Source organism: Frigoribacterium sp. AC512 (assembly GCF_979258295.1).
In genome coordinates this window covers 2501824-2557191 of record NZ_OZ409850.1, presented here as the reverse complement: position 1 = coordinate 2557191, position 55368 = coordinate 2501824, and the positions used below count along the sequence as shown (strand labels likewise).

The 55368-nt window shown below is 73.0% G+C and carries 53 protein-coding genes, 1 tRNA gene, 1 pseudogene and 1 riboswitch (2 of these 56 cut by a window edge); of the genes and pseudogenes, 22 read left to right on the top strand and 33 right to left on the bottom strand.

The genetic code is table 11. The features are described from left to right. A protein-coding gene (locus tag ACZZ97_RS11760) for a hypothetical protein (protein WP_463473274.1) crosses the window boundary here: on the top strand, window positions 1-186 show its end. The gene continues 447 nt to the left of window position 1, outside the view; 186 of the gene's 633 nt are visible here — the last part of the coding sequence; the start codon falls outside the window, past its left edge; it ends in the stop codon at window positions 184-186. A gap of 58 nt (window positions 187-244) precedes the next feature. Here the strand turns inward: ACZZ97_RS11760 and ACZZ97_RS11755 are convergent, their stop codons facing one another. The 3 genes from ACZZ97_RS11755 to ACZZ97_RS11745 all read right to left on the bottom strand — a co-directional run bounded on the left by ACZZ97_RS11755 (window position 245) and on the right by ACZZ97_RS11745 (window position 4311). Next, complete coding sequence (locus tag ACZZ97_RS11755; protein WP_463473273.1) at window positions 245-1495, bottom strand: SGNH/GDSL hydrolase family protein; 1251 nt, start codon at window positions 1493-1495, stop codon at window positions 245-247. Next, entirely contained in the window at window positions 1492-3186 is a 1695-nt protein-coding gene (locus ACZZ97_RS11750) for an ABC-F family ATP-binding cassette domain-containing protein (protein ID WP_463473272.1), read from the bottom strand. Before ACZZ97_RS11750 ends, ACZZ97_RS11755 begins: the two co-directional genes overlap by 4 nt. 246 nt (window positions 3187-3432) lie before the next feature. Next, window positions 3433-4311 carry a hypothetical protein gene (locus ACZZ97_RS11745; protein WP_463473271.1) on the bottom strand — a complete coding sequence of 293 codons (879 nt, stop codon included), beginning with the start codon at window positions 4309-4311 and terminating at the stop codon, window positions 3433-3435. Between the two features lie 160 nt (window positions 4312-4471). Here ACZZ97_RS11745 and ACZZ97_RS11740 point away from each other — a divergent pair, with 160 nt between their 5' ends. Further along, window positions 4472-4657: a PspC domain-containing protein gene (locus tag ACZZ97_RS11740; protein ID WP_123547822.1), complete on the top strand. Its 186-nt coding sequence runs from the start codon at window positions 4472-4474 to the stop codon at window positions 4655-4657. A 54-nt stretch (window positions 4658-4711) separates the two neighbouring features. Here ACZZ97_RS11740 and ACZZ97_RS11735 read toward each other — a convergent pair whose 3' ends face one another. The 3 genes from ACZZ97_RS11735 to ACZZ97_RS11725 form a co-directional block, all read right to left on the bottom strand. Beyond that, on the bottom strand, window positions 4712-5173 hold the full coding sequence (locus tag ACZZ97_RS11735) for a DUF2017 domain-containing protein (protein WP_463473270.1): 462 nt from the start codon (window positions 5171-5173) through the stop codon (window positions 4712-4714). Next, a complete protein-coding gene (gene clpS / locus ACZZ97_RS11730; RefSeq protein ID WP_123547824.1) occupies window positions 5170-5472 on the bottom strand; it encodes an ATP-dependent Clp protease adapter ClpS in 303 nt (100 codons plus the stop codon). Before clpS ends, ACZZ97_RS11735 begins: the two co-directional genes overlap by 4 nt. A 154-nt stretch (window positions 5473-5626) precedes the next feature. Further along, on the bottom strand, window positions 5627-6154 hold the full coding sequence (locus tag ACZZ97_RS11725; protein ID WP_463473269.1) for a hypothetical protein: 528 nt from the start codon (window positions 6152-6154) through the stop codon (window positions 5627-5629). Window positions 6155-6193: 39 nt separating this feature from the next. Further along, window positions 6194-6278: riboswitch (ZMP/ZTP riboswitch) on the top strand. A gap of 63 nt (window positions 6279-6341) precedes the next feature. Here ACZZ97_RS11725 and glyA point away from each other — a divergent pair. Genes glyA through ACZZ97_RS11710 form a run of 3 tightly spaced genes read left to right on the top strand, consistent with a single transcriptional unit; the run spans window position 6342 to window position 8839 of the window. After that, window positions 6342-7646: a serine hydroxymethyltransferase gene (glyA, locus tag ACZZ97_RS11720; protein ID WP_314102383.1), complete on the top strand. Its 1305-nt coding sequence runs from the start codon at window positions 6342-6344 to the stop codon at window positions 7644-7646. Between the two features lie 45 nt (window positions 7647-7691). Beyond that, entirely contained in the window at window positions 7692-7946 is a 255-nt protein-coding gene (locus ACZZ97_RS11715; RefSeq protein WP_463473268.1) for a hypothetical protein, read from the top strand. Continuing rightward, the gene (locus ACZZ97_RS11710; protein WP_463473802.1) at window positions 7946-8839 is read left to right on the top strand and encodes a bifunctional methylenetetrahydrofolate dehydrogenase/methenyltetrahydrofolate cyclohydrolase; all 894 of its coding nucleotides are present in this window, start codon (window positions 7946-7948) and stop codon (window positions 8837-8839) included. The genes ACZZ97_RS11715 and ACZZ97_RS11710 overlap by 1 nt, the downstream gene beginning before the upstream one ends. A gap of 543 nt (window positions 8840-9382) precedes the next feature. Here ACZZ97_RS11710 and galK read toward each other — a convergent pair. Both galK and galT read right to left on the bottom strand, forming a co-directional pair. Next, complete coding sequence (galK, locus tag ACZZ97_RS11705) at window positions 9383-10627, bottom strand: galactokinase (RefSeq protein WP_463473267.1); 1245 nt, start codon at window positions 10625-10627, stop codon at window positions 9383-9385. After that, on the bottom strand, window positions 10627-11727 hold the full coding sequence (galT, locus tag ACZZ97_RS11700) for a galactose-1-phosphate uridylyltransferase (RefSeq protein WP_463473266.1): 1101 nt from the start codon (window positions 11725-11727) through the stop codon (window positions 10627-10629). The genes galK and galT overlap by 1 nt, the downstream gene beginning before the upstream one ends. Window positions 11728-11816: 89 nt before the next feature. On the opposite strand from galT, the gene ACZZ97_RS11695 reads away from it, so the two are divergent. Further along, window positions 11817-12665 carry a DeoR/GlpR family DNA-binding transcription regulator gene (locus tag ACZZ97_RS11695; protein ID WP_463473265.1) on the top strand — a complete coding sequence of 283 codons (849 nt, stop codon included), beginning with the start codon at window positions 11817-11819 and terminating at the stop codon, window positions 12663-12665. 139 nt (window positions 12666-12804) lie between these two features. Further along, window positions 12805-13773, top strand: coding sequence for an aldose 1-epimerase family protein (locus tag ACZZ97_RS11690; protein WP_463473264.1), 969 nt, complete (start codon window positions 12805-12807; stop codon window positions 13771-13773). Window positions 13774-14347: 574 nt separating this feature from the next. Here the strand turns inward: ACZZ97_RS11690 and ACZZ97_RS11685 are convergent. Next, window positions 14348-14420: transfer RNA gene (locus tag ACZZ97_RS11685), tRNA-Lys, on the bottom strand. A 144-nt stretch (window positions 14421-14564) separates the two neighbouring features. Between ACZZ97_RS11685 and ACZZ97_RS11680 the strand changes: the two genes are divergently transcribed. The 3 genes from ACZZ97_RS11680 (at window position 14565) to ACZZ97_RS11670 (ending at window position 17523) form a co-directional block, all read left to right on the top strand. Then, window positions 14565-15194, top strand: a complete 630-nt coding sequence (locus ACZZ97_RS11680; protein ID WP_314101492.1) for a DNA-directed RNA polymerase subunit beta — start codon at window positions 14565-14567, stop codon at window positions 15192-15194. An 809-nt stretch (window positions 15195-16003) separates the two neighbouring features. After that, window positions 16004-16600, top strand: coding sequence for an ECF RNA polymerase sigma factor SigK (gene sigK, locus ACZZ97_RS11675; protein WP_463473263.1), 597 nt, complete (start codon window positions 16004-16006; stop codon window positions 16598-16600). Continuing rightward, complete coding sequence (locus ACZZ97_RS11670) at window positions 16597-17523, top strand: anti-sigma factor (protein WP_463473262.1); 927 nt, start codon at window positions 16597-16599, stop codon at window positions 17521-17523. Before sigK ends, ACZZ97_RS11670 begins: the two co-directional genes overlap by 4 nt. A gap of 160 nt (window positions 17524-17683) precedes the next feature. Here ACZZ97_RS11670 and pstB read toward each other — a convergent pair whose 3' ends face one another. The 7 genes from pstB to ACZZ97_RS11635 form a co-directional block, all read right to left on the bottom strand. Then, on the bottom strand, window positions 17684-18463 hold the full coding sequence (gene pstB / locus ACZZ97_RS11665; protein ID WP_123547836.1) for a phosphate ABC transporter ATP-binding protein PstB: 780 nt from the start codon (window positions 18461-18463) through the stop codon (window positions 17684-17686). Between the two features lie 86 nt (window positions 18464-18549). Continuing rightward, on the bottom strand, window positions 18550-19647 hold the full coding sequence (gene pstA / locus ACZZ97_RS11660; protein WP_314101487.1) for a phosphate ABC transporter permease PstA: 1098 nt from the start codon (window positions 19645-19647) through the stop codon (window positions 18550-18552). Then, window positions 19647-20609, bottom strand: a complete 963-nt coding sequence (gene pstC, locus ACZZ97_RS11655; protein WP_314101485.1) for a phosphate ABC transporter permease subunit PstC — start codon at window positions 20607-20609, stop codon at window positions 19647-19649. Before pstC ends, pstA begins: the two co-directional genes overlap by 1 nt. A gap of 151 nt (window positions 20610-20760) precedes the next feature. Continuing rightward, the gene (locus ACZZ97_RS11650) at window positions 20761-21858 is read right to left on the bottom strand and encodes a phosphate ABC transporter substrate-binding protein PstS (protein ID WP_399540032.1); all 1098 of its coding nucleotides are present in this window, start codon (window positions 21856-21858) and stop codon (window positions 20761-20763) included. Window positions 21859-22138: 280 nt separating this feature from the next. Beyond that, the gene (locus ACZZ97_RS11645) at window positions 22139-23083 is read right to left on the bottom strand and encodes an NUDIX hydrolase (protein WP_123547839.1); all 945 of its coding nucleotides are present in this window, start codon (window positions 23081-23083) and stop codon (window positions 22139-22141) included. Next, window positions 23080-25248: an RNA degradosome polyphosphate kinase gene (locus ACZZ97_RS11640; RefSeq protein ID WP_123547840.1), complete on the bottom strand. Its 2169-nt coding sequence runs from the start codon at window positions 25246-25248 to the stop codon at window positions 23080-23082. The genes ACZZ97_RS11645 and ACZZ97_RS11640 overlap by 4 nt, the downstream gene beginning before the upstream one ends. Before the next feature lie 115 nt (window positions 25249-25363). After that, a complete protein-coding gene (locus tag ACZZ97_RS11635; protein ID WP_463473261.1) occupies window positions 25364-26326 on the bottom strand; it encodes a DMT family transporter in 963 nt (320 codons plus the stop codon). A 34-nt stretch (window positions 26327-26360) separates the two neighbouring features. On the opposite strand from ACZZ97_RS11635, the gene ACZZ97_RS11630 reads away from it, so the two are divergent. Then, window positions 26361-26969, top strand: a complete 609-nt coding sequence (locus ACZZ97_RS11630; protein WP_463473260.1) for a TetR/AcrR family transcriptional regulator — start codon at window positions 26361-26363, stop codon at window positions 26967-26969. A gap of 96 nt (window positions 26970-27065) precedes the next feature. Here the strand turns inward: ACZZ97_RS11630 and ACZZ97_RS11625 are convergent, their stop codons facing one another. From ACZZ97_RS11625 to ACZZ97_RS11575, 11 genes are all read right to left on the bottom strand, one after another. After that, the gene (locus ACZZ97_RS11625; RefSeq protein ID WP_123547843.1) at window positions 27066-27284 is read right to left on the bottom strand and encodes a hypothetical protein; all 219 of its coding nucleotides are present in this window, start codon (window positions 27282-27284) and stop codon (window positions 27066-27068) included. Between the two features lie 167 nt (window positions 27285-27451). Next, entirely contained in the window at window positions 27452-28612 is a 1161-nt protein-coding gene (locus ACZZ97_RS11620; protein WP_463473259.1) for a hypothetical protein, read from the bottom strand. A 13-nt stretch (window positions 28613-28625) separates the two neighbouring features. Further along, window positions 28626-33026 (bottom strand): FtsK/SpoIIIE domain-containing protein, encoded by a 4401-nt coding sequence (locus tag ACZZ97_RS11615; RefSeq protein ID WP_463473258.1) that lies wholly within the window; start codon window positions 33024-33026, stop codon window positions 28626-28628. Continuing rightward, a complete protein-coding gene (locus tag ACZZ97_RS11610) occupies window positions 33023-34108 on the bottom strand; it encodes a hypothetical protein (RefSeq protein ID WP_463473257.1) in 1086 nt (361 codons plus the stop codon). The genes ACZZ97_RS11615 and ACZZ97_RS11610 overlap by 4 nt, the downstream gene beginning before the upstream one ends. Then, window positions 34105-34794, bottom strand: a complete 690-nt coding sequence (locus ACZZ97_RS11605) for a hypothetical protein (RefSeq protein WP_463473256.1) — start codon at window positions 34792-34794, stop codon at window positions 34105-34107. The genes ACZZ97_RS11610 and ACZZ97_RS11605 overlap by 4 nt, the downstream gene beginning before the upstream one ends. After that, entirely contained in the window at window positions 34791-35405 is a 615-nt protein-coding gene (locus ACZZ97_RS11600) for a hypothetical protein (RefSeq protein ID WP_314101791.1), read from the bottom strand. Before ACZZ97_RS11600 ends, ACZZ97_RS11605 begins: the two co-directional genes overlap by 4 nt. Beyond that, complete coding sequence (locus tag ACZZ97_RS11595; protein WP_463473255.1) at window positions 35402-36880, bottom strand: hypothetical protein; 1479 nt, start codon at window positions 36878-36880, stop codon at window positions 35402-35404. Before ACZZ97_RS11595 ends, ACZZ97_RS11600 begins: the two co-directional genes overlap by 4 nt. Continuing rightward, a complete protein-coding gene (locus ACZZ97_RS11590) occupies window positions 36880-37170 on the bottom strand; it encodes a hypothetical protein (protein WP_314101794.1) in 291 nt (96 codons plus the stop codon). Before ACZZ97_RS11590 ends, ACZZ97_RS11595 begins: the two co-directional genes overlap by 1 nt. Before the next feature lie 112 nt (window positions 37171-37282). After that, window positions 37283-37576 (bottom strand): WXG100 family type VII secretion target, encoded by a 294-nt coding sequence (locus ACZZ97_RS11585; protein WP_133738336.1) that lies wholly within the window; start codon window positions 37574-37576, stop codon window positions 37283-37285. Window positions 37577-37986: 410 nt separating this feature from the next. After that, window positions 37987-38817, bottom strand: a complete 831-nt coding sequence (gene mshD, locus ACZZ97_RS11580; RefSeq protein WP_463473254.1) for a mycothiol synthase — start codon at window positions 38815-38817, stop codon at window positions 37987-37989. Beyond that, window positions 38814-39494: a winged helix-turn-helix domain-containing protein gene (locus ACZZ97_RS11575; RefSeq protein ID WP_123547852.1), complete on the bottom strand. Its 681-nt coding sequence runs from the start codon at window positions 39492-39494 to the stop codon at window positions 38814-38816. The genes mshD and ACZZ97_RS11575 overlap by 4 nt, the downstream gene beginning before the upstream one ends. 120 nt (window positions 39495-39614) lie before the next feature. Between ACZZ97_RS11575 and ACZZ97_RS11570 the strand changes: the two genes are divergently transcribed. The 4 genes from ACZZ97_RS11570 to ACZZ97_RS11555 all read left to right on the top strand — a co-directional run bounded on the left by ACZZ97_RS11570 (window position 39615) and on the right by ACZZ97_RS11555 (window position 42931). Next, window positions 39615-39908: a hypothetical protein gene (locus ACZZ97_RS11570; RefSeq protein WP_314101798.1), complete on the top strand. Its 294-nt coding sequence runs from the start codon at window positions 39615-39617 to the stop codon at window positions 39906-39908. A gap of 197 nt (window positions 39909-40105) precedes the next feature. Next, window positions 40106-40741 (top strand): nitrobindin family protein, encoded by a 636-nt coding sequence (locus tag ACZZ97_RS11565; protein ID WP_123547854.1) that lies wholly within the window; start codon window positions 40106-40108, stop codon window positions 40739-40741. Continuing rightward, window positions 40734-41861 carry a CAF17-like 4Fe-4S cluster assembly/insertion protein YgfZ gene (gene ygfZ, locus ACZZ97_RS11560; RefSeq protein WP_463473253.1) on the top strand — a complete coding sequence of 376 codons (1128 nt, stop codon included), beginning with the start codon at window positions 40734-40736 and terminating at the stop codon, window positions 41859-41861. Before ACZZ97_RS11565 ends, ygfZ begins: the two co-directional genes overlap by 8 nt. A gap of 5 nt (window positions 41862-41866) precedes the next feature. Then, window positions 41867-42931, top strand: coding sequence for an FUSC family protein (locus tag ACZZ97_RS11555; protein ID WP_463473252.1), 1065 nt, complete (start codon window positions 41867-41869; stop codon window positions 42929-42931). 11 nt (window positions 42932-42942) lie between these two features. On the opposite strand, the gene ACZZ97_RS11550 is transcribed toward ACZZ97_RS11555, so the two are convergent. Beyond that, window positions 42943-43719, bottom strand: a complete 777-nt coding sequence (locus ACZZ97_RS11550; protein WP_463473251.1) for a class I SAM-dependent methyltransferase — start codon at window positions 43717-43719, stop codon at window positions 42943-42945. Window positions 43720-43760: 41 nt separating this feature from the next. On the opposite strand from ACZZ97_RS11550, the gene ACZZ97_RS11545 reads away from it, so the two are divergent. Then, window positions 43761-44504 (top strand): phosphoglyceromutase, encoded by a 744-nt coding sequence (locus tag ACZZ97_RS11545; protein WP_463473250.1) that lies wholly within the window; start codon window positions 43761-43763, stop codon window positions 44502-44504. A 210-nt stretch (window positions 44505-44714) separates the two neighbouring features. Here the strand turns inward: ACZZ97_RS11545 and ACZZ97_RS11540 are convergent, their stop codons facing one another. Next, a complete protein-coding gene (locus ACZZ97_RS11540; RefSeq protein WP_463473249.1) occupies window positions 44715-45248 on the bottom strand; it encodes a P-loop nucleotide/nucleoside kinase family protein in 534 nt (177 codons plus the stop codon). Window positions 45249-45461: 213 nt separating this feature from the next. Then, window positions 45462-46115 carry a phosphate signaling complex protein PhoU gene (gene phoU / locus ACZZ97_RS11535; RefSeq protein ID WP_123547860.1) on the bottom strand — a complete coding sequence of 218 codons (654 nt, stop codon included), beginning with the start codon at window positions 46113-46115 and terminating at the stop codon, window positions 45462-45464. 193 nt (window positions 46116-46308) lie between these two features. On the opposite strand from phoU, the gene ACZZ97_RS11530 reads away from it, so the two are divergent. Next, window positions 46309-47499 (top strand): sensor histidine kinase, encoded by a 1191-nt coding sequence (locus tag ACZZ97_RS11530; RefSeq protein WP_314101811.1) that lies wholly within the window; start codon window positions 46309-46311, stop codon window positions 47497-47499. Continuing rightward, a complete protein-coding gene (locus tag ACZZ97_RS11525; RefSeq protein WP_314101812.1) occupies window positions 47496-48182 on the top strand; it encodes a response regulator transcription factor in 687 nt (228 codons plus the stop codon). Before ACZZ97_RS11530 ends, ACZZ97_RS11525 begins: the two co-directional genes overlap by 4 nt. A gap of 95 nt (window positions 48183-48277) precedes the next feature. On the opposite strand, the gene ACZZ97_RS11520 is transcribed toward ACZZ97_RS11525, so the two are convergent. Then, the gene (locus ACZZ97_RS11520; protein WP_463473248.1) at window positions 48278-48907 is read right to left on the bottom strand and encodes a hypothetical protein; all 630 of its coding nucleotides are present in this window, start codon (window positions 48905-48907) and stop codon (window positions 48278-48280) included. Between the two features lie 135 nt (window positions 48908-49042). Between ACZZ97_RS11520 and ACZZ97_RS11515 the strand changes: the two genes are divergently transcribed. The 4 genes and pseudogenes from ACZZ97_RS11515 to rlmB all read left to right on the top strand — a co-directional run bounded on the left by ACZZ97_RS11515 (window position 49043) and on the right by rlmB (window position 53430). Beyond that, window positions 49043-49525, top strand: coding sequence for a CarD family transcriptional regulator (locus ACZZ97_RS11515; RefSeq protein ID WP_043597211.1), 483 nt, complete (start codon window positions 49043-49045; stop codon window positions 49523-49525). Then, a pseudogene (gene ispF, locus ACZZ97_RS11510) lies at window positions 49515-50831 on the top strand (2-C-methyl-D-erythritol 2,4-cyclodiphosphate synthase); the annotation flags it as partial. The gene ACZZ97_RS11515 and the pseudogene ispF, both read left to right, overlap by 11 nt. A gap of 143 nt (window positions 50832-50974) precedes the next feature. Further along, on the top strand, window positions 50975-52393 hold the full coding sequence (gene cysS / locus ACZZ97_RS11505) for a cysteine--tRNA ligase (RefSeq protein ID WP_463473247.1): 1419 nt from the start codon (window positions 50975-50977) through the stop codon (window positions 52391-52393). Beyond that, window positions 52390-53430, top strand: a complete 1041-nt coding sequence (gene rlmB / locus ACZZ97_RS11500) for a 23S rRNA (guanosine(2251)-2'-O)-methyltransferase RlmB (protein ID WP_123547866.1) — start codon at window positions 52390-52392, stop codon at window positions 53428-53430. The genes cysS and rlmB overlap by 4 nt, the downstream gene beginning before the upstream one ends. 111 nt (window positions 53431-53541) lie before the next feature. On the opposite strand, the gene ACZZ97_RS11495 is transcribed toward rlmB, so the two are convergent. Both ACZZ97_RS11495 and ACZZ97_RS11490 read right to left on the bottom strand, forming a co-directional pair. Further along, window positions 53542-54852: a DUF4032 domain-containing protein gene (locus ACZZ97_RS11495; protein WP_146903294.1), complete on the bottom strand. Its 1311-nt coding sequence runs from the start codon at window positions 54850-54852 to the stop codon at window positions 53542-53544. A gap of 206 nt (window positions 54853-55058) precedes the next feature. Beyond that, a protein-coding gene (locus ACZZ97_RS11490; protein ID WP_123547868.1) for an ABC transporter ATP-binding protein crosses the window boundary here: on the bottom strand, window positions 55059-55368 show its 3' portion. The gene runs 791 nt beyond the window's last position; 310 of the gene's 1101 nt are visible here — the last part of the coding sequence; its start codon lies off the right edge, out of view; it ends in the stop codon at window positions 55059-55061.

The window sequence follows — 55368 nt, the reverse complement described above, 5'->3', positions numbered from 1 at the left end:
GACAGCCGTGCCGCGGACCTCGACGGGCGGGCGTTCACGCAGACCGGCGAGAGCACGGGCATCCTCGTGAACGGCGGCACGGTCATCACGACGCACGGCCTGTTCAACGTCACCGCGACCGCGACCACCGAGACCTCGCTCGACGCCGACCAGGCCCTCGACGCGGCCTTCTCGCTGATCAACTAGCAGCGGCAGCGGCAGCCGGCAGCCGGCAGCCGGCAGCCGCATCACCCGGCCAGGCCGGTCAGCGCCCGAGCACGCCCGTCATGAAGGCGGCGATCGCGCGCTGGCCGGCGTCGTCCGGGTGCAGCCCGTCCGACGAGAGCAGGCTGCGCAGGTCGGTCGTGCCCGAGCTCGCGAGCGCGTCGCCGAGCGACACCGACACGACTCCGGTCTCGTCGACGACCTCGTCGAGCGCGGCGGAGTAGTCGGCGGTCGGCGCCTGCCCGGTGTCGGCCAGGCCGGCCGCGACGGGGAACTCGTCGACGACGACCACCGTGGGAGGCGCGTCCAGCGCCTGCAGGCCCTCGACGACGTCCCGGTAGCCGTCCGCGAACTCCTCGGGGCTGCTGCCCCGCAGGTCGTTGGCGCCGAGCGTGATCGTGACGACGTCGGGCTCGGCCGCGGCCACCGCCTCGAGCCAGCCCGCGAGGTCGTCGGTGAACGTGCCGGTCGTGGCGCCCGACCGCGCCGAGTCGTACAGGGTCACGCCGCGCTCCCGGTCGCCGTCGAAGGCGGCCAGGCCGTGCACGACGACGGGCTCGTCCGAGCGGTCGTCGGCCGCGGCGGTCACCGTGACGGTGTGCGGCCCGGGGTCCAGGCCCCCGACGGGCGTCACCGACGACGACGCGGCCGAGTCGCTGGTGTCGACGCGGCCCTGCCGGGTGCCGTCGACGTCCCACGTGAACGAGCCGCCCCCTCCTGCCCACCAGAGGTCCACGTCGGTGCCCGTCACCGGCCAGCTCACCCGCGCTCCGGGCTCGAGCTCGAGGCTGCGGAAGCCCAGGGCAGGCGAGGTGCCGTCGAGGTCGACGCCGCCCTGCCGGTCGGTCGCCCAGTCGCCCCAGGGGGAGTCGGGCCCGTAGGTCGCGAACACCGCCGGTCGGTAGCCGACGCCGCCCGTGACGCCGTCGACGGGGTGCGCGGCGCGGAGGGCGTCGCGGGTGAGGTCGACCCAGCGGACGTCGACCGAGGAGGCGCCCTGCCCCTCCGTGATCGAGTCGCCGACCGCGAGCCACCGGGCGGGCGAGCCGTCGACGTCGGCGAGGGCCGAGTCCCAGGCGGCCCAGGCCCCGTCCGCGCCGGTGCCCGTGCCGGTGCCCGCGTCGGGTGCGGCCGAGGCGCTGCCCGTCGCGCCGGACGTCGCGTCGTCGTCCGCTCCGGCCCCGCCGGTGCAGCCCGTCAGCAGCAGGGCCACGGCGAGGAGCCCCGCGACGGGGAAGGCTCGTCGCGTCGACGAGCGCGGCGAGCGGGTCGTCGAGGAGGCGCGGGTCACGACTCCGTCACCCGGCCGCCCTCGACGCGCCACTGCCGGTCGAGCCGCACCGTCTGCAACATCCGCCGGTCGTGCGTCACCAGCAGCAGCGTGCCCTCGTACGACTCGAGCGCCTGCTCGAGCTGCTCGATCGCGGCCAGATCGAGGTGGTTCGTCGGCTCGTCGAGGACGAGCACGTTGACGCCGCGGGCCTGCAGCAGGGCGAGGCCGGCGCGGGTGCGCTCGCCGGGCGACAGCTCGTCGACGGGGCGCGAGACGTGATCGGCCTTGAGCCCGAACTTGGCGAGCAGCGTGCGGACCTCGGCCTGGGGCCAGTCGGGCACGAGCGCCTCGAACGCCTCGGCCAGGGGCTCGTCGCCGGCGAGGAGCGCACGCGCCTGGTCGATCTCGCCGACGGCGATGCTGGCTCCGCGGCTGGCGCCTCCTTCGCTCGGGGCCTGGCGCCCCAGGAGCCCGCGCAGCAGCGTCGACTTGCCGGCGCCGTTGGGCCCCGTGATGCCGATGCGGTCGCCGCCGTCGACCTGCAGCGAGACGGGTCCGAGCACGAACTCGTCGCCCGGCTCGCCCTGGCGGAACACCGCGCCGCTGAGCGTCGCGACGACGGCGCTCGACCGCGGCGCGGAGCCGATGGTGAACTCGAGCTGCCATTCCTTGCGGGGCTCGTCGACCTCCTCCATGCGCGCGATGCGGCTCTCCATCTGCCGGACCTTCTGGCCCTGCTTCTCGCTCGACTCGGCGGACGCCTTGCGGCGGATCTTGTCGTTGTCGGGGGCCTTCTTCATCGCGTTGCGGACGCCCTGGCTCGACCACTCGCGCTGCGTGCGGGCACGGCCGACGAGGTCGGCCTTCTTGTCGGCGAACTCGTCGTAGGCCTCGCGGGCGTGACGGCGGGCCGTCTCGCGCTCCTCGAGGTAGGAGTCGTAGCCGCCGCCGAACACCCGGTTCGACGACTGGGCGAGGTCGAGCTCGAGCACCTTCGTGACGCAGCGTGCGAGGAACTCGCGGTCGTGGCTGACGAGCACGACGCCGCCGCGCTGGCCCTGCACGAAGCGCTCGAGCCGCTCGAGGCCGTCGAGGTCGAGGTCGTTCGTCGGCTCGTCGAGCAGGGCGACGTCGAAGCGGCTGAGCAGCAGGGCGGCGAGGCCGACCCGGGCCGCCTGGCCGCCGCTGAGCGAGGTCATCGGGCTGTCGGGGCCGACGGCGCCCTCGGCTTCGGCTTCGGCGCCGAGGCCCAGCTCGGCGAGCACCTGCGGGAGGCGGTCGTCCAGGTCGGCCGCGCCGCTCGCGAGCCAGCGCTCGAGCGCCGTCGAGTAGACGTCGGCAGGGTCGAGTCCGTCGGCTCGCGGGGCGGCGCCCACCTCGCCGAGGGCCGAGGCCGCCTCGTCCATCTCGGCGGCGGCCGGCGTGCAGCCCGTGCGGCGGCCGATGTAGCCGGCGACGGTCTCGCCGGGCACGCGCTCGTGCTCCTGCGGCAGCCAGCCGACGAACGCGTCGCCGGGGCTCAGCGTGACGCTGCCGCCCTGCGGCTCGTCCACCCCCGCGAGGAGGCGCAGCAGCGTCGACTTGCCGGCCCCGTTCACGCCCACCACGCCCACGACGTCGCCGGGCGCGACCGTCAGGTCGAGGTCGTCGAACAGGGTGCGGTGCCCGTGGCCGCCGGCCAGGCCCTTGGCCACGAGTGATGCGCTCATCGGACCATTCTCGCCCGGTGTCGGCCGTCACCGCGCCACGGGCGCGATGCCCGTCACCGGCACGACGACCACGACGACCACGACGTAGGCCCGGTTCTTCGCGGGCATCCGCCCAGGGGGCTCGCGTCGGACCCGGTCAAGGGCTGGGCGACGTCACCTCCCGCCTCGACGGCCGTCCGTCCAGTCGGCCCGTCACCGTGTCGCGCCCTCGTGGTCGCACGCGTCGTGGCCGTTCACCCGGGCCCCTCACCGCGGCCGCACCGGGCCCCACGGCAGGTCCGGCGTCCGCTCGCCCGTCCGGCTGAAGTGCACGGCGGCGGCGACCGACCGGCGTCGCAGCTCGCGCGCCCCGAGCAGCTGCGGGTACGGCTCGCCCTCGACGGGCACGGTCTCCGTGTCGAGGGCTTCGTGCCACGGCCCCTCGGCGACGTCGTCCGCCTGGAGCACGAAGCAGGGCGTCCCTCGGTCCCGCAGGAGGAACATGCCCGCCGGCCCTCGCCGCAGTTCCACCTGGTGGGCCTGCTGGTCGCGGAGCCTCCGGACGGCCTTCTCCAGCAACCGAGGTGACGGGTCGACGGCCTCCCACCGGAGGCGGTCCGTCTCGAGACGGAGGACGGTCCGGCCCGGCACGTCCTCCGGCCGGGTCGGCGGGTCGAACTCGCGGACGGCGCGGGCGTCGGCCCGCGCGCGCAGCACGCCGCCGAGCGTCGCGCCGCAGAACACCCCGGCGGAGGTGGTGAGCACGTTCCACGCCTCGGGCAGGCCAGGCGAGACGGTCGGCACGACGAGCAGCACGCCGACCGTGATCGCGAGACGCACGGCGTCGGGGCGGTGCGGACGGCTGCCGGTCACCACGCCGGCGAACACGGCGACCACCGCCCAGAAGACGACGAGGCCGGGCGTGACGCCGCCGAAGAGGGAGGCGGCGACGCCCACGGGCAGCGCGGCGACGGCGAGCACCAGGCGGTCGACCGACGGGGGCGCGAGCGGCGGTGACGGCGGGAGCCGGCGGAGGGCGTCGGCGTGCTGCTGCCGCTGCTGCGGACGGCGCTCCTGCTGACGGGGCCGCCGTCGCCCGTCGTGCTGCGGTGCTCCGGGCTGCGGCCGGTCCGGTGTGCTCCCCACGAGTTCCCCCTCGTCGTCGGCCGCGCTCAGCGGCGGCCTGCCTCCGATCCTGGCAGCGCTGGCCGTCCCGAGGCCGCGCGCCGCGCCTCCTCGGGATCGTCTCGTCCGCTGCCGAGCCGCGACCCAGCCGCGATCGAGCCCGGGCTGGCAGGGTGGGCCCATGGCTACCCTCACTCGTCCCCGCCGCGGCAAGGTCATCGCCGGAGTCTGTGCCGCACTCGCGAACCGCTTCGGCCTCAGCCCGTTCCTCGTGCGGCTGCTCTTCGTGCTGTCGCTGCTGCTGCCCGGTCCGCAGGTGCTGCTGTACCTCGTGCTCTGGGTGGTGTTCCCGAAGGAGGGGCGCTAGCCGCCCGCAGGATCGGCGCGGCCCGCAGCGGGTCGGGTCCCGCAGCGCGCGGGCTCAGCCCAGCGTCTGGACGAGGCTCTCCTGCAGGTAGCCGAGCCAGTCGAACACGTCGTGCATGACGACCACGTGCGGGTCGTCGCTCGGTGCTGGGCCCTCGGACGTGACGCCGAGTCGGCTGCCGAGCACGAGCCGCAGGTCGGTCAGCGTCCGCAGCCACGACTGCTGCCCCGCGGCGTCGAGCCGCTCGGCCGTCGGCGCCGCGACGTCGTCGAGCACCCGTCGCGCGTTGGCGAGCTTGCGGGCGGTGAGGTCGTCGGCGGTGAACCTGCGGAACTCGGCCGCCGCCTCCTCGTCGTCGGGGTAGGCGGACGGCAGGAGGCGCGCCACGGCCGGGTCGCCGGGGTCGCCGCCCTCGAGCACGGTGACGAGCTGGGCGACGAGGTCGCCGAGCAGCCGCGCCTCGTGCTCGGGCAGGTCGAGCAGCAGGTCGTCGCCGCGCCGCCGGAACGGGATCACTCGTCGGCCTTCGCGACGGTCGCCCAGAGGCCGAAGTCGTGCAGGGCCTCGACGTGCCGCTCCATCGCCTCGCGCGGGCCGGTGGCCACGACGGCGCGGCCGGTCGTGTGCACCTGCATCATGAGGCGCTCCGACTCGGCCGCCGCGTAGCCGAAGTAGCTGCGGAACACCCAGCTCACGTACGACATCAGGTTCACCGGGTCGTCCCAGACGAGCACGACCCAGGGCACGTCGGGCGCGACGAGGAGGCGCTCGCCGGTCTCGGTCCCGGTGCGCGTGTCGTCGAGGGTCTGCGTCACCGCACCAGCGTGCCACGGCTCGCCCGGCAGAACGAACCGTCTGGTCTGTCGGCACCTCCTCGAGCGCCTCTCGCAGGCCGGCCGTCGCGCCGGCCGGCGCCGGCCAACGGGTCGCGCGGCGACGCCGGCCGGACGTCCTGCCGGCAGCCGCCGGTCAGCGGGTGGCGACCGACGCCTCCGGCACGTCCAGCAGCTCGCGCACCCTCACGGCCGCGCCGACCGGGTCGGGCACCTCGACGTTGTAGGTGCGCCCGTCGGTCGTCACGACGCGCAGCCCCTGGTCGCCCCGCCGACCGAGGGAGGCGTTCAGCAGCAGCCCCTTGCTCGACCGCGCCCAGCCCTTGACGCCCCAGCCGCCGAAGCTGATCGGGCTCCAGGTGTCGGCCGTGACCGAGACGATCTCCTGACGCGCCACCGACCGCCGGTAGAAGGGCGTGAACGCGAGGAGGAGGCGCGCGCGGTCGGCCCTGACCGTGACGCCCATCGACGCGAGCACCACCGCGACCAGCACGAGCACCAGGGGCCCGACGGTCCGCTCGGAGGTGCTGGCGTCGTCGCCCGGCGCGACCCACGAGAACGCGGCGAGGGCGAGCATCACGGCCACCAGCGGCCACCGGAGCCAGCCGGTCATGCCGGTGCGGAACCGGACGTCTGACGAGGAGGTGGCGGTGCGGTCCGGCATCGTCCCAGTCTCGCATCCGCCCAGCCGCCCGAGTTATGATCGACCCGTCGCGACTGGCGTTCAGATGGTCACCATCGGGGAGCGACGCACACACGGTACGTGGCCGTACGCCTGGGCCACCTCACCACCTGAAGAACCGGCACCTCGTGCCGCCCTCGTCCCGTGACCGTGTAGAGAGAGACCCGCCATGACGATCCAGTCAGAGTCCACCGCCAGTGCCGCCGGCCAGAAGCTGCCCTCGACCTTCAACGCCCCGCTCAGCGAGGTCGACCCCGAGATCGCCGCCGTGCTCGAGCAAGAACTGGGCCGTCAGCGCGACTACCTCGAGATGATCGCCTCCGAGAACTTCGTGCCGCGTGCCGTGCTCGAGTCGCAGGGCTCCGTGCTCACGAACAAGTACGCCGAGGGCTACCCGGGCCGTCGCTACTACGGCGGCTGCGAGTTCGTCGACGTCGCCGAGAACCTCGCCATCGAGCGCGCCAAGTCGCTGTTCGGCGCCGACTTCGCCAACGTGCAGCCCCACTCGGGCGCCCAGGCCAACGCCGCCGTGCTGGCGGCGCTCGCCGACATCGGCGACACGATCCTCGGCCTCGAGCTGTCGCACGGCGGCCACCTGACCCACGGCATGAAGCTCAACTTCAGCGGCAAGATGTACAAGGCCGTCGCGTACGAGGTCGACCCCGAGACGTACCTCATCGACATGGACGTCGTCCGCCGCCAGGCGATCGAGCACCAGCCCAAGGTGATCATCGCCGGCTGGTCGGCCTACCCCCGCCAGCTCGACTTCGAGGCGTTCCGCGCCATCGCCGACGAGGTCGGCGCGTACCTCTGGGTCGACATGGCGCACTTCGCCGGGCTCGTCGCCGCCGGCCTGCACCCCTCGCCCGTGCCGCACGCCCACGTCGTCTCGTCGACCGTGCACAAGACCCTCGCCGGTCCCCGGTCGGGCGTGATCCTGTCGAACCACGAGCCGCTCTTCAAGAAGCTCAACTCGGCGGTCTTCCCCGGCCAGCAGGGCGGCCCGCTGATGCACGTCATCGCCGCCAAGGCGACCGCGTTCAAGCTCGCGGCCGAGCCCGAGTTCAAGGACCGCCAGGAGCGCACCATCCGCGGCGCCCAGGCCCTCGCCGCACGCCTCATGCAGGCCGACGCGAAGGCGGCCGGCGTCGACGTGCTGACCGGCGGCACCGACGTGCACCTCGTGCTCGTCGACCTGCGCGCCAGCGAGGTCGACGGCAAGCAGGCCGAGAACCTCCTGCACGAGGTCGGCATCACCGTCAACCGCAACTCGGTCCCGTGGGATCCTCGCCCGCCGATGGTCACCTCCGGCGTCCGCATCGGCACGTCCGCGCTCGCGACCCGCGGCTTCGACGACGCCGAGTTCGCCGAGGTCGCCGACATCATCGCCGCGACGCTGATGCCCGAGCCCGACATCGCCGCGCTGGCCGCGCGGGTGAAGGCGCTGACCGACGCGTTCCCGCTCTACGCGTGAGCGCGGGCGTGGGCCCGGTCGACGCGACCGGCGCCTCCTCGTCCCGTGAGCCGGCCGGCGCAGCTGACCGTGCGACTGCGGCTGCGGCTGCTGGTGCGGCTGCTGGTGCTGGTGCGGCTGGTGCCGGGGCTGGTGCGCCCGTTGAAGCGGCTGCGGCTGCCGGCCTCGATGCGGCTGGTGCCGGTCCCGATGCAGCTGCCGGTTCTGGCATCGTGCCCTCCGGTGATGCCGGCGTCGGCGCGGGCCCCTCGTCGGCCGGTGCTGTGGGGGGCGACGTCGACGAGCAGGGACGGCCGCTGATCGCGGGGCCGGGCAGTGCCGTGAAGATCGACGGCACGGCTCTCGCCGCGACCGTCAAGGCCGACCTGCGCGAGCGGGTCGACGCCCTCAAGGCGCGCGGCACGGCGCCGGGGCTCGGGACGATCCTCGTCGGGGCCAACCCCGGCTCGTTGTCGTACGTCGCGGGCAAGCACCGCGACTGCGCCGAGGTGGGGATCGAGTCGATCCGCATCGACCTGCCGGACACGGCCTCGGAGGCCGAGATCCGCGCCGCGATCGAGACGATGAACGCGGACGAGGCCGTGACGGCCTTCATCATCCAGCTGCCGCTGCCCGAGGGCATCGACCCGACGGCGATGCTCGAGCTGATGGACCCCGCCAAGGACGCCGACGGCCTGCACCCCGTCAACCTGGGCGAGCTCGTGCTCGCCGTGCCCGGGGGCAAGGGCTCCATCGACACGCCCCTGCCCTGCACGCCGCGAGGCATCGTCGCGATGCTGCGCGCCTACGACGTGACGATCGCCGGCGCGCACGTGACGATCGTCGGCCAGGGGCTGACGGTGGGGCGTCCGCTCGGGCTGCTGCTGACGCGGCTCGAGGCGACGGCCACGCTGACGCACTCGCGCACGGCCGACGTCGCCGCGGAGGTGCGCCGGGCCGACATCGTCGTGGCCGCCGCCGGGGTGGCCGGCCTGGTGAAGCCCGACTGGGTGCAGCCCGGAGCGACCGTGATCGACGTGGGCATCACGCGTGTCCTCAACGAGGAGACCGGCAAGTACAAGCTGCGCGGCGACGTCGACCCGGGCGTGGCCGCCGTGGCAGGCGCCTTGTCGCCGGTGCCTGGGGGAGTCGGCCCCATGACCCGCGCGATGCTGCTCGCCAACGTGGTGGAGGCCGCCGAGCGCGTGGCCTGAGGCGCTGCGCGCGGGGTGCGGCGCCCGGCGCCTACGGCGCCCGGCACCGGCGGCGTCGGCCGCGCCTGGCGACCGCCGCGCCTGGCGCCCGCGGCGTCGGCCGCGCCTGGCGACCGCCGCGCCTGGCGCCCGCGGCGTCCGCCGGGCCTGGCGCCTGCCGGGCCTGGCGCCCGCGGCGCCGGCCGCGCCTGGCGCCCGCCGGGCCTGGCGTCTAGCGCGCCTGGCGCCCGCCGCGCCTAGCGCCCCGCCGCCCGCAGCGCGTGGGAGATGCTCGAGAAGGGACGAGGTAGGGCTGGGCCCAGCCCTACCTCGTCCCTTCTCGCCTGAGTCGCACACGTGCCCGCGCTGGCGCCCGGCGGCCCGGTCGGGCTGGCCGACCCGGGCGAGTTCGTCGCCGCCGGGCTCTCGTCCACGCCCGTCGTCGTCGAACTCGCCCGTCGTCGGCCGTGCTGGCTGCTCACGCCGAATCCGCCCGGGCCGCACACGACGAACCCGCCCGCCCCGGGAGGGGACGAGCGGGCAGGGTCGAGCGTGCGGGTCGCGTCAGGCGTCGCGGCGCGCACCCTCGGCGGGGTGCACCGTGAAGACCGTCGGCGCGGTGAAGCCGGCCTCCGCGAAGGCGGCGGTCACGGCCGACGCGACGGCGTCCCGGTCGGCCGAGCGGACGAGCGCGATCGCCGAGCCGCCGAAGCCCCCGCCGGTCATGCGCGCGCCGACGGCCCCGGCCGCCTGGGCGGTGGAGACCGCGAGGTCGAGCTCGGGCACCGAGATCTCGAAGTCGTCGCGCATCGAGACGTGCGACGCGTCGAGCAGCGCACCGATGGCGACGGCGCCCTCGGTGCGCAGGGTGCGCACGGTGTCGAGCACGCGCTGGTTCTCGGTGACCACGTGGCGCACGCGGCGGAACGTCTCGTCGTCGAGCACCTCGGCGGCACGGGCCAGGTCGTCGACGTCGAGGTCGCGCAGCGAGCTGACGCCGAGCGCCTCGGCGCCGCGCTCGCACGAGGTGCGGCGCTCGACGTAGCCGCCGGTGGCGTGGGCGTGCTCGACGTGCGTGTCGACGACGAGGATCTCGAGGCCGGCCGCGTCGAAGCCGAGGTCGACGACGTCGGCGTCGAGGCTGCGGCAGTCGAGGAACACGGCCGAGTCGGCCTGGCCCAGCAGCGACGCGGACTGGTCCATGATGCCGGTGGGCGCGCCCACGGCCTCGTTCTCGGACAGCTGGCCGACGGCGGCGAGGGCAGCGCGGTTCACGTCGAGGCCCCAGAGCTCGGTCATCGCGACGGCGACCGAGCACTCGAGCGCGGCGGACGACGACAGCCCGGCGCCGATCGGCACGTCGGAAGTGACGAACAGGTCGAGCCCGGGCACCGACGACAGGTCGATCGTCGAGAGGTCTCCGCCGGCGGCCGCGAACGACGGCGACGCGGCGTGCGTCGGCGCGATCGAGAGCGCCCAGGCGATGCCGAACACGTAGGCGGACCAGCCGTCCATGCGGGCGGGGTCGAGCTCGTCGAGCGAGATCTCGTGGACGCTCTCGTCGAAGGTGCTGGCGACGCGGAGGAGGCGGTCGTCACGCACGCCGACGGTCACGACCGTGCGGCGGTCGATCGCGAACGGGAACACGAAGCCGTCGTTGTAGTCCGTATGCTCGCCGATCAGGTTGGCGCGGCCGGGCGCCGACCACCGACCGGTGACGGGGGTGTCGAAGACGGAGGCGAAGTCGCGGGCGTGACCGGTCTCGGCGGCGCGGGCCGCGCCTCCTGCGGTGTCGGGGGTGGTGTCCATCAGCGCGTCATCGCCTCTCTCAGTCGGTCGGCCTGGACCTCGGGCACGAGGTCGCCCACCCAGGCTCCCATCGCGGCCTCGGAGCCCGCCAGGAACTTCAGCTTGGTCTCGGCACGTCGCGGCGAGGTGATCTGCAGCATCAGCCGGACGGTGTCGCGTCCGACGTTGACGGGAGCCTGGTGCCAGGCGCCGATGTAGGGCGTCTCGTCGCCGTAGAGGGCGTCGAGCCCCGTGAGGAGGCGCTTGTACATGACCGCGAGCTCGTCGCGTTCGTCGCTCGTCAGGCCCGCGAAGTCGGGCACGTGGCGGTGGGGGAGCAGGTGGATCTCGATGGGCCAGCGCGCGGCGAACGGCACGAAGGCCGTGAAGTGCTCGCCGGCGAGGACGACGCGCGGTCCGCTGCGCTCGCTCGCGAGCAGGTCGGCGAAGAGGTCGGGGCCGTAGGCGTCGATGCTGCGCAGCAGCGCGGAGGTGCGCGGCGTCACGTAGGGGTAGGCGTAGATCTGGCCGTGCGGGTGGTGCAGGGTCACGCCGATGGCCTGGCCGCGGTTCTCGAACGGGAAGACCTGCTCGACGCCGGGCAGGGCCGAGAGGGCCGCGGTGCGGTGCGCCCACGCCTCGACGACCGTGCGGGCACGGGAGTCGCTGAGGCCGGCGAACGAGCCGTGCGTCTCGGGGCTGAAGCAGACGACCTCGCAACGGCCGACGCTGCGGCGCGTGCGACCGAGGCCGACCTCGGCCAGGTCGGCGAGACCGGCCGGGGCGTCGGGCCCGTCGAGGGTCGGGCCGAACGACGGGGAGCGGTTCTCGAAGACCGCGACGTCGTACAGGTCGGGGATCTCGGACGGGTTCGTCGAGGAGGCGGGGGCCAGGGGGTCGAGCTCGGCCGGCGGCAGGAACACGCGGTTCTGGCGCGAGGCCGCGATCGAGACCCACTCGCCCGTGAGCGGGTCCTGCCGCATCGAGGCGGTCTCGGGCCGCGGGTCGAGCACGCGCGCGTCGGCGCGGCGCTCGGCGCCGAGGGAGGTGTCGGCGTCGTCGAAGTAGATGAGCTCACGGCCGTCGGCCAGTGTCGTCGGGCGGATGGCGATCGACGCCATGGTGCCTCCTCGGGGGCGGGGGTGGGGCCTGCGGACGCCCCCGCGACTTGCACTTGCGAAAGCAGGTGAAAGCATACGAAGATCGAGGGGTGACCCGCAACCCCGACGACGCCCCGCTGCCCGGCGAGCGTCGGCGCGGGCGCATCGCCGACCTGGTCGGCCGTCGCGGGTTCGTCTCGACCTCCGAGCTGGCGCGTGAGTTCCGGCTCTCCGAGGTGACCATCCGCACCGACCTCGAGAGCCTGGCCGCCGATGGCCTGCTGTCGCGCGTCCACGGCGGCGCCCTCTCCGTCGACCGGCCGGTCGAGCGCCCCTTCGAGGAGGAGAGCGCGGTCGGCACCGACGCCAAGAAGGCGATCGGAGTCCGCGCCGCCTCGCTCGTGCGCTCGGGCGACTGCGTCGTGATCGACGTCGGCACCACGACGACGCAGATCGCCCTGGCCCTGCTCGACCGTCACGACCTCGAGGGGGTCGTCGTCGTCACCAACGGGCTGACGATCGCGCTGGCCCTCGAGCAGGCGGTGCCCCGGTTCACGGTGATCGTCTCGGGCGGCACCCTCCGGCCGCTGCAGCACTCGCTCGTGAACCCCCTGGCCACCAGCGTCTTCAGCTCGATCACCGCCGACCTCGCGTTCATCGGCTGCACCGGCGTCCACGCCGAGCACGGCGCGACCAACGTCAACCTGCCCGAGACCGACCTGAAGCGCCTCATGACCACCACCGCCCGGCGCTCGTACATCGTCGCCGACGGCGGCAAGCTCGGCGAGGCGCACCTGGGCGTCATCGGCCCGCTCGACCGGTTCGAGGCGCTCATCACCGCCGACGCCGAGGCCGGGCAGGTCGACGCCCTGCGGCGAGCCGGGCTCGAGGTCGTCGAGGCCGAGCTGCCCGGCGACGGTCCCGGCCCGGCCGGGGCGGCCGACGACCTGGCAGGCTGACGCCGGAGGCGCGGTGCCGGCCACCGGCACGGCTGCGCCTCCTGCAGTCCGCACCCGCACCTCCTGCACCTCCCGCACCTCCTGCACCTGCTGCGACGACGCTCACCGCGGTCGTGACGCTCACGACGAAGGGACGACCATGACGACCCCACCCACGGGACACCAGCACGAGCTGAGGCTCGAGGCCGACGGCCGCGTCGTCACGGCGACGGTGACCGAGGTCGCCGCCGGGCTGCGCGCCCTGGCCGTCGACGGCGAGGCGCTGACCGAGACGTTCGCCGAGCACGAGACGCCGCCCTCGGCGTGCGGCATCACGCTGTTCCCGTGGCCGAACCGCGTCGACGGCGGGCGCTGGACCCTCGACGGACGTGAGCTGCAGCTCGACCTCACCGAGCCGGCCAAGGGCAACGCGAGCCACGGTCTGCTGCGGTACACGGCGTACCGGGCGGTCGACGTGGAGCCGCACGCGGTGACGCTGGCGGCGACGGTGTTCCCGCAGCACGGCTGGCCGTTCACCCTCGAGGCGACGGTGCGGCACGAGCTCGTCGCCGACGGCATGCGGGTGGAGCACACCGTGTCGAACGTCGGTGCAGCCCGTGCGCCGTTCGCCGTCGGCTCGCACCCGTTCCTGCGGGTCGGCGAGCACGACCCGGCGACGCTGACGATCACGCTGGAGGCGGCGACCCGGTACGAGGTCAGCGAGCGCGGCATCCCGACCGGCACGTCGCCCGTGGCGGGCACGTCGTCCGACCTCCGTGGCGGGCCCCGTCTCGGCGACCTCGACCTCGACACTCCCTACCGCGACGTGCAGCCCGGCGCCGACGGCGCGCGCCGCACGCGGCTGACGGCGCCCGACGGCACGACGACCGAGCTCTGGCAGGACGAGGCGTTCCCGTACGTGCAGGTCTTCACGCCCCGGAACTTCCCACGCGCGGGGGTCGAGGGGCTGGCCGTGGCGGTCGAGCCGATGACGGCGCCCCCGAACGCGCTCGCGACCGGCGAGGGGCTCCTCTGGCTCGAGCCGGGCGAGACGTGGACGGCCGCGTGGGGGATCCGGCGGGTCGCTGCCGGCGCCGCCGGTGGCTCAGGCGGCTCGGCTCAGGCCTAGGCGACGCGAGTTCGACGTAGCGACGCGATGTCCCGCGTCGTCTCGTCGTCATCGCGTCGGCTCCGATGGAGCTGTGCGACAGGTGCCGTCCGGCGAAACCGACCCCGTGACCCGTTGTCCAGTATGCGCAGGTGGTCCCTGCCGACCCTCCACATCTGTCCGTTCTGGCGCTAACGTGACTTCGTTCGGCTGGTTACCGGACACAAGTCGCCGGGAGGTCCGGGCGCCGATCCCCACCTGATCCGGGGACCGGAGCCGCTCCTGGTGCACCGTGCCCCCGCTGGCTCCGCCGGTCGGGGGCACGCTCGTCTCCGGCGCCGTCGGCCCACCACGGGTGCGTCCTCGACGACACGAGACCGACGAACGACGAAGGCGACACCCGATCGAGCTGAGTGTCGCCTTCGTCGTTCGTGGGCCCCGTGGGGCTCGATCCCCACCGGCACGGCCGTCACGCCGCTCCGCGGCGCGCCGGGACCGGTGGCGTGGGCCCACCACGGGTGCGTCCTCGACGACACGAGACCCACGAACGACGAAGGCGACACCCGATGGAGCTGGGTGTCGCCTTCGTCGTTCGTGGGCCCCGTGGGGCTCGAACCCACGACCCGCGGATTAAAAGTCCGATGCTCTGCCAACTGAGCTAGAGGCCCTCGGTGTTCGAGGATACGTGATCGCGGGCGTCCTCGCGGGCCGGCAGCGCGCCTCCTTCGCGGCCGCGAGCGACGACGGGAGGCGACGGGCGACGGCGCCCGACCCACACGCCGCTGTCGGTGCACGCGCGTATCGTCGGGGCGATGCCCAGAGACTTCCACCGCCCGACCCAGTTCCCCAGCGCCGCCTTCGAGGCGTTCCAGGGAGGCGACGACCCGGCGACCGTGAACCGGATCGCCCACGAGTCGGCGGCCGCGCTCGTCGCCCGGGTCAAGCACGACCCGCAGCCCGAGATCCTCGACCGGCTCGTCTCGTTCAGCGACGAGCACGGCATCGACGTCGTCGCCGAGCTGTGGGCCCGCGCCGCGCCGCACACCCTCCCCGGGGCCCTGTGGCGCATCTACCTCGTCCGCGCGGTCATCCGCCAGGCGCCCGAGGAGGTCACCTACCTCTTCGACCGCGGCGTCGAGACGTCGACCACCATCGACCCGATCGTCGCCGGGGCCCCGACGCCCGCGACCCCCGCCGAGGTGCTCGCGCTGGCCGATCTCATCCTCCGCGGGGTGTTCGACGGCGACTTCGCGGTCGCGCTCGAGCGCGGTGCGGCGTTCTGCCGGCTCGCGGCGGCGGGCGCCACGACCGTGGCCGACGAGCAGGACTCGATCGGCTCCGACCTCGCTTCGACGCTGACCCGGCGTGCGCTCCGCCTCTCTGAGCTCGGTGTCGACCTCACCGCGTGCGCCGCGCTCTGGCGCGACGGCAGCCTCGACTGACGCAGCGTGGATCGGCGTCGCGCACCAACGCGATCGGCGACCGTCGTCTGAAAGCGAGACAGATCGGGACTCGGCTTGCCTGGTCGACGGGCGCGGCGCCTCCTCCGGGCCGGATCACTCTCAATTTTCGAGGGTGAAGCTACAGGAGGCGCGGCGACGTCCTCGAGGAGCGGACCGCGGAGGGGCGGAGCAGAGCTGAGCAGGCGGTGACTGATGCGCAGCGTTCGCACCGGGCGAACGCCCGAGCGAGGCCCGGCGACGACGGTTACACTCGATCACTGTCGGGCCGTAGAAACCCCGGGCTCCAAATTTAGCCGCTTCGAGCGGCCTCGCGCCGAGAGGCGTTCCTGCGGCTCGACACCCTCTTCCCCTCCCCGAGCGTGACCATCCCGTTCGGCTGATCCGGGGCCCCGTCCCCGTCCCCTCATCCGGGGCTCACGGTCGAGTGGTCCGAAGTGGTCCCTCACGACGCGGTGACCGACCGTTCGTGACCACTCGGCCACCGGAGGCCGAGGCCCCGGCAAGAGTTCCGTGCACCCGGGGCAAACTGGCCCAAACCAGCAGACCCCCGGTGCCGAACCATGAGCGTGAGGGATCGAGAGATCCTCCGCTGACTTCCCGCCGCCCTGACTGGCGGGACGACGCGGTCGTTCCCTCCGCTCGGCCCGGGCCTGAACGCCATCCCAGACGGTCACCGGGCGGGGGGAGCGACTCACACCAGCAAGAACAGCACCACCAGAGACCAGCACGAACCCGTCACGATCCTGTGACGGTCAGCCCGACACAAGCGGATCGAGGTGAACCCTGACATGCTGAAGCTCGTGACCCACGACATCGAGACTCCCCAGGACGAGGCGCGTGCGTCGACTCCTGACGAGCTCCTCATCAGGGTCGCCCAGGCCGATCGAGTGGCCTTCGCCGAGCTGTACGACCAGACCGCACCCCGTGTGATGGGCCTGATCAAGCGTCTCCTGAAGGACCACTCGCAGTCCGAGGAAGTCACCCAAGAGGTCTTCCTCGAGATCTGGCAGAACGCCGCTCGCTTCGACACCACCCGGGGCAGCGCCTCGAGCTGGATGCTGACGATGGCCCACCGCCGGGCCGTCGACCGTGTCCGTGCCTCGCAGGCCGGCCGCGACCGAGACCTCAAGATCGGCGTCCGCGACCTGGAGCCCGGCTACGACTCGGTCACCGAGTCGGTCGAGATCCGGATCGAGCACGAGCGCGTCGAGCGTGCACTGGGACGACTCACGGAGCTCCAGAGCCAGGCCGTCAGGCTGGCGTACTACGGCGGCTACAGCCACAGCGAGGTGGCCGCGATGCTGGGGGTGCCGATCGGCACCGTCAAGACGAGACTGCGCGACGGCATGATCCGCCTGCGCGACGAGATGGGAGTGGCATCGTGACCTACCGCGACGACTCCACCACCGGCGGGAACCCGCCCCACGACTCGCTCGAGGCGATGTCGGGCGCGTACGTGCTCGACGCCCTGAGCGACGACGAACGACACGACTTCGAGACTCTGCTGGAGGAGTCCGAGAGCACCAGAAGGGAAGTGACCGAATTGAGAGAGACCGCATTGCTGCTCGCCCACGCGGCACCGCCCGTGATGCCTTCGGCCGCCCTCCGCGCGAGCATCATGGACGCCATCGTCGGGCTGCCGCAGCTGCCCGCCCAGACCACCTCCGGCTCTGCCCCGCAGACGTCGGACGCGACCCCGGCCGCAGCGACCCCGGTCGCAGGAGGCGCGGGTGACGACCACGAGATCGCCCGCCCCGGCCGCCACGCCGTCCCCGAGATGGAGCCGAGCGAGTCCGAGACCGCTGCCCGCGTGATCGAGCCCACCGGCGCCGCCCGTGCCCGCTGGTTCACCCGTCCCGTCGCGATGCTCGGTGTCGCCGCGGCAGCCGCCGCGCTCTTCTTCGGAGGAGGCGCGCTGCTGTCCGAGGTCACCGGCCCGAGCCAGCAGCAGGAGGCCACCGCCTCCTCGATCGACGAGATCTACGCGGCAGGGGACTTCCAGCGGACCGTGGCGGACGTCAGCACCGGCGGGACCGCGACGCTGGTCTGGTCGAACGAGCTCAAGCGCTCGGCGGTCGTCCTCGACGGCCTCACCTCGCTGCCCGGCGACCAGACGTACGAGCTCTGGTACATCGGTGCCGACGGTGCCGTCCCCGCCGGCACGTTCGACACGGACAGCGACTCGACGGTCACGAAGGTGCTCAAGGGCGAGATGACGCCCGGCGACACCATCGGCCTGACGGTCGAGCCCGTCGGCGGCTCCGAGCAGCCGACGAGCGACCCGATCATGGCCGTGCAGGCCGCCTAGCAGCGACAGCACGAGCCGGTCGGGCCCCGCGAGAGCGCGACCCGGCCACACGACGAAGGAGGCGGCCCACCAGCAGGTGGGCCGCCTCCTTCGCGTCGCGCCGGGCCGAGGACGGCCCGTGGGCCGCGGACGACCGTCGGGCCGCGCACAGCCTCCTGGTTCAGCCGAAGCGGCCGGAGACGTAGTCCTCGGTCGCCTGGACGCTGGGCTTCGAGAACATCGTGGCGGTGTCGTCGTACTCGATGAGCTTGCCGGGCTTGCCGGTGCCCGCGATGTTGAAGAAGGCCGTCTTGTCGCTGACCCGGCTCGCCTGCTGCATGTTGTGGGTCACGATGACGATCGTGTACTGCTGCTTGAGCTCCTCGATGAGGTCCTCGATGGCGAGCGTCGAGATCGGGTCGAGGGCCGAGCACGGCTCGTCCATCAGGATCACGTCGGGGGAGACGGCGACGGCGCGCGCGATGCAGAGACGCTGCTGCTGCCCGCCCGAGAGGCCCGAGCCGGGCTTGTCGAGGCGGTCCTTGACCTCGTTCCAGAGGTTGGCGCCCTGCAGCGAGCTCTCGACCAGGTCGTCCTGCTCGCCCTTGCCCATGCGGCGGTTGTTGAGCTTCACGCCGGCGAGCACGTTGTCGCGGATGCTCATGGTGGGGAACGGGTTCGGGCGCTGGAACACCATTCCGACCTGACGGCGGACGAGCACCGGGTCGACGCCGGGGCTGTACAGGTCGTTGCCGTCGATCAGCACCTCACCGTCCACGTAAGCACCGGGGATGACCTCGTGCATGCGGTTCAGCGTGCGGAGGAACGTCGACTTGCCGCAGCCGGACGGGCCGATGAAGGCCGTGACGGTGCGCGGCTCGATGGTGATGTTGACGTCCTCGACGGCCTTGAACTTGCTGTAGTAGACGTTGAGGTCCTTGACCTCGATGCGCTTGGACATTCAGGTTCCTTCGGTGAGGTGCGGCGTCGTGCTGCGTGTCGGGTGCGGAGACGCGGGGGGAAGAGGGACGAGGAGGCGCGTGGCCGTCAGCGGCCGAGCTTGGGGGCGAAGAGGCGCGCGATGAGGCGGGCCAGCAGGTTAAGCGCCATGACGATGAGGATCAGCGTCAGGGCCGAGGTCCACGCCCGGTCGATGTACGCGGCCGCGTCGGTGCCCTGGCTGACGTACGAGCTGTAGGCGAAGACCGGCAGCGACTGCATGCGACCGTCGAAGAGGTCGTAGTTCATGCTCGCCGTGAAGCCGGCGGTGATGAGCAGCGGGGCCGTCTCGCCGATGACGCGGGCGATCGAGAGCATGACGCCGGTGGTGATGCCCGCGATGGAGGTGGGGAGCACGACCTTGAGGATCGTCAGCCACTTCGGCACGCCGAGCGCGTAGGCGGCCTCGCGCAGCTCGTTCGGGACGAGCTTGAGCATCTCCTCCGTGCTGCGCACGACGACGGGGATCATCAGCACGGCCAGGGCCACGGAGCCGGCGGCGCCCATGCGGACGCCCTCGCCGAAGAAGATCACGAACAGGGCGTAGGCGAACAGGCCGGCGACGATCGACGGGATGCCCGTCATGACGTCGACGAAGAAGGTGATCGCGCGGGCCAGGCGGCCGCGGCCGTACTCGACCAGGTAGATGGCCGTCAGCAGGCCGATCGGCACCGAGATGACGGCGGCGAGGGCGGTGATCAGCAGGGTGCCGGTGAGGGCGTGCAGCCCGCCGCCGCCCGCGCCGACCACGTTGCGCATCGACATGGCGAAGAAGTCGCCGTCGAAGCGCGCCGCACCGGAGGTGACGACGGTGAAGAGGACAGAGATGAGCGGGATCAGCGCGAGGATGAACGCGGCGCTGACCAGGGTGGTGACGACGCGGTCCTTGGCGCGGCGGATGCCCTCGACCTGCATCGAGATGACGAAGACGAGCGCGGCGTACAGGATCGTGCCGAGCACGATGGCGGCGACCCAGTTGAAGGTCTCGGTGACGCCGCCGGCCTGCAGCAGGCCGAAGACGACGAGCATGATCGCCCAGCTGCCGGCGAGGATGACCAGGGGCGAGGCCTTGGGCAGGCGTCCCGTGGTGAGGGTGTTGACGGTGCGGCTGGCCGTGCGGGGACGGTCCTGGGTGGTCGTGGCCATCAGTTCGCTCCCGAGAAGGCCTTGCGGCGGTTGATGACGATGCGGGCGATCGAGTTGACGACCAGCGTGATGACGAAGAGGACGAGGCCCGTCGCGATCAGCGTGTTGATGCCGATGTCGTGCGCCTCGGGGAACCTCAGGGCGATGTTCGCGGCGATGGTCGACGAGTTCGTCGAGGTGAGGATCGCGGGGTTGATCACGAGAGCCGGCGACAGCACGAGGGCGACGGCCATGGTCTCGCCGAGGGCCCGGCCGAGGCCGAGCATCGAGGCCGAGATGATGCCGGGGCGGCCGAAGGGCAGGACCGCGACCTGGATCATCTCCCAGCGGGTCGCGCCCAGCGCGAGGGCCGCCTCCTCGTGCAGGGTCGGCGTCTGCAGGAACACCTCGCGGCTCAGCGCCGTGATGATCGGCAGGATCATGACGGCGAGCACGATGGAGGCGGTGAGCAGCGTGCGACCGGTGCCCGACACGGGACCGGCGAACAGCGGGAACCAGCCGAGGTTGTCGGCCATCCACGCGTAGACGGGCTGCACGGCGGGGGCGAGGACGATGCTGCCCCACAGGCCGAAGACGACCGACGGCACGGCGGCGAGCAGGTCGATGACGTAGCCGAGGCCGGCGGCGAGGCGGCGCGGGGCGTAGTGCGAGATGAAGAGCGCGATGCCGATGGCGACGGGGAGGGCCATGACGAGCGCGAGCGCGGCGGCGTAGACCGTGCCGAAGGCGAGCGGGCCGACGTACTGCCAGAACGAGTCGGGGAAGCCGGACAGCGAGATGTCGGCCGGGTCGGCGATCACGGCGGGGATGCTCTGCGCGACCAGGAAGATCGCGACGGCGGCGAGGATGGCGAGGATCAGGCCGCCGGCGACGACGGTGCTGCCCGAGAAGATCCGGTCTGCGGGGCGACGCGGCGCACGAGGTGCTCTGACCTTCGTGGCGGTCGATGCGGGGGCGGTCATCGGACGAGGTCCTCCGGGTGGGTGCTCGGTGTGCGGGCGGTGCTCGGGTGGCGGTGCGGTTCTGCCGATGGTGCTGATCGTACGGGTGCCCCTGTCAGGGCGACGGCCCGGGACCGCACGGCGTGCGGTCCCGGGCCCGGTGTGGCAGGTGCTACTTGATGAGCGCGATCGCGTCGGCGACCTGGCCCGAGAGGGTGCTCGAGATGGGAGCCGAGCCGGCGGCGTCGGCCGCGACCTGCTGGCCCTCGTCGCTGGAGACGTACTCGAAGTACGACTTCACGAGCTCGCCCTGGGCGGCGTCCTCGTACGACTCGCAGCCGATGAGGTAGCTGACGAGCACGAGGGGGTAGACGCCGTCGGCGGTCGAGGTGCGGTCGAGCTCGATGGCGATGTCGCCCTCGGTGCGGCCTTCCTCTTCGGGGGACTCGTCGACGATGGCGGCGGCGGCCTCGGCCGAGTACTCGACGAACTCCTCGCCGACCTTGATCTTCGCGACGCCGAGGTCGCCGGCGCGCGAGGCGTCCGCGTAGCCGATGGTGCCGGTGCCGTTGGTCACCGCGTCGATGACGCCCGAGGTGCCGGAGGCGCCCTCGCCGCCCTCGAGGGGCCAGACGCCGTCGGGCTCCGACGACCACACGTCGGGGCTGTTGGCGTTCAGGTACTCGGTGAAGTTCTCGGTGGTGCCCGAGTCGTCCGAGCGGTGCACGGCCGTGATGGGCGTGCTGGGCAGGTCGGCGTCGGGGTTGTCGGCCTTGATCTCGGCCGCGTCCCACGTGGTGATCGCACCGCTGAAGATGCCGGCGATGGTGGCGGGCGAGAGGTTGAGCTCGTCGACGCCGTCGAGGTTGAAGACGACCGCGATGGGCGAGACGTAGACGGGCAGCTCGACGATGCCGGTGTCGGGGGTGCAGCCCGCGAAGGTGCTCGACGAGATCTCGTCGGCCTTGAACGCGCGGTCCGAGCCGGCGAAGGCCGCGGCGCCGGAGATGAAGCTCTCACGGCCGCCGCCGGAGCCCTGCGGGTCGTAGTTGACGGTCACGTCGGGGTTGGCGGTCTGGAAGCCGGCGACCCAGGCCTCCTGGGCGGCCTGCTGGGACGAGGCGCCGATGCCGGCGATCGTGCCGGAGAGGTCGGAGGAGGCGCCGTCGGACGAGGAGCCGGAGCCGCCCTCGTTGGAGGCGCAGGACGCGAGGAGCATGGTGCCGACCGCGGCGATCGCCACGATGCTGCCGGTGCGCTTGAAGTTCACAGAGGTTCCTTCTCGGGATGTGGTGCTGTGGGGTGCTGGGGGGCCGGTGCTGGCCCGTTGCGAGACGCTACGTCGGGCGGTTAACCACGGTCGTCTGCGATGGTGAACGGGAGGTTAACGCGGGGGGAACATCGGCCGGGCGTGCCCGCCGCCACGGTGCCGCGGGGCCAGGATCACCCGCCGGGTCCACCCGTCGCGCCGGCCCGGGGCCCGGCCCGACACGGCTCGCGCCCCGCGGCAGGGCCACGGGGCGCGAGGAGAGGCAGGTCGTCGGCAGGCCTCAGAGCACGGGGCCGTGCGTCTCGACGGCGACGAGCGCGGCATCGGAGCACGACACGTGCAGCACGGTGTACTCGCCGGGACTCAGCGAGGAGGCGCGGCGCAGGTCGAGCCGGTGGCCCCCGACCGTCCCCGCGGCGATCTGCCGCACGATCTCGGGCAGCACCGGGGCGTGCGTGCAGAACACGGCCGGCACCCGCTTCTTCAGGCGCTTCGCGACCACGCCGGTCACGTCGTCGTCGTGGCGGTCGAACGCGTCCTGGCTGATCGAGTCGCTCTGCTTGACCCCGACGCGGGTCAGCGCCGAGACCGGCTCGAGCGTCGCGAGGCAGCGGGCGGCCGTGCTGCTGATCAGGCGCTGCGGGGCCCACGCGGCGATGCCGGGCGCGATCGACTTGGCCTGGCGGCGGCCCTGGGGCAGGAGGGGGCGGGTGGCGTCCGAGCCGCTCCAGTCGCCGGGCGACGTCGTCTTCGCGTGCCGCAGGGCCACGAGGGCGAAGGTGCGGGCGGCGCCCGAGGCGACGCGGTCGGCGAACCGGTCGAGCACCTCCGCGTCCCGTTCGTAGGTCAGCTTGGCGCGCGCCTTCTCGATCGAGACCCACTCGATCGCGGCGACCTCGCTGTTGGGCGTGAAGCGCCCTGCCTCGGCGAAGGCCTCGTCGGTGACCTCGGCCGCCCAGTAGTGCACGATCTTGTCCCGCCCGCCGGGCATGACGTACTCGGCGGTGCCGAGCGGGGCCCCGAGGGCGACGCGGTACCCCGTCTCCTCCCGGATCTCTCGGACGGCCGTCTGCGGCGTCGACTCGCCGGGGTCGACCTTGCCCTTGGGCAGCGAGACGTCGCCGTGGTGCTCGCGGTGGATGAGCAGCACGCGCGCCTTGCCGTCGACGAGGCGGAAGCAGACCGCGCCGGCAGCGACGATCGTCGTGGGGGCGACCGTGCTCACCGGCTGGCCCGGCGGCGCTGCGTGATCTGCTTCATCAGCACGTTCTGCATGTCGGCGAGCGGCGCGTCCGACGCGTCACGCGCGTGGCGCGTCCAGGTGCCGTCGCTCTCGAGCCACCACGACGCCGTCTCGTCGGACATCGCACGGTCGAAGAGCTCGGAGACCTGGTCGAGGTGGTCCTGCTGCGTGAGGCGCACGAGCGCCTCGATGCGGCGGTCGAGGTTGCGGTGCATCATGTCGGCGCTGCCGATGAAGACCTGGGGGTCGCCGTCGTTCGCGAACCAGAACAGGCGCGAGTGCTCGAGGTAGCGACCGAGGACCGACCGCACGCGGATCGTGTCGCTCAGGCCGGGCTGGCCCGGCTTGATGGTGCAGATGCCACGCACCCAGACGTCGACCGGCACGCCGGCCTGGCTGGCCTTGTAGAGCGCGTCGATGATCTGCTCGTCGACGATCGAGTTGATCTTGATCTTGATGCCCGAGGGGCGACCGGCCTGCGCGGCCTCGATCTCGCCCTGGATCTGCTTGAGCAGCCCGCGGCGCAGGTAGCGCGGCGCGACGAGGAGTCGCTTGAACTTCTTCTCGATCGCGTAGCCCGACAGCTCGTTGAACAGGCGCGTCAGGTCTTTGCCGACCTGGTCGTCGGCGGTGAAGAGGCCCATGTCCTCGTAGATGCGGCTCGTCTTCGGGTTGTAGTTGCCCGTGCCGATGTGCGTGTAGTGCCGCAGTCGGCCCTTCTCCTGGCGGATGACGAGCGCGAGCTTGCAGTGGGTCTTGAGCCCGACCAGCCCGTAGACGACGTGCACGCCGGCCTTCTCGAGCTTGCGGGCCCAGGTGATGTTGTTCTGCTCGTCGAAGCGCGCCTTGACCTCGACGAGGGCGAGCACCTGCTTGCCCGACTCGGCGGCGTCGATGAGGGCCTCGATGATGGGGCTGTCGCCGCTCGTCCGGTAGAGCGTCTGCTTGATGGCGAGGACGTTGGGGTCGGCCGCCGCCTGCTCGAGGAACGCCTGCACGCTCGTCGCGAACGACTCGTACGGGTGGTGCACCAGGATGTCCTGCCGGGCGATGCTCGCGAACATGTCGGGCTTCATGTTCGGCTCGGTCGGCTGCAGCTGCAGGGCCGTCTGGGGCAGGTGCTTGGGGTACTTGAGGTCGGAGCGGGGCATCTTCGTGATCTCGAAGAGGCCGGCGAGGTCGAGGGGGGCCGGCAGCCGGTAGACCTCTTGGTCGGTGACGTCGAGCTCGCGGACGAGCAGCTCGAGCGTGACCGGGTCCATGTCGTCGGTGATCTCGAGGCGGATGGGCGGGCCGAAGCGCCGACGCAGCAGCTCGCGCTCGAGCGCCTGGATCAGGTTCTCCGACTCGTCCTCGTCGACCTCGACGTCCTCGTTGCGGGTGACGCGGAACACGTGGTGCTCGACGACCTCCATGCCCGGGAACAGGTCTTGCAGGTGGTTCGCGATCAGGTCTTCCAGCGGGATGAACCGCACGCGCCCGCTGTCGTTGTCGGGCAGCTGCACGAAGCGCGGAAGCATCTGCGGCACCTTGAGGCGCGCGAACTCCTGGCGCATCGTCTTCGGGTTGCGGACGCGCACCGAGAGGTTCAGCGAGAGGCCCGAGATGTACGGGAACGGGTGCGCGGGGTCGACGGCGAGCGGCATGAGCACGGGGAAGATCTGCTCGGTGAAGATCTCGCGCATGCGGACGCGGTCGGCCTCTTCGAGGTCGGACCACTTCTCGATGTGGATGCCCGCGTCGTCGAGATCGGGCTTGACCAGGTCGAGGAACGCCCGGGCGTGCCGCTCTTGCAGGTCGTGCGCCTTGGCGTTGATGTCGGCGAGCACCTCGTTGGGGCCGCGGCCGACGTTCGTGGGCACGGCGAGCCCGGTGGCGATGCGCCGCTTCAGGCCGGCGACGCGGACCATGAAGAACTCGTCGAGGTTGCTGGCGAAGATCGCGAGGAAGTTCGCGCGCTCGAGCAGCGGCGTCGTCGGGTCCTCGGCGAGCTCGAGCACGCGCTGGTTGAACGCCAGCCAGCTGAGCTCTCGGTCGAGGTACCGCTCGGCGGGGAGCGTGCCGTCCTCGAAGCTGACGATCTCGTCGAAGTCGTCGAGGAAATCGGGGGTGACGCCGGCGCCGTCGACGCGTGGTTCGCTGTCCATCGCACCATCGTGCCACCCCTGGTGGCCGCCGACGTCCCCGCCACGTGAACGGCTGGTGACGAGGCCCGGCCCGGCGGCTGTGGAGAAAGCACGGGAGAGGCGCGACGGAGGCGCCTCAGGCGGCCGCGAGGGCCTCGCCGACCGGTGCGCGCCTCCCTCGTCCGCCGGCCAGCACGAGGGCGGAGCCGGCGCCGCTGAGCACGAACCCCGCGAGGGTCCACGCCGTGAGCGGCTCGCCCAGGAGCAGGGCGCCGGAGGCCGCGGTGGTCGGCGCGACCAGGAACAGCAGCGCGTTCAGGGCGGTCACGCCCAGCCGGCGCAGCAGCCACCAGTAGAGCCCGTACGCGGCGAGCGTCGGCACCAGCGCCGACAGCACGGTGGCGGCCCAGAACGAGGGCGACGGAGGCGGCACGAGCGTCCCGGTCGCGGCCGCGAGCACCACGAGCGCCGCTGCCGTCACGCTCACGTGCACCGTCAGCGTCGTGAGCACGGGCAAGTCCGCCCCGCCGCGCCGCTCGACGAGCGTGCCGGCGATCAGGCTCGCCATGGCCAGCGCCGGGAGGGCCCAGGCCCACGCCGGCGCGTCCGAGTCGCCGAGCTGCGACCCGACGACGAGCACGACGCCGATCGCCCCGACTCCGAGCCCGGCCCACTGCGCGCCCCGCACGCGCAGCCCGAGCAGCGGTCCGACGAGGGTGGCGACGACGAGCGGCTGCACCGCGTCGACCAGGGCCGTGCTGCCGGTCGCCACCCCGGCGCCGACCGCCGCGTAGACGAACACGACGTAGCCGAACTGCGCGAGCAGCCCGATCACGGCCTGGCGCCGCAGCTCGACGCGGGGGACGCCGCGCAGCCGCCCCCGGGCGGCGGCCACCGCGACGAGCAGCACCGCGAGCGGCAGGAACCGCCAGAGCAGCAGCGTCGTCGCGGGCGCGTCGACGGTGGCGACGGCAGCGATGGTGAAGCCCGAGCTCCACGCGAGGACGAACGCGGCGGCGGCGAGAACCGTGACGACGCCGGGCGCGCGGCGCGCACGGCCCCTCTCGCGGTCGTTCTGTACACCGATCTGTTTAGTCATGCCCCTGACTATACAGATGGGTATAGTCACGGGCATGGTCGATCTCACCCCGCCCGAGCTGCCCTCCCTCACGCCGGGTGCGCGCCGCCTCCTCGACGCCGCCTCCGACCTCTTCTACGACCGCGGCGTCCACGCCGTCGGCGTCGACACGATCGCCGAGGCGGCCGGCGTCACCAAGAAGACCCTCTACGACCGCTTCGGCTCGAAGGAGGCGCTGGTCGTCTCGTACCTGCAGCACCGCGACGCGAGATGGCGCGCCCACCTCGCCGCCGAGCTGGCCCGCACGCCCGAGCCCGGCCCCGAGCGGGTGCTCGCTGTCTTCGACGCGACGCTCACCTGGGCCGCCGACAACTCGCCCAAGGGCTGCGGCGTGATCAACGCCCGTGCCGAGGTGGGCGGCCCGGACGTCGGCGGGCCGGTGCTGCCTGAGCTCACCCGGCAGAAGCGTTGGATGCTCGCGCTGGTCGCCGACCTCCTCGCGGAGGCGGGGCTGGGGCGGGACGACGACGGCGCCCTCGCGCGGCAGCTGATGCTGCTGCACGAGGGCGCCCTCGTCACGCTCGGGATGGCGACCTTCCCGCAGCCGGTCGAGACGGCACGCGACCTCGCCGCGGCCCTGCTCGCCGGCGCCGGTCGCCCCTGACCGGCCCCGGCCTCAGAACCCCGCCGCGAACGAGTCGTCCCCCCGGATGACGTCGCCGCGGCGCCGTCGTCCGGGGGGACGAGATGGGAGAGCTGCCTACTTCTCTTCCTGCTTCAGGGCGATGCCGAGGGCGAAGAACGTGGGCGCCCAGTGGCCGATGAAGATGCCCCAGCGGTCGGACTGGGCCTTGTCGTTGGAGTCCTTGCCCTGCGACGCCAGCCAGGCGACGAGCGCGATGACGATGGAGGCGAAGCCGCCCCAGTAGGCGTGCTCGCTCTTGACGCCGAGGTCCGAGATGAATTTGACGGGGTTCATGGTGTTCTCCTGCAGGTCGTGGACGATCCGATGACGACAATCCACTCCCTCAGGCTGTGAGCGGCGTGCCAGGTCGGGGTGCAGCTCCGAGTAGGCCGCCGACACGCTTCCGCGTACCCCGGCGCGTACCCCAGTCCTCACCCGGGGGTCTGGCGGGGCTCCTGCCGTCAGTACTGCAGCAGCGTCGACGTGAAGGTCGCGCCCTCGGCCGTCACGTCCGGGACGACCCCCTGGATCGGGACCCGCACGGAGCCCACCGAGTTGAAGGTGCCGGTGGAGCCCGCGCCGTCGCTGACCGTCGAGGTGAAGACCGCCGACCCCTCCGTCGTGTCCTCCACCTGCCAGCCCTGGCTCGTCCACTCGCCTATCTCGTAGACGGGCGTCGTCTCGAGCGTCCACTTCTGGTCGGTCAGCGTGTAGCCGGTCGGCTCGTTGAGGATCTGGAAGCTGCAGCCGGCGGGCTTGAGGTCGGGGCTGGCGACGCACGCCGCGAGCCACGCGTCGACGGCGGCGCGTGCCGACGCCTGGCCCGTGTCGGTCAGCGTCGCGACGAGCGTGGCGGGGCTGCCGGTCGAGGAGGCGCCGGTCGCGATCCCGACGACGTCGTCCGCCGCGTAGGCGCCCGCCCCGTCGAGCGTGGCGGGGTAGCTGCCGGGGAACGCCCGCAGCTCGACCGTGTCGCCCTCGGCTCCGGCGTGGGGCACCTCGACGCCGGCCGCCGTCACGACGGCGGCGTCGGGCGCGCCGACCTGGACGGTGAGGGTGCCGAGCTCGACGGGCGTGAGCGTCCACCGGTCGAAGAAGAGGAGGTCGGTGCCGTCCTTCTCGAGCGTGAACTGCTGGTCGTACACGGCGCCCGCCTCGCCGCCCTGCTGGACGACGGCGTAGACGGCAGCCGTGTCGCCGTCGACGCGCGAGCCGGTCACGCGCCAGCCCGTGACCCCGTCGGTGACGCCCGCGTAGGCGTCGTTCGTGAGGAGCACGTCGCCGTCGCCGACCTCGGTGCCGTCGAGCGACATCGCCTGCTCGACGTCGCCCTGCTGCACCGCGTCGAGGTAGGCCACGACGGCGGCCTGCGGCTGGTGCGTGGCGGCCGTGCGGCCCACCACGACGGCGGCGACGACGCCGAGCGCGAAGAGCACGGCGGCCCCGCCGAGGAGCAGCGTGCGGCGACGGCTCCACCCCCGACGCCAGCTCGGTGGCGACGACGACGACGACGGCGACGGCGAGGGGGGCGGCGACGGCTCCGGCTCCGGTCCCGACGTCGGACCTCCGCTCGCCCCCGGTGCGGCCTGGCCCGCGGCCTGCGGCAGTGCGTCGTCGCTCATCTGGTCCCCCTGGTCAGTCGTGACCGGCCAACACTACCGCCGCCCTCGTCGGCGCCACGGGCACCTGCACGGTGAGGGGCTCGCCGCTGCCAAGGTGCACCAGCGCCCGCCCGGGGACGACCCGCGACGACACCATCGACCGTGTCACCCGGACGCCGACGAGGTCGCCGTCGAGGGTCGCCTGCGGGCTGAGCAGCGCCCCGCGGCGGTTCTTCTTCGCCTCGACCTGCCAGCCCGAGAAGCCCGCGCAGAGGCCGTTCGCGTTGCCGCCGAGCACGAGCGCCCGGCGGTGGTCGGCCGCCGACTGCACGAAGGCGCGGAGCCACTGCTTCGCACTCACGTCGAGCAGCAGCTCGCCGTCGTCGACGATCAGCGCCACCGGCCTGCCGTCGGGCGCGAGCAGGGGCGCGAGGTCGTCCTCGACGAGGTCCGAGCCGGTCAGCACGCCCCGGACGCCGGGGTGCCCGGCCAGCCCGCGGAGGGGCGAGGGGCGCGGGGCGGCGACGACGATCTCGGTGCCGGCCCGCAGCAGCGACTCGGCGATGGTGAGCAGCATCGTGCTGCGGCCGCTCCGCGACGGGCCGGCCACGACGAAGGTCGGGGCGTCCGCCTCGAGGTCGATGCCCTGCGCCGTCATCTCGTCGCCGCCCACGCCGACCAGGGCCCAGAGCGGTCGGCTGGCGTCGGCACCGGCGAGCTCGAGCGCCGCGTCGAGGTCGAGCTGGCTCGGCAGGTCGTCCACCCGCAGGGGGGAGGTGCGGCGGAGGCCCCGCGGCTCGACCGCCTGCAGGCGCTCGGCCAGCGCGCGCACGGCGGCCACCTGCGCCTGCCCGCTGACGTCGTCGCCGAGCACGCCGACCTGCACCTCGACGCCGCTGCCGGAGCGGAAGCCCCGGCCCGGGCCGATCTCGGCGGGCAGCGTCTTGTGGTCGATCGTGGCCAGGCTGTAGTCGAGCCGGTCGGTGAGCCGCAGCACGACCTTGTCGTCGGTGAGCACCGCCATCCGGCTGGTCAGCAGCGACCGGTCGCCCGAGATGACGAGGTGCAGGCCCGCGCCGGCCCCGTCGCGCAGCATCGCCTGCACCGAGTCGGTCAGGCGCCCGCCGTCGAGCTCGCCGAGCGTGCCGACGAAGTTCTCCCACCGGTCGATCAGCACGAGCACGTGGGGCAGGCGGTCCTCGGGCGCGGCCGTGGCCCGCTGCTCGGCGATGTTGGCGACGCCGGCGGCCCCGATCACCTCGTGCCGCCTCCCCATCTCGGCGACGAGGCGGTCGATCAACCGGGTCGACCGCTCGAGCTGGGTGCGCTGCGCGATCGCGCCGGTGTGCGGGAACCCGGACAGCGACGTGATGCCGCCGTTGCCGCAGTCGAGGCCGTAGAGGTGCAGGTCGTCGCTCGACACCGCCGAGGCGGCCGCCGCCGCGATGCTCCGCAGCGCCTGCGAGCGACCGGAGCCCGGAGCGCCGACGACGTAGAGGTGCCCGAGCTGGTCGAGGTCGATCGTGGCGGCGCGCTGCTCCTGCCGGTCGGGCAGGTCCTCCGTGCCCCAGCGGAAGGCGAGGGGCGCACCCTGGCCGGCCCGCGCCTCCGGCGGGACCAGGTCGAGCGGCACCACGGCCTCGAGTGGCGGCAGCCACGGGCTGCGCTGACGGCCGAGGCCCGACAGCTCCGTGGCCCGGCGCAGGGCCCCGACGAGCACGGTGAGGTCGGTCTCGACCGCGGTCGCCCCGGTGGCGGGCCGGGTCGGCAGGGCGAGGGCGGCGTCGCGCCAGTCGAAGAGGCGGACGAACGGGGGAGCCGTCGTGCCGTCGCTGTCGAGGGCGCTCCGCCCGCCCACGCGGGCCGACTGGAACGGCACGACCGACGAGTGCCCGAGGCGCGCGTAGGCACGGCCGGGCAGGGACTTGGCGATGCGCGCCGCGTCGGGCACGTCGATCACGTCCGAGCTCTCGCCCGTGTCGGTCATGCGCAGGGCCACCCGCAGGTTCGTGTTCGCGCGGATCTCGGGACTGATCACGCCCGACGGCCGCTGCGTCGCGAGGATGAGGTGCACGCCGAGCGACCGGCCGCGCTGGGCGATGCCCACGAGCCCGCTGACGAAGTCGGGCAGCTCCTTCGCCAGGGCGGCGAACTCGTCGATGACGATCAGGAGGCGCGGCAGGCGCTCGCCGAGGCCGCCGCGGGCCAGGTGCTCGTCGTGGTCCTCGACGTCCTTCGCGCCCGAGGCGGCCAGCACGTGCTCCCGCCGCGTCAGCTCGGACCGCAGCGACCGCAGCGCACGCTCGACGAGGTGGCTGTCGAGGTCGGTGACGAGGCCGACCGTGTGCGGCAGGTCGGCGACCGCCGCGAACGCCGCGCCTCCCTTGTAGTCGACGAGCACGAACGTCATGGCGTCGGGCCGGTTCTCGACGGCCAGCGACGCGACGAGCGTCTGCAGGAACTCGGACTTGCCCGACCCGGTGGTGCCCGCGACGAGGCCGTGCGGGCCGTCCGAGACCATGTCGATCGAGAACGGGCCGTCGATCGAGACCCCGACGACCGCCGAGGTCGAGGCCCCGCCGTCGCGCCGCCAGCGCTCGGCGAGCAGCTCGCCGGTGGGGTGCTCGAGGCCGAGGACGGGCAGCAGCGCCGCCGAGTCGGGCACGAGGCCCGCTGTCTCGCTCGAGCTGAGGTCGCGGACGGGCGAGAGGTCGCGGGCGACGTCGTCGTACCAGTCGTCGACGACGAGGTCGGCCAGCACGTCGTCGAGGTCGGCCCGGCCCTGCTCGCGCACCGTCAGCCGCGTGTCGGCGTGCTGCACGACGGTCGCCGTGCACTCCTCGGGCAGCTGCCACTCCTCGGCGTCGAGGCAGACGACGCGGATCCCGTGCTCGGGCCCGTCGCGCAGCAGCCCCACGACGCCCGGCATGGCGCGCAGGCGTCGGGCGCCGTCGAGCACCACGACGTACTCGGGCGAGAACCGCGCGGGGCGGGAGGAGTGCGACGCCGTCGACGCCGCACGTCTCTCCTGCAGCACGAGCGAGAGCTCGGCCAGGCGCCGGCCGATCGTCTCGCCGTCGGCGCCGATCGCCGCGAGGGCGTCGTCGCCGTCGCCCGGGCGCGCGTGCGGCAGCCAGGTCGTCCACTCCCACTCGGGCAGCGCCGCCACCGACGTGAGCACCACCAGCCGCACGTCGTGCGGGCTCTGCGCGACGGCGAGCTGGCCCACCAGCCAGCGGCCGAGGAGGCGCGGTCGATTCCCGGCCCCGGCCACCCCCAGCACGCCGGTGCGGGCCAGCGACAGCACGACGGGCACCTGCCGGGTCGTGCCGGTGGCCGTGCTCCGCTGGTCGGTCGAGCGCTCGTCCTGGATCTCGACCGTGCTCGGCAGGTCGGCCGTGCCGACGCGGACGTGCAGGTGGTCGGGGTCGGTCGGACGGCGCTCCCAGAGCCGGTGCGTGGGCACGCGGGCGGCGGTGCGCAGCTCGGCCGCGTCGGCGGCGCGCGTGCGCCGACGGTCGCGCTCGGCGTCGATCGAGTCGTCGACCCAGCCCTCGATCCGCGCCACGAGCTCGCGGTGCTCGGCGAGGGCCTTGCCGTGGCTCTTCTTGCCGTTGCGGCGGTTCGTGACCGTCGTGCCGATCATCATGATCGGCGACATGAAGGCGAACATCAGGTAGAACGCGTGCTGGAACGCCACGGCCATCACGATCCCGAAGACCGCCGGCACGGCCGCCATGATCCAGGGCAGGGGCGAGCGCTGCGGCGGGGCGGGCACCCGCGGGATCACGTACTTCACCGGCGGCGTCGGCGGCAGCAGGCGCGGCGGGCGGTTGTAGTCGACCCAGCCCGAGTCGGGCGCGCGCAGCAGCACGACGTCCGGGACGGTCGCGGGCAGCGCGGCGAGCACGGACTCGCCCAGGCGCAGGCGGGCCTCGGGCGGCCACGGCGTCCACTCGGCCGTGAGCGGCGCCTCCTCGAGCAGGGCCGGGGCGGCTGCGCCGCCGACGCCCTCGGGCAGCACGGCACGCACGCGGACGGCTGCGTCGAACGAGACGTCGACCTCGGCCACGGCGGGCAGGTCGGCGACCCCGGTGACCAGGTGCCCGTCGGGGTCGACGGCGAGGAGGGTCCGTCCGACGACGAGCGGCGCAGAGCGGCCGGCCCCGACGCCGCCGACGAGGCGCAGGTCGACGACGCCGGGGGCGGCACGGCCGGGAGGCGCGGAGCCGACGTGCAGGAGAGCCCCGTCGAGCAGGCCGCTCGTCGCGAAGGTCGCCTGCTCGTCCACCCCCTCGGGCATCCGCGAGACGGTGCCGACCTCGCGGCCGATCGCGTCGAGCACGAGCGCGAGCGGCGTCTCGCCGGGGGCGTCGACGACGAGGTCGGAGCGCGTCCCGGCGACGTCGTCGGAGACGGTGAGGACGACCCTCATCGGGCCGGCACCGCCTCGCCCGGGCGGGTGGCGCCTCCTCTGCTCGCGTCGCGTCGGCGGCCGACCGGGGCCGTCCCCGGGGCGACCGGCAGGGAGGGCGCGGGCGGCGACGACGGAGCGTCCTCGGCGGCCGACCGCGGCAGCCCGGCCGGCACGGCCACGGCGTCGTGGCCGTTCAGCGCGACGTCGACCCAGCGCAGCTCGCCGACGGCGTCGCCGACCAGCGTGCCGTCGCGGCGGGCGGTCAGCTGCCAGCGCACCTGGTCGTGCCGGGCGAGCAGCACGACCCCCCAGCCGTTCTCGGGTCGTTCGAGGGCCGAGCGGAGGGCGGTCCAGGCCGAGACCGAGGGCACCTCCGAGAGGAACAGCACCCCCGAGGAGGCGCCCGTCACGACGGCGTCGAGGGCGTCGTCGAGCGACAGCAGGGCACCGGCCGCCACCTCGTCGTCGCGGACGCCGACGCGCAGCACCGCGGTCGACCGGCTCCAGGGCGAGGTGGCGAGCTGGTCGGCGATCCGACGTGCTACGGCCAGGCGGGCGGACCGGTCGCCGTCGATCCCGAGGACGCCGTGCAGCGCGTGCAGCCCGACGAGCACACGGCCCTCGGGGGACGACCCGAGCGCGACGACCGTCGCGAGCCCGTCGGGGCGCCGCGCCGGCAGCGCCTCGCGCTGCACCAGCTCGACCGGGGCCGACCAGCGGCGGCCGTCGCGGCCGGTGCTCCACGGGGCGGGCGGCGCGACGGTGGGCGTGACGAGGTCGACGTCGATCCGCTCGGCCCCGACGACGACACGGGCGAGCCCGGGGAACACGACGTGCTCGCGCTCGCACGAGGCGAGGAGCACGCGCAGCGCCCGGTCGGCGGCCCAGGTCGCCGAGGGGTCGCCGCGCACGTCGTCGGCCCAGGCGGCGGCCTCGACCTTGACGACCCGGCGCGACGCGACCCAGACCGGGATCGTGAACGCGAGCACCGCGACCGTGAGCAGCACCGCGACCGTGAGGGCCAGGTCGCCGAACGGCTCGAGCATCGGGGGCAGGTCGACCGCGAGGGCCGTGGCCGTCACCGCGCCGAGGACCGTCACCGTGCCTCCTCGGCCGCGACGACGGCGAGCTCGACCGGGGTCGGGTCCTCGCCCGGCACGTCGGTCCAGCGGAACGTGGTCATGATCGAGTCGAACAGCTCGACGAGGGCGTCGGCGAGGCGCTCGCTCGGCTCGTCCCCGTACACGGCCGACCAGGTCAGCACGACCCACCGCCCCGGCCGGTGAGGCACCGAGATCGTGTAGACGACGCGCCTCGACCAGGTGCGCTCCCACGAGCCCTCGGCCTGGTCGGAGGCGATCGTGACGGCCGTGCGGGCGGCCGCGGCGCCGTCGACGTCGCGCAGGCCGTCGAGCTGTCCGGCGTCGCTCAGCAGGTCGGCGACGATGCGCACCGGCTCGGTCTCGGACTCGTCGTCGACCTCGGCCTCGCTGAGGCTGACCGGCAGGGCGAAGCCGTCGATCGAGGCGGGCAGGTAGACGGCGTTCGCGCCGGCCCGCCCCGCCTCCTCGACCGCGTCGGTGAGGCGACGCCTCAGCTGACGGCGCAGCGGCTCCGCGCTGTCGCGGGGCAGGTCGTCGGGCAGCGCCTCGCGCACGATCCGGTCGACCTCGCGAGCGAGCTCGGCGGTCTGCTCGGCACGTGCCGGCAGCCGGGCCCAGCCGACGGGCAGGGCCAGGGCGAAGGAGGCGGCGGGCGCCGCCGTGGGGGAGGTCGCGGTGGTCATCGGGTCGTCTCCTGCAGGTCGTCGGCCCGGTCGACGAGGCGCACGCGTCCGGCCAGCTCGACGACGGCCGGCGTCTGGAGCGGCACGAGCCCGAGGTCGGTGCTGCGCCACGTGGTGGTCACGTCGAGGCCGTCGCGTCGTGCGGCGGCGGTCACGGTGACCCAGACGCGGCCCTCGAGGTCGAGGTCGAAGCGGGTCACGACGACACCGGGGCCGACGTCGTCGGGCAGCTCGTCGATCAGGGGCGCCTCGAGCGGCGAGCCGCCCCGGGCGCGGCCGAGGTCGAGCAGGTCAGGGGCGTCGTCGCCGGTCAGGCCCGCGTCGACGACCACGGGCAGTGGCCAGGCGCCCGGCACCGAGAAGCCGGCGGCGAGGCGGGAGGTCTCGCCCAGCGTGGCAGCCATCGCGAGCAGGCCGTCGAGTGCACCGTCGACGTCGAGCACGGGGGGCGTGACGCCGCCGGTGCGGTCCACCTCGTCCGAGAACGCGAAGAGCGCCGCAGCCGCCTCCCGCCAGGGGCCGGACGCCATGTCGGCGGGCGGCACGATCAGCCAGGCGGGCGGGTCGACGTCGACGACGACCGTCGGGCGGGCCGGGGCCGCACCGGTCACAGCTTCTCCGCCTCGGCCTCGGCGACGGAGGGCGTGCCGCCCGGGAAGTTCGCCTTCGCGTCCTCCCAGCCCGTCCAGCGGGCGAGGTCGTCACCGAGGCCTGTGGGGTTCGCGCCGAGGCTGAACGCGGTGCTGCCCCAGCCGAACACCTTCGAGCCGCCCGTGAAGTAGACGAGCTCCTGGACGCGCATCGAGGTGAGGCTGATGCCGCTGGCCTTGGCCTTGGTCGCGATGTCAGCCAGGCCCTTGAGCCCGTCGACCCCGATCAGCTTGTCGAGCGACCAGCCCTTCTCGCCGAACTGGTCGATGATCGCCTTCTTGTCGAACTTCAGGATGTCCCCGGTCCGGCCGACGTTCCACCAGTTCGGCTTGACCTCCCCGAGGTCGGCGGCCTTGAACTGCTTGACCGCCGAGGCCTGGATCTCCTTCATCCGCACCGGGAGGTCCTTCAGGCGCGTCACCGTCGCCTCGACCGTGGCGCGTCCGGCCAGGAGGTCGTCGAAGATCTGCTTGCGCCTGACCGTCTGGTTGGCGGTGAACGCCATGGCCGCGTGGGCGTTCTTGGTGATCTTCGCCGTGTGGGCGGCGCCGCCGGCGATCATCGTGCCCTTGGTGACGTTCGTCGCCTTGGTGATCAGCGCACCTGCTCCGAGCGACAGGATGCCGATGCCGGCCATCAGCACCGTGACCCACGACGCGTCGCCCATGGCCGCCTGCGCGATGGTCGCGGCGAACGCCACGCCGGCGGTCACAGCCGCCATCAGGCTGACGAAGCCGAGCCCCGGGATGATGATCGCGATGATGGCCAGGGCGATCCCGATCCACGTGAGGATCTTGATCAGGATCGCGAGGAACTTCTTGAAGAAGGCGCGGATCTTGTCGCCGAGCGTGTCGTGCAGCCCGTCCTTCCAGGCGCCCCTGATGGTCGAGGAGGCGGCGTGCCCGGCAGCGTCGAGGTCGGCCTGGGCGCGGCGGAGGTGGGCGATCGCGGCGGCGGAGGCGCCCTGGGCCGAGTCGAGCGCGGCGTCCTTGGCGCGGCCGGCCCCCTCCTCCTCGCTGGTGAGCGGCGGGGCGTCCTTCGGCCGGTCCGCGCGGGGGTCGGCCATCCCGGTGGCCTGCGACATCGAGTCGCGGGCGGCCACCGCCTCCTGCAGGGCCGAGGCCGACTCGGCCAGGCCGTGCTCGAGCTGGGGCAGGTACGACCGCAGCGCGTCGCGGACGGCGTCGTAGCGCCCGGACATCTGCTCGAGCGAGGCGCCGACGGCCTTGCTCTTCTCGCGCACCTTGTCGGCGCCCTGGCCCTTGAAGTGCGTCTCGTCGCCCTCGCCGATGCGCTTGAGCACGTCGGCCTGCTCGTGGATGGTGCGGGCCATGTCGTCGTAGAAGGCCGCGAGCACCTTCACCTGGTCGACGTCGGCGGACATCGGGTCGTCGTTCTCGTGCAGCAGCGACCACTCGCCGGGACGCGCGCCCATCAGACGGTCTCCGTGCTGATGCTCTTCGCCATCTCGCCGTCGGCCTCGTCCCAGGTCTCGCTCATCTCGACGAGCTTGTCGTGCAGCTTCGAGACGTCGTCCTTGATCTTCTGGCGGTGGATCTTCCAGTCACCGGCGAAGTCGCGCATGGCCCGGTTCAGGTCCCTCTGGCCGAAGATGTCGTGGTTCTCGTCCCTGCCCGACATCTGGTTCCCCAGTTCGTCGCGCACGCGGGAGAGGGAGTCGATCGAGGTGCGGAGGGCTTCTCCGTCGACGATGAGATCTGGCATGGGGCGTCCGTTCGTGGGGCAGGCCGAAGGAGGTGGGGCGGTCGAGGTGGGGCGGAGGGGGAACGCCGCGGTCCCGCCCCGCGACGGGGGCGGGCGGGACCGCGACGGCGCGCTACTTGAGCGCCTTGGCCAGCTCGGAGTCCGTCTGCTCGAGCGCCTCGGCGGCGCTGTTGAGGTACGAGCTCATGCCCTCGAGGCCCTGGATGGTCTTCGTCGCGCCGTCGTTGAACTCCTGGTACGAGGTGCCGAAGGCGACGGAGGACTGGTCGGTGACGTAGCCGCCGCTGATCAGGCTGTCGACCTGCGCCTTGAGCTCGCGGAGCTTCGACTCGATGTCGGCCTCGCCGTTGGTCAGGCGGGTGGCCGCGTCGCGCATGTCGCCGTAGGTGACGTTCAAGTTGGGCATGGTGCTCCTCGGGGTCGTCTTCGATGTGGTCGCCCGAGCCGTGCTGGTCGGGCGTGATCGGTGGCCCGCCGGGGCGAGCCGAGATCGAAGCTAAGCCGTCGTGGCCCCCGAGCGGGGGCCGGTAACCTGGTGTTAATCTCGACGACCGAACTATCTGGTCCGCCCCTGCGGCCCGTACTCGCGGGCATCGCGCGGGTGACCTGCGCTTCTTGCGCATCGCGCACGAAGTTGCACAGAAATGTGCACGAGATGCAGATCACCCGTTCGTTAACCCCTTCCGGGGTACACGGTGCGCAGCCTCGGAGAGTCGTGCTCCGGGGGACGGGACCCTTGGAGCGAGGCGGCCTGTCCGCCGATCGGCCGTCGGATCGGGGGACAAGCCGTCGGACCGCGAGGCCGACGCCGGGCCGTCAGCGCCCGAGCGTGTACTGCACGTCGACGGCGTGGTCGACGAACCCGCGTGCCGCGTAAAGCCGCAGCGCGGCCGTGTTGTCGCCCTCGACGTAGAGGGCGGCGGTGTCGACGCCCCGGTCGAGGAGGCGGGCGAGGCCGGCGTCGACCACCGCCCCTCCCAGGTGCTCGCCCTGGTGCTCGGGGCTGACGGCGACGGCGTAGAACTCGCCCGGCTGGTCGGCCTCGAGCTTCAGCCAGCACGAGGCGAGCAGCTCGTCGCCCCGCCACAGCAGCACCAGGTCGCCCGCGTCGAACCAGTCGTCGGCCTTGCGGGCGTCGAGGTCGGCCTGGGTCAGCGAGCCCTGCTCGGGGTGGTCGGCGAAGGCGCGGGCGTTGAGGTCGAGCCAGGCCGCGTCGTCGACGCCGGGCCGGAAGGCGGCGATGCGGTCGCCGTCGCGGAGGCGCGGCGTGCGTCGCTCGACGGGCGCGCGCTGCTGGAGCAGCCGTCGCGTCTCGACCAGGCCGAGCTGTGCGGCGAGGGCGCGGGCGCCGGGGTGGTCGCCGTGCGCCCAGAAGGCGAGCGGGCCGGTCGTCTCGTCGACGACTCGCTGCGCGAGCGCCGAGCCGAGGCCGCGTCGCCGGTGGTCGGGGTGCACCACGAGCTCGACCTCGCCGGGCCGGAGCACTGCGGCCGCGTGCTCGTCGCCGAGCAGTCGTGCCTGACCCGTGCGGACCTCGACGAGCGCCTGGTCGTTGACCGGCGGGCTGCCGTCGACGACCTGGGCCGCCCGCGCCAGCGCCTCGAGGCCCGCAGCGTCGAGCTCGGCCGGATCGAGCTCGGAGGTCATCGGACGACCGCGCCCGGCTCGTCGTCGTACACGTTGAAGCGGTAGCCGACGTTCCGCACCGTGCCGATCAGCGACTCGAGGTCGCCGAGCTTGGCGCGGAGGCGACGGACGTGCACGTCGACGGTGCGCGTGCCGCCGAAGTAGTCGTAGCCCCACACCTCGCTCAGCAGCTGCTCGCGCGTGAAGACGCGGGAGGGGTGCGTGGCGAAGAAGCGGAGCAGCTCGAACTCCTTGAAGGTGAGGTCGAGCGGCCGGCCGTGCACCTTGGCCGAGTAGCTGGCCTCGTCGATCACCACGCCGGACGCGTGGATCTTCGAGCCCGTCTGCGACTGCGCCAGGCGCCCGACCACGAGGCGGATCCGGGCGTCGACCTCGGCGGGGCCCGCGGTCTCGAGGACGACGTCGTCCGCGCCCCACTCGTGGTTGACGGCCGTGAGGCCGCCCTCGGTCAGCACCAGCACGAGCGGCACGGTGACGCCGGTCGTGCGGAGGATCTTGCAGAGCGACTTCGCGCTGGCCAGGTCGACGCGGGCGTCGACGAAGATCAGGTCGCTCGACGGGGCGTTGACGAGCTGGGCAGGCTCGGCCGGGATCTGCCGCGTACGGTGGCTCAGGAGGGCGAGCGCGGGGAGCACGTCGGAGGAGCCGGCAGAGGTCAGGACCAACAGCTGTGCCACACGGACCTCCAGTGAATGTACTGTCGAACAGCCTAGGACAAGCGCGACGACCGCCACGACCAGCCCGACCACCCCGATGCTAGGGCAGGAGGCGCAGGTCACGAACGAGGGACGACCCCAGTGAGCACAGCACCCGACAGCACCCCGAGTCGCCTCGCACGCCTCAAGCCGGTGACGATCGTCCCCGTCTGGCTCTTCGCCCTGGTGGCCGGCGTCGTCATCGCGGTCACCACCACCGGCGACGAGCACTACACGTGGCTGTCGCTCGCCCTGGGCGGCTCGATCCTCCTCACGTTCGTCCTGCAGCTCGCGACGAGCGAGAAGGACGGTCTGGTCTCGCGCACGATGCTGGCGCTGTGCGGCAGCCTCGTGCTCCTGGCGCTCGCCACGGGGGTCGTGGCGCTGCTGCGCTGACGCAGGTCGTTCGACGCTGCTCGCACCGCGCCTCCTGCGCCTGTCCATCTCGTCGCCCCCCGGGTAGGCTCGGGGCATGGATTCCTTGCTCGCCCTCGAGATCTTCTACATCGGGCTCCTCGGCCTCGCGTCGCTCGCCATCGCGTTCGTCTCCGTCGTCGTGCTGGTCAAGCTGTTCAAGGGACAGCGCTAGACCCGTGATCGACATCCCCACCGACCTGCCGGCCGAGCTCGTCCCGCTGTCGTGGCTGATCGGCGTCTGGGAGGGCACCGGCGTCGTCGACTACAAGATCGGCGACGGCGACCCCGACGCTCCCGTCGACGGCAAGCCGCCCGCCGTGCGCCGCACGCACGAGTTCGGACAGCGCGTCAGCTTCAGCCACGACGGCGCTCCCTGGCTCAACTACAGCTCGTTCTCGTGGGAGCTCGACGACGAGCGCACGCCCCTCGCGAGCGAGACCGGGTTCTGGCGCCTCGAGCGGCCGGCCGAGGTCGGCGACCGCGGCCCCGGCATGCTGCCCGGCCAGGGCGTCGCGCCGTACTCGACCGCGCAGACCGTCGAGATCCTCCGCCGACCCGACGACGGGTTCGGCCTCGAGGTCCAGCTCGTGCACCCGACCGGCGTCAACGAGCTCTACCTCGGCCGCGTCAAGGGGCCCCGCATCGACCTGTCGACCGACGCGGTGCTCCGGTCGAGCAACGCGAAGGAATACTCGGCGGCGACCCGCATGTACGGCCTCGTCGAGAACGACCTGCTCTGGGCCTGGGACGTCGCGGCCCTCGGCCAGGAACTGCGCACGCACGCGTCGGGTCGGCTGGCCCGCGTTGGCTGACGCCGACCAGGTCCCTGCCGTCGTCTCGCCGTTCTCCGGTCGTGAGGGCTTCGTCGACGACGGCACCGGCGTCGCGGCGCACTACGGCACCCCGGTCGCCGAGCAGCGCGCCCTGGCCGGCGGCACCGCGATCGTCGACCTCTCGAGCCGGGGCGTCCTGACCGTCAGCGGCCCCGACCGCCTCACCTGGCTGCACTCGCTCACGAGCCAGAGCCTCACCGGCCTCGCCCCCGGCGACTCGACCGAGACGCTCCTGCTCGACGCCAACGGTCGCCTCGAGCACGCGGCGCGGGTCGTCGACGACGGCGAGACGACCTGGCTGCTCGTCGACCTCCCCGAGGCGGAGACCCTGCGCGCCTGGCTGGACCGGATGCGCTTCATGCTCCGCGTCGAGGTGGCCGACCGCACCGCGGACGTCGCGACGATCGGCTCGCTCGGGGACGTCGCACTGCCGGTCCCCGTGCTCGCGCCCGCCGGCGTCCCGGTCGTCTGGGTCGACCCGTGGTCCGAGGTCGCCGTCGGCGGCCACTCGTACGCCGACGCCGAGGCCCACCCCGGTCGCGAGTGGACGGCCCGCGAGACGCTCGTCGCGCGGTCCGACCTCGACGCCCTCGCCGCCTCCTCGGTGCCGGCTGCCGGCACGCTCGCGCTCGAGGCCCTGCGCATCGAGGCCTGGCGTCCGCGCCTCACGACCGAGGTCGACGAGCGCAGCATCCCGCACGAGCTCGACTGGATGCGCAGCGCCGTGCACCTCGCCAAGGGCTGCTACCGCGGCCAGGAGACGGTCGCCAAGGTGCACAACATCGGGCACCCGCCGCGGCGCCTCGTGATGTTGCACCTCGACGGCAGCGACTCGGTGCTGCCCGTGCACGGCGACCCGGTCGTGCTCGCCGCCGACACCGCCCGCGAGGTCGGCCACGTCACCTCCTCCGCCGTGCACCACGAGCTAGGCCCGATCGCCCTCGCGCTGGTCAAGCGCACCACCGACGAGGCCGCCCCGCTCGCGGTCCTCTCGGCCGACATCGTCGTCGCCGCCTCCCCGCAGACGATCGTGCCGGCCTCCGCGGGCGCCTCAGCCGGGGTGCCCCGACTGCCGCGCCTGGGGGCCGTCCGCCGCTAGCCGTCGTGGCGCGGCTCGACGTCCGGGCCTCGGCGCGGCGCACGCTCGCGGCCCTGCCCGCGATCGTGCAGATCGTCGTCGCCGTCACCGCGTCGTACTCGATCGCGCACTACGGCCTCGGCCACGCCGTGCCCCTCCTGGCCGTCACCATCACCATCTCGTCGCTGGGCCTCGCACGGGACGCCCGGCCGAAGGTCGTGCTCGAGAACGCCGTCGGCATCCTGATCGGCATCGCCCTGAGCGAGGTCATGCTGCTCGCGCTCGGCAAGGGCCTCTGGCAGGTGGCCGTCGTGTTGCTCGTGGTGCTCGCGGTCGCGCGGTTCGCGTCGCCGAGCGCGGGCTTCGCCGCCGCGGCCGCGACCCAGGCGATGCTCGTCATGCTGCTGCCCGACCCCGACGGCGGCCCGTTCGTCCGCAGCATCGACGGCGCCGTCGGGGGCGCCGTCGCGCTGGCCGTCACCGCGATCGTGCCCCGTGACCCGATCCGCCTCGTCCGCCTCGACGCCCGGATGCTCTTCGCCGAGCTCGCCGCCGCCTTCGCCGCGCTGGTCGAGGCGCTCCGCACCGACGACGTCCGCCGGGCCGACGAGGCGCTGCGCCGCCTCCGCTCGACCCAGCCGCTGCTCGACGACTGGGCCTCGACGCTCGAGTCGGCCGTCTCGATCTCCCGGCTGTCCCCGTTCCTCCGCTCGCGCCTCCCGTACCTGCGGCAGCAGCAGGAGCTGCGCCAGGACGTCGACCTGGCCGTGCGCAACCTCCGCGTCATCGCCCGGCGCATCGACACCGCGGTCGGCGACGGGCGGGACCGCCTCGGCCTCGCCGACGTGCTCGAGAGCACCGGTCGGGCGGTGGCCGTGCTGGGCGAGTCGGTCGACGACGTCGAGCGGGTGCCGGTCGCGCGGGACGCCCTCAGCGCGGTGGCGGCCCGGCTCGACCCGGCGGTCGTCGCGCCCGGGTCGCCCGTCACCGAGTCGATGGTCGTGCTGATGATGCGGCCGCTCCTGATCGACCTGCTGATGGCGACCGGGCTCGACCACGCCGAGGCACGGCGGCGGCTCGCGGCCGTCTGACCGACGTCTCGTCAGTCCCGGGGCGCCACCGCGGCCCAGGGCAGCGTGAGCTCGCCCAGACGCCAGCGGGTGCGGCCGTGCAGCACCGGCCAGCCGCCCGCCCGGAGCCCCTCGACGGTCGCGACCCAGCGCTGCACGGGCCCGTACACCGACAGCGGCGCCGCGACGGCCCACGCGCGGTCGAGGTCGACGAGCAGGTCGTGCACCCGCTCGCCGGGGACGTTGCGGTGGATCAGCGCCTTCGGCAGCCGCTCGGCCACGATCGAGGGCAGCTCGAGCGAGGCCAGCCGCAGCGAGATCGTGAACGTGCGGGGCCCCTCCTCGTCGACGTCGACCCAGCTCGAGACGCGGCCGATCTCGTCGCAGGTCCCCTCGACGAGCACGCCCCCCGCCTGCAGGCGCGACGTCATCAGCGCCCAGGAGGCGGCGACCTGCGACTCGTCGTACTGGCGCAGGACGTTGAACGCACGGATGACCGCGGGCCGTCGGCCGCCGTCGAGCGGCACCTCGAAGCCGCCGAGCCGGAAGCTGACGCCCGGCCGTGCCGACAGCTGCGCCCGGCGCACGCGCTCCGGCTCGATCTCGATGCCCACGACCTCGACGTCGGGGCGGGCCCGCTGGAGGCGCTGGTGCAGCTCCAGGGGAGTGGTCGCGCTCGCCCCGTACCCCAGGTCGACGACGAGCGCGTCGTCGGCGCGGCGCAGCGCCGGGTGGGCGGCGATCCAGCGGTCGACCCGACGGAGGCGGTTGGTGCCGGTGGTGCCGCGGGTGACGGATCCGACGGGCATGGGCCAAGTCTCGCACCGGGGCGCAGCGATACGCTGGAGGCATGACTTCGACGCTCATCCTCCTGCGACACGGCAACAGCGAATGGAACGCCAAGAACCTCTTCACGGGATGGGTCGACGTGCGGCTCACCGAGCAGGGGCGTGCCGAGGCCAAGCGCGCCGGCGAGCTGCTGCGCGAGCACGACCTGCTGCCCGACATCCTCTACACGTCGCGTCTGACCCGCGCCATCCAGACGGCCGACATCGCGCTGGAGGAGGCCGACCGCCTCTGGATCGACGTGAAGCGCTCCTGGCGTCTCAACGAGCGCCACTACGGCGCCCTGCAGGGCAAGGACAAGGCCCAGACCCTCGAGCAGTACGGTCCCGAGCAGTTCCAGACCTGGCGCCGCTCGTTCGACGTGCCGCCGCCCCCGCTCGACGACGACAGCGAGTTCTCGCAGGCCCACGACAAGCGGTACGCCGAGCTCGGCATCGACGCGCCGCGCACCGAGTCGCTCGCCCTCGTCATCGAGCGGATGATCCCCTACTGGGAGACCGACATCACCCAGAGCCTCGCGGCCGGCGACGTCACGCTCGTGGTCGCGCACGGCAACTCGCTGCGCGCGCTCGTGAAGCACCTCGACGGCATCGGCGACGACGAGATCTCCGAGCTGAACATCCCGACGGGCATCCCGCTCGTCTACGAGCTCGACGACGACTTCCGCCCCACGGGCCCGGCTCGCTACCTCGACCCCGAGGCCGCCGCCGCCGGGGCCGCGGCCGTCGCGAACCAGGGCAAGAAGTAACCGCAGCCACGAGAACCGCGCCCCGCAGCCCGTGTCCCGGGCCGCGGGGCGCGTCCCTGTCCGCGCAGGATCCCTTCGCCGGTTCGGCGGGTTCCCGTCGCCCTCGGCGGGTCAGCGCCGACCCGCCGCGAGCGACAGGGACCCGCCTGACGCGACAGGAACCCGCCGAACGCCACAGGGACCCGCCGAACGCAACGGGGACCCGCCGACTCAGACGAACTGCTCGCTGATCTTCATCACGAGGTCGTCGACGTCGACGGGCGTGCTCGTGTCGACCCGCAGCACGGGCCACTCGCCCAGCGGCGCGGCAGCCTCGGCCCACTCGGCCCACGATGCGCGGGTGGACTCGACGGTGCCGTGCGCGGGGTGGCGACCGCCGGCGGCGAGCCGATCGACGACGCGCTGCAGGGCCACGTCGGGGTCGACGTCGCACCACACCTCGAGCGTGCGCGGCGACCCTGCCCGTGACACCCCGGCCCGGGCGCGCTCGAGGTCGCGCGGCCGGTGCCAGAACGAGTCGACGACCACGCCCGCCTCGACCTCGGCCGCCATCGCCCAGACCGTGTCCATCGCGATGGAGCCGAGCGCCTGCGGGTCGATCATCGGCCCGGCCAGGTCGGCCAGCGCCTCCTTGACCGGGTCCTTCGCCAGGAGGGGGCAGCCCAGCACCCCGGCGAGCGTGGCCGAGAGGGTGGTCTTGCCCGAGCCGGGAAGACCGTTGACGAGGATCGCGACGGAAGCCATGTCCACCATCCTCTCGCGCAATTCAGGAGGTGCCGGCCGGCACATCCTGAAGCGTGCACGGTTCAGGACTCTCGGCACCTGAGCTGCGCGACTCAGGACCGATCTTCCTGAACGGAGTGAGAAGAAAGGAGGCGCGGCGTCCGACGAGCGGACACCGCGCCTCCTGCGCGTGACGGCACGGCGGCCGCCGGGCCGGTCAGGCCGCCGGGCCGATCAGGCCTCGGGAGCGACCCAGTCGCCGGTGGCCAGGTACTGGACCTTCTTGGCGATCGACACGGCGTGGTCGGCGAAGCGCTCGTGGTAGCGCGACGCGAGGGTCGAGTCGACGGTGTCGACGGCGGCGCCCTTCCAGGTCTCGCCGAGCACCTTGTCGAACACGCTCAGGTGCAGCTCGTCGATGCGGTCGTCGTCGTTGCGGATCTCCTCCGCGAGGCGGACGTCCTCGGTCGTGAGCAGCTCGGTCAGCTTGTGCGCGATCGCGACGTCGAGCTCGCCGAGCTCCTTGAAGGTGGGGCGCAGCGACTTCGGCACGACCTTCTCGGGGAACCGGTAGCGCGCCAGCTGGGCGATGTGCTCGGACATGTCGCCCATGCGCTCGAGCGACGAGCTGATCCGCAGCGCGCTCACGACGATGCGCAGGTCGCGGGCGACCGGGTTCTGGCGGGCGAGGATGTCGATCGCGAGCTCGTCGAGCGCGATGGCCCGCTGGTCGATCTGGTCGTCGTCGGCGATGACCTTCTCGGCCAGGGTGACGTTCGACTCGTTGAAGGCGGTCGTGGCGTTGTCGATCGAGATGGCGACGAGGCCTGCGATCTCGACGAGGCGCTCCTGCACCTCTTGCAGCTCCTGCTGGAATACCTCGCGCATGTGGTGATGGGACCTCTCGTGGTGTCGGGGCGGGTGTGCGCCCGTGCCGCAGACGACGTCGCCCGCACATTCCAGACGACTCTCTCGGGTGGAGGTTAACGACTGGTGCCCAGCGACTGAACAGTCACCAAAGTACAGCGGATGGGCAGGGGGCGGTCGATCCGGCCCCCGGCTGTTCACTAAAGTCGACCGCATGGACTCCGCCTGGCTGGTGCCGGCGTCGCTGCTCTTCGGCGCCGTCGTGGGTGCGGCGATCGTGCTCGTCGTCGTGGCGGCGCAGCACCGTGCCGCACGCGTCGCGGCCCTGGTCGACAGCACCCTGCCCGACGGCATCGACGCGGTGCTCGACGCCCTCGAGTCGGCCGGCATGGTGGTCGACCCGTCCGGCAACGTCCTCAAGGCCTCGGCGGCGGCGCTGCAGCTCGGCCTCGTGTCCGCGCAGCACCACCTCGTCCACCCCGAGATGGAGGCGATGGTCGGCCGCGTGCGCCACGAGGGCGAGCCGCAGGAGGCGCAGCTCACCCTCGCGCGCCTCCCTGGTTCCGAGGCCACCATCCAGCTCGGCGTCCGGGCGGCGGCCCTGGGCGGCCGCTACGTGCTCGTGCTCGCCGAGGACCACACCGAGGGCCGACGCCTCGACGACATGCGCCGCGACTTCGTGGCCAACATCAGCCACGAGCTCAAGACTCCGATCGGTGCCGTCGGCCTGCTCGCCGAGGCGCTCGACGCCGCCTCGGCCGATCCCGACCGGGTGCGCCACTTCGCGGGCCGCCTCACGCAGGAGGCCGACCGGCTCGGGCGCCTGACGCAGGACATCATCGAGCTGTCGCGCCTGCAGGCCGTCGACGCCCTCGGGGCGTCGCAGACCATCGACCTGCGGTCGGTGGTCGACACCGCCGTCGACCGCAACCGCGTCGTCGCCGAGGCGCGGTCCGTCGAGCTCATCGTGCGCGGGGGCAAGAGCGCGAAGGTCCTCGGCGACGAGGCCATGCTCGTCACGGCCGTCGACAACCTGGTCGCGAACGCCATCGCGTACTCGCCGGACGGCTCGCGGGTGGGCATCGGCCTCGCCTCGGGCGGCGACGGCTCGGTCGAGGTCGCCGTCACCGACCAGGGCTTCGGCATCCCCGAGGAGGAACTGGAGCGCGTCTTCGAGCGCTTCTACCGCGTCGACCCCGCACGGTCCCGCCGCACCGGCGGCACCGGCCTCGGCCTCGCCATCGTCAAGCACGTGGTGCAGAACCACGGGGGCGACGTGCGCGTCTGGTCCCAGGTCGGCAGCGGGTCGACCTTCACCGTCCGTCTGCCCCAGGTCGAGACCCGTCCTGAGACCCGCAGCGTCCCCATCCCGGTCACCACACGAGGAGCCACCGATACCCGATGACCACCCACATCCTGATCGTCGAGGACGAAGAGTCGCTCAGCGAGCCCCTGGCGTTCATCCTCGAGCGCGAGGGCTACCGCGTCACCGTGGCCGACGACGGCCCAGCGGCCCTGGCCGCCTTCGACAAGACCGGTGCCGACCTCGTGCTGCTCGACCTCATGCTCCCCGGCATCCCGGGGACCGAGGTCTGCCGGGTGCTGCGCTCGAAGTCGCAGGTGCCCATCGTCATGCTCACCGCGAAGGACAGCGAGGTGGACATCGTCGTCGGGCTCGAGCTGGGCGCCGACGACTACGTCACGAAGCCGTACTCGACGCGGGAGCTGCTCGCCCGCATCCGCGCCGTGCTGCGCCGCCGGGTCGACGACGACGACGACCTCGCCGACGGCGTGCTCGAGGCAGGCGAGATCCGGATGGACGTCGAGCGACACGTCGTCACGGTCCGCGGCGAGGACGTCGCGATGCCCCTCAAGGAGTTCGAGCTGCTCGAGCTGCTGATGCGCAACGCCGGCCGGGTGCTGACCCGCGGGCAGCTGATCGACCGCGTGTGGGGCTCCGACTACTTCGGCGACACGAAGACCCTCGACGTGCACATCAAGCGCATCCGCTCGAAGATCGAGCCGGTGCCGTCCGAGCCGAAGGCGCTCGTGACGGTGCGCGGGCTCGGGTACCGCATCGAGGCGTAGCGCCCCGTCGCCTCGACGACACGTGGTGCGGCGACACGAGATTGGCCCGGTCCCCGCGTCTGCGGGGCCGGGCCTCTCTCGTGTCGCAGCCGGGGCTAGCGGTCGGCGGTGGCCGACGGGCTGGGCTCCGCCTCCTGGACGTCGCTCTCGGGCAGCGGGGTCGACGTCTCGCCGGGCTCGACCGCCTCGTCACCGGGCGTCGGGGTGGGCAGCAGCGTCGCGTACTCGGGCAGGGCGCCGGTCAGGACGGGCACCTGGAGCATCTTGCCCGTCTCGGTGCCGTACTGGACGAACACCGGCAGCAGCTGCCCCGGGGTGACGTCGAGGTCGGTCATGACGAACTGGTCGACGTCGGTGCTCGTGCCGCGGTCGACCTGCGAGCGGGCGTCGACCTCGACGGTCTGCGTCTCGTCGCCGGACTCGGTCTCGTACTGGAACGACACCTCGACCGCGTCGTCGCTCTCGTTGATGACGGTCATCACGAGGCTGGCCTCGGCGCCGTCGTCGGTCAGGGCGATCGCGTTGCGGACCTTCACGTCGCCGACGGTGATGCTCGTGCCGTCGCTCGCGTCGTAGATCTTGGTGGTGCGCTGGGGGCTGATGAAGTTGCAGCCCGCGACCAGGGTCACGACGGCCAGGGCGGTCGCGGTGACGGCGGCCCCGCGGGAGAAGCGTCGCGCACGGGCGACCGTCGAGTTCGTCTCGAGCACAGGTCCGACTCGCACGGGTGACCTCCAGGTTCCAGTTCACGGCAAGGGTTCTCGTCTAGCCTAGGCGATGCCGTGCACCCCGGCTTCTCAGGCATGCCTGGCCGAGGGGTGCGCATGTTATCCTGGGTGCCGCAGAACGGAGCCTGATTCATGCAGTTCGAGGTCGGAGAGACCGTCGTCTACCCCCATCACGGGGCCGCGACCATATCTGAAGTCAAGAAGCGGATCATCAAGGGCGAAGAGAAGCTGTACCTCAAGCTTCGCGTCACCCAGGGTGATCTGACCATCGAAGTACCCGCGGACAACGTCGACCTCGTCGGCGTCCGCGACGTGATCGGCAAAGAAGGGCTCGACCGCGTCTTCGACGTGCTCCGCGCCCCCTTCACCGAAGAGCCCACCAACTGGTCCCGCCGCTACAAGGCGAACCTCGAGAAGCTCGCGTCCGGCGACGTCATCAAGGTGTCCGAGGTCGTCCGCGACCTCTGGCGCCGCGACCAGGACCGCGGGCTGTCCGCCGGCGAGAAGCGCATGCTCGCCAAGGCTCGCCAGATCCTGATCAGCGAGCTCGCGCTCGCCGAGAAGACGGACGAAGAGAAGGCGTCGAGCGTCCTCGACGAGGTTCTTGCCTCCTAGCACCACCGACGACCGCGCGGTCGGCGCCCCCGGAGTCTCACCCCTCGGCGGCACCGTCCGCGCGGTCGTCGTCGTAGCGGCGGGCAGCGGCACCCGCCTCGCCCAGGGCCGCCCCAAGGCCTTCGTCGAGGTCGCGGGCCGCAGCATCCTCGAGCGCTCGCTCGAGGCCGTCTTCGCCTCGTCCGTCCCGACGCACGTCGTCGTCGTCGTGCCCGCCGCGCTCGTCGACGAGGCGACCGTCCTCGTGCGCGGCGTCGCCGGTGTCGCCGCGGACCACGTGTCCGTCGTCGTCGGCGGCGACAGCCGCCAGACGTCGGTCGCGGCAGGCCTCGCCGCCGTCGGCCCCGGCGTGCGCACGGTGCTCGTGCACGACTGCGCACGACCCTTCACCCCCGCGAGCCAGTTCGACCTCGTCGCCGAGACCGTGGAGGCCACGGGGCACGGCGTCGTGCCCGGGCTGCCGGTCACCGACACGATCAAGAAGGTCTCCGCCGGAGGCGCGGGTCGGGTCGTCGGCACCGTCGACCGTTCCGAGCTGGTCGCCGTCCAGACCCCGCAGGGGTTCCCTCGTGCCGAGCTCGACGCCGCCTACGCGTCCGCCGCCGTGGTCGGCGCCGCGACGGCCCTCGAGGCCGAGGCCGCCGACGACGAGGCTCCCGTCGTCGAGTTCACCGACGACGCGGCGCTCTTCGCCGCGGCCGGCCACGAGGTCGTCGTCGTCGCGGGCGACCCCGCCGCGTTCAAGATCACCACGAGCTGGGACCTGCGCCGGGCCGAGACGCTGGTCGCGGAGCGCGCCGGCGGACCCGGCGGATCCTCCGTCGCGGACGGCGTCCGTGCAGCCGCGGACAGGCTCCGCACCGGCCTCGGCGTCGACGTGCACGCCTTCGACACGGACGAGCCGCTGCACCTCGGCCTCCTGCACTTCCCCGGCGAGGCGGGCCTCGCCGGCCACAGCGACGGCGACGCAGTCGCGCACGCCGTGGTCGACGCCCTGCTCTCCGCCGCGGGCCTCGGCGACATCGGCTCGGTCTTCGGCACGTCCGATCCGCGCTTCGCCGGGGCGAGCGGCGAGGTGTTCCTCACCGCGGCGCTCGAGCGTCTGACGCACGCGGGCTTCGACGTGGTGAACGTCGCGGTCCAGGTCATCGGCAACCGTCCGCGGATCGGCGGCCGCCGCCTCGAGATGGAGGCGCGCCTCATCGAGGTCGTCGGCGCGCCCGTCAGCGTCTCCGCGACCACCACCGACGGGCTCGGCTTCACGGGCCGCGGCGAGGGCGTGACCGCGATCGCGACCGCGCTGGTGTCGGTGGTCGAGCCTCGGGAGCGGACCGCGCCTCCTCGGGGCACCTCGACGACGGGCACCGGCGACCACCGAGACAAGCCCGAGCAGACCGACCAGCCCGACCGGCCAGACCAGACCGACACCACCGAAACGGACCGATCCGCGTGACCATCCGCCTCTACGACTCTCGCGAGCAGGCGCTCGTCGACTTCGTCCCCCTCGTCCCCGGCAAGGTCGGGCTGTACGTCTGCGGGCCGACGGTCCAGTCGTCGCCGCACATCGGCCACCTCCGCAGCGCCCTCGTCTACGACCTGTGGCGCCGGTGGTTCACCTACCGCGGGCTCGACGTGACGCTCGTGCGCAACGTCACCGACGTCGACGACAAGATCCTCGCCCTGTCGAGCGGCACCGACGAGGAATGGTGGGCGCGCGCGTACCGCTACGAGCTCGAGTTCACCGCCGGGTACCAGGCGCTGGGCGTGCTCGCGCCGACCTACGAGCCGCGCGCGACCGCGAGCGTCACCGAGATGCAGCAGCTCGTCACGACGCTGATCGAGAAGGGCCACGCCTACGTCGCGCCCGACGACTCGGGCGACGTGTACTTCGACACGGCCAGCTGGCCGACCTACGGCGCCCTGACGAACCAGGGCCTCGACGACATGGCGCCGGCCGCCGACGCCGATCCCCGCGGCAAGCGCGACCCGCGCGACTTCGCCCTGTGGAAGGGCGCGAAGGCCGACGAGCCCGCGTCCGCCGCGTGGTCGTCGCCGTGGGGCGACGGACGCCCCGGCTGGCACGTCGAGTGCTCGGCCATGTCGCGCCGGTACCTCGGCACCGCCTTCGACATCCACGGCGGCGGTCTCGACCTGCGGTTCCCGCACCACGAGAACGAGCTGGCGCAGTCGACGGCCGCGGGCGACGCCTTCGCGTCCCACTGGCTGCACAACGGCCTCGTCGCGGTCGACGGCCAGAAGATGTCGAAGTCGCTCGGCAACTCGATCTTCGCGAGCGAGTTCCTCGCCGCGGCGCGTCCGGTCGTCGTCCGTTGGTTCCTCAGCTCCGCGCACTACCGCTCGACCATCGACTACCACGACGGCGCGCTGCTCGAGGCCGAGGCGGCCCTCGACCGGATCGAGACGTTCCTCTCCCGTGCCGGCCGCCGCCTCGCCGGCACCCGCTTCGCCGGCGTCGGTGCACGCGTCGTCCCCGACGACTTCGCCGAGGCGATGGACGACGACCTCAACGTGCCGCAGGCGCTGGCGGTGCTGCACGACGCCGTGCGCACCGGCAACTCCGCGCTCGACGACGGGGACCTCGACGCGGCAGCCCGCGAGTGGCAGCACGTGCAGGCCATGGTCGCCGTCCTCGGCGTCGACCCGCTCGCACCCGAGTGGCGCGGAGCCGACGAGGGCGACGCGCACCGCGCGCTCGGTACCATCGTCGAGACCCTCCTCGCTCAGCGTCAGCAAGCCAGGGCCGCGCGCGACTTCGCGCAGGCCGACCGCGTACGCGAGATGCTGGCGTCCGCCGGCATCACCATCGAAGACACCCCCAGCGGGTCGCATTGGAGCCTCGAACAGTGAAGAACACCAGCGGAGCGAACAAGGGGCGGCCGAGCAGCAGCGCCGTCCGCAAGGGCAGCAAGGGCAAGCAGGTCGGCAGCGGCGGCCAGGGGCGCCAGGCGCTCGAGGGCAAGAAGCCCACGCCCGCGGCAGAGGACCGCCCGTACCACCCCGCAGGCAAGGCGAAGGCCGCGCGCGAGCGCCTCGACGCCGCCCGTGGCCGCGCCGGCAACGGCCCGCGCGCCGGGTCGGCCGTGGCTGGCCGGGGCGGGCAGGAGGCGCCCCGTCGTCGCCCGAAGACGGCGGACGACAGCGAGATGGTCACCGGCCGCAACTCCGTGCTCGAGGCGCTGCGCACGCGCATCCCCGCCTCGACGCTCTACATCGCCGCGCGCATAGAGATGGACGACCGCACCAAGGAGATCCTCACGCTGGCGACCCGTCGCGGGCTGCCCGTGCTCGAGGTCATGCGCCCTGAGCTCGACCGCCTGACCGGACCCGACTCCGTGCACCAGGGCGTGGCGCTCAAGGTGCCGCCGTACCAGTACGCGCACCCGATCGACCTGCTCGAGGCCTCGGTCAAGCGCCAGCAGACCCCGCTCTTCGTGGCGCTCGACGGCATCACCGACCCTCGCAACCTCGGCGCGATCATCCGCTCCGTGGGCGCGTTCGGCGGCCAGGGCGTCATCATCCCGCAGCGTCGCTCGGTCGGCCTCACCGCCTCGGCCTGGAAGACCTCGGCCGGTGCCGCCGCCCGCGTCCCCGTCGCGATGGCGGCGAACCTCACGCAGACGCTCAAGTCGTTCAAAGAGCAGGGAGTCTTCGTGCTCGGCCTCGACGGGGGCGGCGACGTGATGCTGCCCGGCCTCGAGCTCGCCGACCGTCCGCTCGTCGTCGTCGTCGGCAGCGAGGGCAAGGGCCTCTCGCGCATCGTCGCCGAGACCTGCGACGCGGTGGTGTCGATCCCGATCACGACGGCCGTCGAGTCGCTCAACGCCGGCATGGCCGCGAGCGTGACGCTCTACGAGATCTCGAAGCTGCGCGCCGAGCGCAAGTAGCGCCTCCTCGGCGTCGCCTGCGGAACGGGAACACCCCGGAGTGGACGAAGCACCCCGTCGTCGCGGGGTGCTCCGCCCACTCCGGGGTGCCCGGCTGTGCGGCCGGCCTCGTCAGACCTTCGCGCGCCAGTCCTCGAGCTCGTCGTCCTCGGCCTCGTCGTCGTCCCCGTCGAGGTCGGCGTCGGGCAGCCGGATCGACTCGGTGGCGGGGGCGATGACGGTCCGCTCGTCGCGGCGGTGGCGCAGCACGTCGTTGATGTACGAGGTCAGCGCCTCGGCGATCGGCACGTCGCGGCCCTCCTGCTGCGACTGGTACCAGCGGTGCTCCAGCAGCTGGTGGAACACCTCGGCGGGCTCGAGCCGGCCGCGCATCTCGCGCGGGATCGACCGCACGACGGGCTCGAAGACGCGGGCGGCCCACTCGTGGGCCACCATCTCCTCGTCGGCGTCGATCTGGCCGGTGCGCAGGCGGTAGGCGTCGAGGTCGTTCAGCAGGCGGCGAGCCTGGTTCTCCTCGACGTCGAGTCCCGTGAGGCGCAGCAGGCGCCGCGAGTGGTGCCCGGCGTCGACGACCTTGGGCTGGATGCGCACCTGCGTGCCGCCCTCGGTGGTCTTGATCGCCAGTTCCTCGATGTCGAAGCCGAGGTCGTTGAGCCGCTCGACGCGGTCGTTGATGCGCCAGCGCTCCGAGCTGTCGAAGGTCTCGCTGCCGGTGAGCTCCGTCCACAGGCTGCGGTACTTGGCGACGATGCCGTTGCTCACGTCGACGGCGTCGAGGTTGTCGTCGAGGCGGCCGCCGGCCTCGAGGTCGAGCAGCTCGCCGGCGATGTTGACGCGGGCGACCTCGAGGTCGTTCTCGCGCTGTCCGTTCGACAGGCCGCCCGGGTAGAGCTTGCCGGTCTCGGCGTCGACGAGGTACGCCGCGAAGGCCCCGGCGTCGCGACGGAAGAGCGTGTTCGAGAGCGACACGTCGCCCCAGTAGAAGCCGATCACGTGCAGGCGCACGAGCAGCAGGGCGAGCGCGTCGACGAGGCGCGTCGCCGTCTCGGGCCGCAGCGTCTGCGAGTAGAGCGCCCGGTAGGGCAGCGAGAACTTGAGGTGCCGGGTCACGAGCACGGGGTTCAGCAGGCTGCCGTCGACGTCGTGCCGGTTCGTGATGACGGCGAGCGGGTCGACGCAGGGGATGTCCATCCGCTGCAGGGTGCGGAGCATCTCGTACTCGCCGCGGGCCATCTCGCCCGAGGTCTCCTTGATCGCGATGACGTAGCCGCTGAGGTGCGCGAAGCGGACGAGGTGCCGCGAGATGCCCTTCGGCAGGGTCGCGATCGCGTCGTCGGGCCACTCGTCGAGGGGCAGCGCCCAGGGCAGGTCGAGGAGGGCAGGGTCGGCCGTGGCGGACGTGATGTTGAGGGAGTCGCTCATGGTCGCTTTCAGGGGGGTGGCGGGACCGGGGGAGTGCGGGCGAGGGGAACCGGCGGCAGGTCGGGAGCCGGACGCACGGGTGGGGCCAGTGTCGCAGGAGGTGCGGGCCGAGTCACGCAGGACCGGCGGCCGCGGACAGCCGAACGGCCCGCCGAGGCGTGCGGAGCGCTGCTCCGGACGGTCTCGACGGGCCGATCAGGGTGTCGCTAGGCGCTGACGACGGCCTTGTCGCCGAGGCGCTCGCCGGACTCGGTGTCGAAGACGTGCACGTGGTGCGCCTGGGGCGTGATGTGGATGGTCTCGCCCAGCTTGGGGTGGTTGCGACCGTCGACGCGCACGACGATGTCGACGCGCTGGCCGCTCACCTCGGTGTGGCCGTAGAGGTAGCCGTCTGCACCCAGTTCTTCGACGACGTCGACGGTGACCGCGAGGCCCTCGCCGGCGGTGTTGACGACGACGTCCTCGGGGCGGACGCCGATGGTGACGCTCGTGCCGTTGGCCTGGCCGACGGTGTCG

What these genes read in the sequence shown, in the direction of transcription:
- ACZZ97_RS11625 (WP_123547843.1), bottom strand. Translation starts at nt 27,284, where the DNA reads ATGAACCCCGTCAAATTCATCTCGGACCTCGGCGTCAAGAGCGAGCAC.
- ACZZ97_RS11690 (WP_463473264.1), top strand. Translation starts at nt 12,805, where the DNA reads ATGACGACCCCACCCACGGGACACCAGCACGAGCTGAGGCTCGAGGCC.
- ACZZ97_RS11525 (WP_314101812.1), top strand. Translation starts at nt 47,496, where the DNA reads ATGACCACCCACATCCTGATCGTCGAGGACGAAGAGTCGCTCAGCGAG.
- ACZZ97_RS11640 (WP_123547840.1), bottom strand. Translation starts at nt 25,248, where the DNA reads ATGGACAGCGAACCACGCGTCGACGGCGCCGGCGTCACCCCCGATTTC.
- ACZZ97_RS11540 (WP_463473249.1), bottom strand. Translation starts at nt 45,248, where the DNA reads ATGGCTTCCGTCGCGATCCTCGTCAACGGTCTTCCCGGCTCGGGCAAG.
- ACZZ97_RS11605 (WP_463473256.1), bottom strand. Translation starts at nt 34,794, where the DNA reads ATGACCACCGCGACCTCCCCCACGGCGGCGCCCGCCGCCTCCTTCGCC.
- mshD (WP_463473254.1), bottom strand. Translation starts at nt 38,817, where the DNA reads ATGACCTCCGAGCTCGATCCGGCCGAGCTCGACGCTGCGGGCCTCGAG.
- sigK (WP_463473263.1), top strand. Translation starts at nt 16,004, where the DNA reads ATGCTGAAGCTCGTGACCCACGACATCGAGACTCCCCAGGACGAGGCG.
- phoU (WP_123547860.1), bottom strand. Translation starts at nt 46,115, where the DNA reads ATGCGCGAGGTATTCCAGCAGGAGCTGCAAGAGGTGCAGGAGCGCCTC.
- ACZZ97_RS11630 (WP_463473260.1), top strand. Translation starts at nt 26,361, where the DNA reads ATGGTCGATCTCACCCCGCCCGAGCTGCCCTCCCTCACGCCGGGTGCG.
- glyA (WP_314102383.1), top strand. Translation starts at nt 6,342, where the DNA reads ATGACGATCCAGTCAGAGTCCACCGCCAGTGCCGCCGGCCAGAAGCTG.
- ACZZ97_RS11530 (WP_314101811.1), top strand. Translation starts at nt 46,309, where the DNA reads ATGGACTCCGCCTGGCTGGTGCCGGCGTCGCTGCTCTTCGGCGCCGTC.
- ACZZ97_RS11740 (WP_123547822.1), top strand. Translation starts at nt 4,472, where the DNA reads ATGGCTACCCTCACTCGTCCCCGCCGCGGCAAGGTCATCGCCGGAGTC.
- pstB (WP_123547836.1), bottom strand. Translation starts at nt 18,463, where the DNA reads ATGTCCAAGCGCATCGAGGTCAAGGACCTCAACGTCTACTACAGCAAG.
- ACZZ97_RS11545 (WP_463473250.1), top strand. Translation starts at nt 43,761, where the DNA reads ATGACTTCGACGCTCATCCTCCTGCGACACGGCAACAGCGAATGGAAC.
- ACZZ97_RS11635 (WP_463473261.1), bottom strand. Translation starts at nt 26,326, where the DNA reads ATGACTAAACAGATCGGTGTACAGAACGACCGCGAGAGGGGCCGTGCG.
- pstA (WP_314101487.1), bottom strand. Translation starts at nt 19,647, where the DNA reads ATGGCCACGACCACCCAGGACCGTCCCCGCACGGCCAGCCGCACCGTC.
- galT (WP_463473266.1), bottom strand. Translation starts at nt 11,727, where the DNA reads ATGGCGTCGATCGCCATCCGCCCGACGACACTGGCCGACGGCCGTGAG.
- ACZZ97_RS11620 (WP_463473259.1), bottom strand. Translation starts at nt 28,612, where the DNA reads ATGAGCGACGACGCACTGCCGCAGGCCGCGGGCCAGGCCGCACCGGGG.
- ACZZ97_RS11750 (WP_463473272.1), bottom strand. Translation starts at nt 3,186, where the DNA reads ATGAGCGCATCACTCGTGGCCAAGGGCCTGGCCGGCGGCCACGGGCAC.
- ACZZ97_RS11725 (WP_463473269.1), bottom strand. Translation starts at nt 6,154, where the DNA reads ATGCCGGACCGCACCGCCACCTCCTCGTCAGACGTCCGGTTCCGCACC.
- ACZZ97_RS11585 (WP_133738336.1), bottom strand. Translation starts at nt 37,576, where the DNA reads ATGCCCAACTTGAACGTCACCTACGGCGACATGCGCGACGCGGCCACC.
- pstC (WP_314101485.1), bottom strand. Translation starts at nt 20,609, where the DNA reads ATGACCGCCCCCGCATCGACCGCCACGAAGGTCAGAGCACCTCGTGCG.
- ACZZ97_RS11495 (WP_146903294.1), bottom strand. Translation starts at nt 54,852, where the DNA reads ATGAGCGACTCCCTCAACATCACGTCCGCCACGGCCGACCCTGCCCTC.
- ACZZ97_RS11595 (WP_463473255.1), bottom strand. Translation starts at nt 36,880, where the DNA reads ATGGGCGCGCGTCCCGGCGAGTGGTCGCTGCTGCACGAGAACGACGAC.
- ACZZ97_RS11515 (WP_043597211.1), top strand. Translation starts at nt 49,043, where the DNA reads ATGCAGTTCGAGGTCGGAGAGACCGTCGTCTACCCCCATCACGGGGCC.
- ACZZ97_RS11590 (WP_314101794.1), bottom strand. Translation starts at nt 37,170, where the DNA reads ATGCCAGATCTCATCGTCGACGGAGAAGCCCTCCGCACCTCGATCGAC.
- ACZZ97_RS11680 (WP_314101492.1), top strand. Translation starts at nt 14,565, where the DNA reads ATGCCCAGAGACTTCCACCGCCCGACCCAGTTCCCCAGCGCCGCCTTC.
- ACZZ97_RS11615 (WP_463473258.1), bottom strand. Translation starts at nt 33,026, where the DNA reads ATGAGGGTCGTCCTCACCGTCTCCGACGACGTCGCCGGGACGCGCTCC.
- galK (WP_463473267.1), bottom strand. Translation starts at nt 10,627, where the DNA reads ATGGACACCACCCCCGACACCGCAGGAGGCGCGGCCCGCGCCGCCGAG.
- ACZZ97_RS11550 (WP_463473251.1), bottom strand. Translation starts at nt 43,719, where the DNA reads ATGCCCGTCGGATCCGTCACCCGCGGCACCACCGGCACCAACCGCCTC.